Annotated in this window: 41 protein-coding genes and 2 pseudogenes; 23 read left to right on the top strand and 20 right to left on the bottom strand. The window is 69.1% G+C overall.

Going from position 1 to position 52,344, the window contains the following annotated elements:
* Both VFZ09_RS22100 and VFZ09_RS22095 read left to right on the top strand, forming a co-directional pair.
* Window positions 1-219, top strand: a 219-nt coding sequence (locus tag VFZ09_RS22100; protein ID WP_329729625.1) for a DUF3418 domain-containing protein, incomplete at its 5' end; no start/stop codon positions are given.
* Between the two features lie 105 nt (window positions 220-324).
* Window positions 325-999: a transposase gene (locus VFZ09_RS22095; protein ID WP_329729624.1), complete on the top strand. Its 675-nt coding sequence runs from the start codon at window positions 325-327 to the stop codon at window positions 997-999.
* A 180-nt stretch (window positions 1,000-1,179) separates the two neighbouring features.
* Here the strand turns inward: VFZ09_RS22095 and VFZ09_RS22090 are convergent, their stop codons facing one another.
* Together VFZ09_RS22090 and VFZ09_RS22085 are read right to left on the bottom strand one after the other, a co-directional pair.
* A complete protein-coding gene (locus VFZ09_RS22090; protein WP_329729623.1) occupies window positions 1,180-4,122 on the bottom strand; it encodes a toxin VasX in 2,943 nt (980 codons plus the stop codon).
* Entirely contained in the window at window positions 4,119-4,931 is an 813-nt protein-coding gene (locus tag VFZ09_RS22085; protein ID WP_329729622.1) for a hypothetical protein, read from the bottom strand. Before VFZ09_RS22085 ends, VFZ09_RS22090 begins: the two co-directional genes overlap by 4 nt.
* Before the next feature lie 395 nt (window positions 4,932-5,326).
* On the opposite strand from VFZ09_RS22085, the gene VFZ09_RS22080 reads away from it, so the two are divergent.
* The 6 genes from VFZ09_RS22080 (at window position 5,327) to VFZ09_RS22055 (ending at window position 14,021) form a co-directional block, all read left to right on the top strand.
* On the top strand, window positions 5,327-5,743 hold the full coding sequence (locus VFZ09_RS22080) for a hypothetical protein (protein WP_329729621.1): 417 nt from the start codon (window positions 5,327-5,329) through the stop codon (window positions 5,741-5,743).
* A 244-nt stretch (window positions 5,744-5,987) separates the two neighbouring features.
* Window positions 5,988-7,670 carry a recombinase family protein gene (locus tag VFZ09_RS22075; protein ID WP_329729620.1) on the top strand — a complete coding sequence of 561 codons (1,683 nt, stop codon included), beginning with the start codon at window positions 5,988-5,990 and terminating at the stop codon, window positions 7,668-7,670.
* A gap of 699 nt (window positions 7,671-8,369) precedes the next feature.
* Complete coding sequence (locus tag VFZ09_RS22070; protein ID WP_329729619.1) at window positions 8,370-9,491, top strand: AAA family ATPase; 1,122 nt, start codon at window positions 8,370-8,372, stop codon at window positions 9,489-9,491.
* Complete coding sequence (locus tag VFZ09_RS22065; protein WP_329729618.1) at window positions 9,475-10,056, top strand: hypothetical protein; 582 nt, start codon at window positions 9,475-9,477, stop codon at window positions 10,054-10,056. The genes VFZ09_RS22070 and VFZ09_RS22065 overlap by 17 nt, the downstream gene beginning before the upstream one ends.
* A 562-nt stretch (window positions 10,057-10,618) precedes the next feature.
* Window positions 10,619-13,207 (top strand): hypothetical protein, encoded by a 2,589-nt coding sequence (locus VFZ09_RS22060; protein ID WP_329729617.1) that lies wholly within the window; start codon window positions 10,619-10,621, stop codon window positions 13,205-13,207.
* Window positions 13,208-13,346: 139 nt separating this feature from the next.
* Window positions 13,347-14,021: a TVP38/TMEM64 family protein gene (locus tag VFZ09_RS22055; RefSeq protein WP_329729627.1), complete on the top strand. Its 675-nt coding sequence runs from the start codon at window positions 13,347-13,349 to the stop codon at window positions 14,019-14,021.
* On the opposite strand, the gene VFZ09_RS22050 is transcribed toward VFZ09_RS22055, so the two are convergent.
* The gene (locus tag VFZ09_RS22050; RefSeq protein ID WP_329729616.1) at window positions 14,018-14,575 is read right to left on the bottom strand and encodes a hypothetical protein; all 558 of its coding nucleotides are present in this window, start codon (window positions 14,573-14,575) and stop codon (window positions 14,018-14,020) included. The two genes, VFZ09_RS22055 and VFZ09_RS22050, sit on opposite strands and share 4 nt — an antisense overlap.
* A 529-nt stretch (window positions 14,576-15,104) precedes the next feature.
* On the opposite strand from VFZ09_RS22050, the gene VFZ09_RS22045 reads away from it, so the two are divergent.
* Entirely contained in the window at window positions 15,105-15,653 is a 549-nt protein-coding gene (locus tag VFZ09_RS22045) for a hypothetical protein (RefSeq protein ID WP_329729615.1), read from the top strand.
* A 22-nt stretch (window positions 15,654-15,675) separates the two neighbouring features.
* On the opposite strand, the gene VFZ09_RS22040 is transcribed toward VFZ09_RS22045, so the two are convergent.
* Window positions 15,676-16,602 (bottom strand): UbiA family prenyltransferase, encoded by a 927-nt coding sequence (locus VFZ09_RS22040; protein ID WP_329729614.1) that lies wholly within the window; start codon window positions 16,600-16,602, stop codon window positions 15,676-15,678.
* 554 nt (window positions 16,603-17,156) lie between these two features.
* On the opposite strand from VFZ09_RS22040, the gene VFZ09_RS22035 reads away from it, so the two are divergent.
* Window positions 17,157-17,567: a hypothetical protein gene (locus tag VFZ09_RS22035; RefSeq protein ID WP_329729613.1), complete on the top strand. Its 411-nt coding sequence runs from the start codon at window positions 17,157-17,159 to the stop codon at window positions 17,565-17,567.
* 163 nt (window positions 17,568-17,730) lie between these two features.
* The gene (locus VFZ09_RS22030; protein WP_329729612.1) at window positions 17,731-18,162 is read left to right on the top strand and encodes a CBS domain-containing protein; all 432 of its coding nucleotides are present in this window, start codon (window positions 17,731-17,733) and stop codon (window positions 18,160-18,162) included.
* Between the two features lie 64 nt (window positions 18,163-18,226).
* Here VFZ09_RS22030 and VFZ09_RS22025 read toward each other — a convergent pair whose 3' ends face one another.
* Both VFZ09_RS22025 and VFZ09_RS22020 read right to left on the bottom strand, forming a co-directional pair.
* On the bottom strand, window positions 18,227-18,811 hold the full coding sequence (locus tag VFZ09_RS22025) for a hypothetical protein (RefSeq protein ID WP_329729611.1): 585 nt from the start codon (window positions 18,809-18,811) through the stop codon (window positions 18,227-18,229).
* Window positions 18,808-20,232 carry an AAA family ATPase gene (locus tag VFZ09_RS22020; protein WP_329729610.1) on the bottom strand — a complete coding sequence of 475 codons (1,425 nt, stop codon included), beginning with the start codon at window positions 20,230-20,232 and terminating at the stop codon, window positions 18,808-18,810. Before VFZ09_RS22020 ends, VFZ09_RS22025 begins: the two co-directional genes overlap by 4 nt.
* A 149-nt stretch (window positions 20,233-20,381) precedes the next feature.
* Between VFZ09_RS22020 and VFZ09_RS22015 the strand changes: the two genes are divergently transcribed.
* Window positions 20,382-21,533 (top strand): site-2 protease family protein, encoded by a 1,152-nt coding sequence (locus tag VFZ09_RS22015; RefSeq protein ID WP_329729609.1) that lies wholly within the window; start codon window positions 20,382-20,384, stop codon window positions 21,531-21,533.
* Here VFZ09_RS22015 and VFZ09_RS22010 read toward each other — a convergent pair.
* Entirely contained in the window at window positions 21,522-22,070 is a 549-nt protein-coding gene (locus tag VFZ09_RS22010; protein WP_329729608.1) for a hypothetical protein, read from the bottom strand. The two genes, VFZ09_RS22015 and VFZ09_RS22010, sit on opposite strands and share 12 nt — an antisense overlap.
* A gap of 271 nt (window positions 22,071-22,341) precedes the next feature.
* Between VFZ09_RS22010 and ggt the strand changes: the two genes are divergently transcribed.
* Entirely contained in the window at window positions 22,342-24,174 is a 1,833-nt protein-coding gene (ggt, locus tag VFZ09_RS22005; RefSeq protein ID WP_329729607.1) for a gamma-glutamyltransferase, read from the top strand.
* A gap of 24 nt (window positions 24,175-24,198) precedes the next feature.
* Here ggt and VFZ09_RS22000 read toward each other — a convergent pair whose 3' ends face one another.
* Together VFZ09_RS22000 and VFZ09_RS21995 are read right to left on the bottom strand one after the other, a co-directional pair.
* On the bottom strand, window positions 24,199-24,924 hold the full coding sequence (locus VFZ09_RS22000) for a Uma2 family endonuclease (RefSeq protein ID WP_329729606.1): 726 nt from the start codon (window positions 24,922-24,924) through the stop codon (window positions 24,199-24,201).
* 174 nt (window positions 24,925-25,098) lie between these two features.
* On the bottom strand, window positions 25,099-26,544 hold the full coding sequence (locus VFZ09_RS21995; RefSeq protein WP_329729605.1) for an ATP-binding protein: 1,446 nt from the start codon (window positions 26,542-26,544) through the stop codon (window positions 25,099-25,101).
* Window positions 26,545-26,965: 421 nt separating this feature from the next.
* Between VFZ09_RS21995 and egtB the strand changes: the two genes are divergently transcribed.
* Both egtB and egtD read left to right on the top strand, forming a co-directional pair.
* Complete coding sequence (gene egtB, locus VFZ09_RS21990; RefSeq protein WP_329729604.1) at window positions 26,966-28,270, top strand: ergothioneine biosynthesis protein EgtB; 1,305 nt, start codon at window positions 26,966-26,968, stop codon at window positions 28,268-28,270.
* A 21-nt stretch (window positions 28,271-28,291) separates the two neighbouring features.
* Window positions 28,292-29,299, top strand: coding sequence for an L-histidine N(alpha)-methyltransferase (egtD, locus tag VFZ09_RS21985; protein WP_329729603.1), 1,008 nt, complete (start codon window positions 28,292-28,294; stop codon window positions 29,297-29,299).
* A gap of 129 nt (window positions 29,300-29,428) precedes the next feature.
* Here the strand turns inward: egtD and VFZ09_RS51680 are convergent.
* Window positions 29,429-30,115 (bottom strand): annotated as a pseudogene (locus VFZ09_RS51680) (formate/nitrite transporter family protein); the annotation flags it as partial.
* Window positions 30,116-30,305: 190 nt separating this feature from the next.
* On the opposite strand from VFZ09_RS51680, the gene VFZ09_RS21975 reads away from it, so the two are divergent.
* From VFZ09_RS21975 to VFZ09_RS21965, 3 genes are all read left to right on the top strand, one after another.
* Entirely contained in the window at window positions 30,306-30,479 is a 174-nt protein-coding gene (locus VFZ09_RS21975) for a hypothetical protein (RefSeq protein ID WP_329729601.1), read from the top strand.
* A gap of 28 nt (window positions 30,480-30,507) precedes the next feature.
* The gene (locus VFZ09_RS21970) at window positions 30,508-31,179 is read left to right on the top strand and encodes a DUF2231 domain-containing protein (protein ID WP_329729600.1); all 672 of its coding nucleotides are present in this window, start codon (window positions 30,508-30,510) and stop codon (window positions 31,177-31,179) included.
* 71 nt (window positions 31,180-31,250) lie between these two features.
* Entirely contained in the window at window positions 31,251-32,561 is a 1,311-nt protein-coding gene (locus VFZ09_RS21965) for a DUF4010 domain-containing protein (protein WP_329729599.1), read from the top strand.
* A 273-nt stretch (window positions 32,562-32,834) separates the two neighbouring features.
* Here VFZ09_RS21965 and VFZ09_RS21960 read toward each other — a convergent pair whose 3' ends face one another.
* The 8 genes from VFZ09_RS21960 to mnmG all read right to left on the bottom strand — a co-directional run bounded on the left by VFZ09_RS21960 (window position 32,835) and on the right by mnmG (window position 43,431).
* The gene (locus tag VFZ09_RS21960; RefSeq protein WP_329729598.1) at window positions 32,835-33,392 is read right to left on the bottom strand and encodes a hypothetical protein; all 558 of its coding nucleotides are present in this window, start codon (window positions 33,390-33,392) and stop codon (window positions 32,835-32,837) included.
* Complete coding sequence (gene bacM, locus VFZ09_RS21955; protein WP_329729597.1) at window positions 33,392-33,844, bottom strand: bactofilin BacM; 453 nt, start codon at window positions 33,842-33,844, stop codon at window positions 33,392-33,394. Before bacM ends, VFZ09_RS21960 begins: the two co-directional genes overlap by 1 nt.
* 3 nt (window positions 33,845-33,847) lie before the next feature.
* The gene (locus VFZ09_RS21950) at window positions 33,848-34,762 is read right to left on the bottom strand and encodes a ParB/RepB/Spo0J family partition protein (RefSeq protein ID WP_329729596.1); all 915 of its coding nucleotides are present in this window, start codon (window positions 34,760-34,762) and stop codon (window positions 33,848-33,850) included.
* Window positions 34,763-34,971: 209 nt separating this feature from the next.
* The gene (locus VFZ09_RS21945; RefSeq protein ID WP_329729595.1) at window positions 34,972-35,763 is read right to left on the bottom strand and encodes an AAA family ATPase; all 792 of its coding nucleotides are present in this window, start codon (window positions 35,761-35,763) and stop codon (window positions 34,972-34,974) included.
* Between the two features lie 2,514 nt (window positions 35,764-38,277).
* Complete coding sequence (locus VFZ09_RS21940; protein ID WP_329729594.1) at window positions 38,278-38,973, bottom strand: hypothetical protein; 696 nt, start codon at window positions 38,971-38,973, stop codon at window positions 38,278-38,280.
* Window positions 38,974-39,115: 142 nt separating this feature from the next.
* Complete coding sequence (locus VFZ09_RS21935) at window positions 39,116-40,447, bottom strand: sensor histidine kinase (protein WP_329729593.1); 1,332 nt, start codon at window positions 40,445-40,447, stop codon at window positions 39,116-39,118.
* A gap of 379 nt (window positions 40,448-40,826) precedes the next feature.
* Window positions 40,827-41,483, bottom strand: a complete 657-nt coding sequence (gene rsmG, locus VFZ09_RS21930) for a 16S rRNA (guanine(527)-N(7))-methyltransferase RsmG (protein WP_329729592.1) — start codon at window positions 41,481-41,483, stop codon at window positions 40,827-40,829.
* A 97-nt stretch (window positions 41,484-41,580) separates the two neighbouring features.
* On the bottom strand, window positions 41,581-43,431 hold the full coding sequence (mnmG, locus tag VFZ09_RS21925; RefSeq protein WP_329729591.1) for a tRNA uridine-5-carboxymethylaminomethyl(34) synthesis enzyme MnmG: 1,851 nt from the start codon (window positions 43,429-43,431) through the stop codon (window positions 41,581-41,583).
* A 343-nt stretch (window positions 43,432-43,774) separates the two neighbouring features.
* Here mnmG and VFZ09_RS51675 point away from each other — a divergent pair.
* The 4 genes and pseudogenes from VFZ09_RS51675 to VFZ09_RS21910 all read left to right on the top strand — a co-directional run.
* A pseudogene (locus VFZ09_RS51675) lies at window positions 43,775-43,930 on the top strand (AAA family ATPase); the annotation flags it as partial.
* Between the two features lie 696 nt (window positions 43,931-44,626).
* On the top strand, window positions 44,627-45,127 hold the full coding sequence (locus VFZ09_RS21920; RefSeq protein WP_329729590.1) for an AAA family ATPase: 501 nt from the start codon (window positions 44,627-44,629) through the stop codon (window positions 45,125-45,127).
* The gene (locus VFZ09_RS21915) at window positions 45,124-46,119 is read left to right on the top strand and encodes a hypothetical protein (RefSeq protein ID WP_329729589.1); all 996 of its coding nucleotides are present in this window, start codon (window positions 45,124-45,126) and stop codon (window positions 46,117-46,119) included. Before VFZ09_RS21920 ends, VFZ09_RS21915 begins: the two co-directional genes overlap by 4 nt.
* A 17-nt stretch (window positions 46,120-46,136) precedes the next feature.
* Window positions 46,137-47,777, top strand: coding sequence for a DUF262 domain-containing protein (locus VFZ09_RS21910; protein ID WP_329729588.1), 1,641 nt, complete (start codon window positions 46,137-46,139; stop codon window positions 47,775-47,777).
* 54 nt (window positions 47,778-47,831) lie between these two features.
* On the opposite strand, the gene VFZ09_RS21905 is transcribed toward VFZ09_RS21910, so the two are convergent.
* Window positions 47,832-49,811, bottom strand: coding sequence for an ATP-binding protein (locus VFZ09_RS21905; RefSeq protein WP_329729587.1), 1,980 nt, complete (start codon window positions 49,809-49,811; stop codon window positions 47,832-47,834).
* Window positions 49,771-50,304: a substrate-binding domain-containing protein gene (locus VFZ09_RS21900; RefSeq protein ID WP_329729626.1), complete on the bottom strand. Its 534-nt coding sequence runs from the start codon at window positions 50,302-50,304 to the stop codon at window positions 49,771-49,773. The genes VFZ09_RS21905 and VFZ09_RS21900 overlap by 41 nt, the downstream gene beginning before the upstream one ends.
* An 843-nt stretch (window positions 50,305-51,147) precedes the next feature.
* Between VFZ09_RS21900 and VFZ09_RS21895 the strand changes: the two genes are divergently transcribed.
* On the top strand, window positions 51,148-52,344 hold a 1,197-nt coding region (locus VFZ09_RS21895), incomplete at its 3' end, for an ISAs1 family transposase (protein WP_329729586.1).

Below are 52,344 nucleotides of genomic sequence, written 5' to 3'. Positions count from 1 at the left end.
GTGGCGAACCCCGGCAAGGACGCGGGGAAGGCCGAGCCCTTCACCCCCCTGTGGGAGACCTTCCTCGCCAGGCGCGCCACCGTGCGTGACCAGGAGGCGGCGCAGGAGCTTCGGTGGGCCTTCGAGGAGCTCCGCGTGGCCATCTTCGCTCCGGAGGTGACGACGCCCGTGTCGGTGACGGTGGCGAAGGTCGGCGCGGCCCTCGCGGCGCTGCGCTAGAAGCGAGTGGCTGTGCGTCCGCGACGTCCAGTTCTTCGGCTCGGCCTTGCAAGTGACGCCTCACTTCCACTCGCTGGTGCCGGACGGCGTCTTCGTGCCGGAGAGGTGGAGCGGCTGCTGAAGGTGGTGCGGCACCGGGTGCTGCGGCTGTTGGAGAAAAGAGGGGCCCTGCCCGCGCAAGGGCCCGAGGACGCGCTGCAGGCGTACCAGGCGCATTCCCCGCAGCAGCGACTGCGCTGGACGGAGGTGGACGTGCGGCCTCCTCCCCGAAAGCAGCCCCGGTGCACCTTCCTGGAGGGCTTCTCCCTGCACGCCAATACGCACCTGCATGCCAACGACAGGCAGGGACTGGAGCGGCTATGCCGCTACGGGGCACGCGGTGCGCTGGCGCTGGAACGTTTGTCACGAGCGGAGGACGGCCACATCACCTACCGCATGAAGCGCCCGCTGCCGGACGGCACCACGCACCTGCTCTTCACCGGGCTGGAGTTGCTGCGTCGCCTGGCATCCCTAGTGCCTCCGCCTCGGGCAAACCTCACGAGGTTCCACGGCGTCTTCGCTCCAGGCGCCAAACTGCGGCCATTTCTGCTCCCTCAAGCAGGTGCGGAGGAGGCGAGCGCGAGGCTTGAGGTAGCGGCCAGGAAGGAGCCGATGAAGGAGAAGACGCCGCGAGTGGACTGGGCAGAGTTGCTCAAGAGGACGTTCGACTTCGACGTGTTCGTCTGCGTGAGGTGTGGAGGCAGGCGAAAGGTGCTGGCGGATGTGACGGCCTACTCATAATGCCCCTCCTTCCTCCACACTTATTTGAGCCTGCCCATAGTCACCTGACTTGTAGCTCTGGGCTCTCTCTAACTTCATTGTTCCCAACCTTTACTACGCTGGCCGGACCAGCATGGTCGTCGACCTCAGCCTGCCACTCAGACTCCAGGCACAGTTGGCCCTTCGATTCCGAGACAGAAATCATCTACGGCTCACCTTCGTGCGCTTCTTGGAATCCATCGGGAGCACGAGCCGCGGTATCCCCTTCGCGTTGGGATGATACGAGAGTTCGACCTCGACCCCCCGGAACTGAGCGTCCTCCAGTTTGAGCTTTCCGCCATAGGCGTCATTCCTGATGGCTGGCGGTTCCAACCATCTGAACTGAGGGGAGCCATTCGAAAGGGGTTCACTACGTGCACTCAGCCTCTGTTCGTGCGGGTCGACCACTTGACCTTTCACGATCTTGGGTTGAATGATTTCATGAAAGATTTCACGACGACTCTCGCCTCGGACCAGCAGCGAGATCTTGCAGTCGATCACACTGTCTATTCCTGCTCCTGGCAGATCAATCCTGAAGCTGAACTCGGAACCGCTCCACGAGTCCTGGATCTCCATGGCCTTGGCATACACGACTTCATGCAGTGCATTCAACTCCTGTTCCGGTTCCTGGGCTGAATACTTCGCTCCTCCTACACCCTTCCCATAGAAAGACTTCCTGAGCCAAACCTCAAGCTTGTTATCTTCAGATTCCTTGGCAAACCAAAGAGATGTCACCCCGCCCGCCGCGAAGAAAACACTCGAGAAGAACCAGACGATTCCCGCCACGGGCGCACTCACCACCCCCAGCAGGATACCGACAATCGGGACGAAAGACGTCACCATGGAGCCCACTGCGAAACCACCCGCGGCCACGTGGAGCAACGCGGAGTCATAATCGTCAGCTCTCATTCGCTCATGAGCCTTGGAGGCGGCCTGTATGACATCCACGAGCGAAGACAATGATGACAGGACTCCAGCCTTCATCGCCATACTCGCGAAGACCTTGGTCCCCAACCGCTTCTGCATCCCATTGGAGTACATTTCCAACGCGAGCCCCGCGACTCCGAGGGTTCCCGACAGGACACTGAAGTACGCATCGGACTTATCGTCCTGGCCCGGATCGCGGCTGCTCTCGATGCTGTTGGACAGGTTGAGCATCTGGAGGGTCAGCCCCAACCAGGGCAGCGCCCCAGACGGGTTTTTTTTAAAATACTCCATCATTTCCCGAAATGGATTCACCTGTGGAGACGGCAACGCTCGAGCCGTCTCCTCCGTCAGCCAGAACTCGACCATGCGTGTCCTTTCCGCCGAGGACGAGTCCGCGCCGCTGGGCCCCACCAAGACCGCGCCGCTGGGCCCCACCACATGGACATGGACGCGCTTGCCGGTCGTCATCTCGGCATCGACCAACCGCTTGAGACGGGGATCGGGCGGTCCATGGGCGGCCTCCGCCAGCAGCCATGCCGCCTGGGAGAGACTGAGCGGAATGGTCCTGAGCTTGACGGTTATGTCTGTGCGAACCAATATGACACTCAGGACGCGTTTGAGCGCGATTTTGTAGAGTTCTGGTTCGCTCTGCTTCAATCGAATGAGTTGGTTGACCATGACCGCGCCGATGCGCATCAGGGCGTCGGGTTGGTCTCGCTTCTTCAGGTTCTCACGATACTTTAGGTTCTCACGATACTTTTTCACGCCCTCCATTATCTTGTCGGCCATATCAGTGATTTTGTCTGTCTTGCCGATATCTGTTCGCGACTCGCCCAGCATGAACTTGTCAAATCCAGCGTCGAGGGCCGTGAGGGCACCCCACAGCATGGCATTGGGATCGCTGAGGCTCTCCTTGAACCAGTCGTCCCACAGCTTTCTCTCGGCCTCGATGATGACGGCGCCGTCCAGACACAGGCTTGTCGCTTCCTGCCGGTCCTTGGCAGATTGATCGTCGGAGCGATCAAAATCACTCCACCATGCGCTCAAGGAACTGTTCAGTCTGGCCACGTCATGGGACATGCGGTTGATGCGCTTAAGGTCCCTGTCCATCTTGGTCTGGTAATCGTTCTTGTCGCGCTTCAATTGTTGATGTTCGTAGTGCGGCTTGTAGCGGTTCTCCCATTTTTTCGCTTGGTCGTTCCGCTTGAACATCTCCTCGAAGTGCAGGATGTATTCACCGACTCGTTGCGCGCGCTCGTTCTCCGCGACATACGCATTCATGCTTTGCACCTCGGCGTTGCGCAACGCATTGAGGTTGAATGCTAGCCCGAGGTCGTCCTTCAATACAAGGATGGCGCCATGCTTTTGCTTTCCCCTCTTTTCCCTGGTGACCTTCGCCATCATGCCAGCGAGCGCATCCGCGGCGTCGCTCCCACGCTCAGGAATGGGCGAGAGCAGGTTCCACGAGTTCCGCGAGTTGCTGTTGTACAGGCGCGGGCTGTTGCTCGGCATGATGGAGCCAGACAAATTCGAGTTCAGCCAGGATACGATTTTCTGTGGTGCGTAATCAGCCACCATGGTCTCAATATCTTTCCCCTTGACTTCCTTTGCATCGGATGAGCCCAACCGCACTACTTTTTGAGAGTGATCAATCGGGGAACCAGCCACGGCCGCCTTCACGTCGAGTTTGCTCATACGGTTGCGGCGGCTGCCCGCATCGGCAGCGTAGTTGGCCAGGACGGCATCGGTCCAGCGGTAGTAACTGAAAGCCAGCCACACCTCGCTGTGTTTGTCGGGATCGATGACGAGGAACCGCTCGTGCTTCAACTTGCATCCGAGCAGTTGGCCTTTTTCATTGATGGAGTAGGTGTCCCACATCAATGGCTTCGATGCGGTGGGCTTGAACACGTACAGGTAGCCAGATGGAAGCGTACGCAATACGTAGTTGTATTCTTCCAAGCCCGAGGCCCCCGCACTGATGTACAAACCGCCCAGTAGTGAAGCTTCCTTCGCGAGGTCGTCCGTAATCGGGGATTTTCGTGCCAGGGTACGCACCACCGGCAAGATCGCCAAACCCATGTCCGGTTGGGAGCAAGCCTCACAGATATTGTCCACTGGCCTCGAGCCGTCCGGGCATTTCGCGGGATCCGTGGGCGGTCTGCTTCCCGTGGTGCTCATGACCTCGCTCCGCGGCGTTCAAGCACGGATTGGGAACCCCTGCTCCGCGACAGGTTCTCGATCATTCTTCCGAGATAATGCATGGCCACACCTCGCAACCGCTCGAAACGTCCGAAGCCGCCGCTTGCCTTGCGTGCTGAAAGGGTCGCGGCGATCCAGGGAAATTGTGGATCCGTCAAGCAGCCATGGCCCAGCCCGAACATCAGCAAGGCGATGAGCGCCTCGTCAACCAAGGTCTGTGCGCCATGCGCTCGCGCCTGTGCGCGTGCGTGCCGGAGCAAGTCCCGAAGATCTTGCTCACCGACGTAACGCGACTTCTCGGGCCCAAGGACTTGAAGTTCCTCCAGCATCCATCGGTCCCATTCGGCGAACGGACCGATGGCTGGCTTCAGGCCGACAGCCCGAGCACGCCGCAGTGCATCCAGGGTGTACTGGCCGTCGGGACCGGCCGCGGCGTCCAGGAAAGTGCTCGTGGCGCGGTAGAGTTCGTGCGCACGGATACCTTGGAGTTCGTCCGCCAGCTCCTGTCCGAGGATCGTGGCGGCCCACGGAAACTGTGGATCGGAATCGAAGTCGCTGCCCAGGGTAAACATGACCTCGATGTACAAGCGCACCGGCCCACGCTGGGTCCATCCATGCCCGTTTGCCCGTTGAATGCCCAGCTCGATGATCGACCGCAGCGTCTTCGGCCGGAGGCTCCGTGCATGCACCGGAGTGAACTGGTGCAGATGGCCGAGCATCTCCTCGACAAAGCTTTGCCGCGATAGCCGCCTGAAGACTTGTAGCTGCTCTTTCGTGATTCTGAGCATAAAGGGTCCACCTGCCTCTGGAGGGTCGGCTCCAGTCCTGTTTTAGGGTCGCCTGGATACGGCTCGTGAACGTAAGGCCCTGACAAGGGGGGCGCCATTTTTTTGGATGGGAGACGATCCGGAATCCACCCAGGGAGTCTTTGTCTCAACCGTTCGCGGCATCATGGCGTATAGGAGGCATGGGGGCCCTGTTGAGCCCTGGGGGTTGGAGCAGAGAGGCAGGGGAAGGCTGCTGACGGGAGCCCAAGAGAAGTGCGCCATGCCGGTGCACTCACCGTGCAGCCCCCTTGAGGCACACGTCGGCCCTGCCGTCCTGCCAGCAGGGGCAGCTCAGGGAAGCAGGGGGCTTGGGCCTGTTGGCTGTGGCTGCTCAAGCCTCAACACCACGCGACCTTATGTGGCCCTCGCTGCCCGCGCAAGGGCCCCAGGACGCGCTGCGGGCGTACCAGGCGCACTCCCTGCAGCAGCGGCTGCGCTGGACGGAGGTGGACGTGCGGCCCCCTCCCCGAAAGCAGCCCCGGTGCGCCTTCCTGGAAGGCTTCTCCCTGCATGCCAATACGCACCTTCACGAGAACGACAGGCAGGGCCTGGAGCTCCCTCAAGCAGGTGCGGAGGAGGCGAGCGCGAGGCTTGAGGTAGCGGCCAGGAAGGAGCCGATGAAGGAGAAGACGCCGCGAGTGGACTGGGCCGAGTTGCTCAAGAGGACGTTCGACTTCGACGTGTTCAAGACGCAAACGGCAAAAACCCCATCCGCTTCTCGCTGCACCGCCGGGTCTTCAGGCTGTCCAGGCGCCCGTCGGCTTCGCGCGTAGCCGCTCAGCCAGGCGACCCATGTCCTCAGCAGCAGAGGCCGTCAGGCGAGCGGGATGGGCAAGCGTGTTTGGAAAGTGAAGTGGAGGGCGCGCCCGGCCCCGGACGGCGAGGAGCGGCTGAGCAGGGCCGTCAGGCTGCTGCTGGAGGCAGCCCGCAGCGGCTCGTCGGCAAGAAAGACAGGCCCCGGGGCAGCGTCGCTCAGTCAGGAGCCAAGGGGCCAGGAGGACAGCAAGGAGGAGGGCCATGACACAGAGGACGGCGATGTATGCGCGAGTGTCGACGACGCGCCAGCAGGAGGAGAGGACGGTGGCCTCGCAGCTGGCGGCCCTGGAGAAGGCCGCTGAGGGCATGGGGCTGGTGGTGGCCGCCGAGCACCGCTACGTGGATGAGGGCTACAGCGGCTCACGCCTGGACAGGCCCGGCCTGGATGCGCTGCGGGACGCTGCCGCTGACGGCCTGCTCGACCTGGTGCTGGTGTACGCCCCTGACAGACTGGCTCGCAACTACGTCCACCAGCAGATTGTCCTGGAGGAATTGGGCAAGCGCGGCGTGCAGGTGCACTTCCTGGAGCGGCCCGTCAGCCAGAAACCCGAGGACCTGCTGCTGGTGCAGATGCAGGGCGTGATTGCCGAGTACGAGCGGGCCAAGATTCTGGAGCGCACCCGCCGCGGGCGTATGCACAAGGTGAAAAGCGGGCAGATGCTGCCCTTCTACAATCCCCCGTACGGCTACCGGGTGGTGCGCACGCCCCAGGTGCCTCAGGGCATCATCGTCCTGGACGAAGAGGAGGCCACGCACGTGCGCCAGATGTTCCGCTGGGTGTTGGAGGAGGACCTCAGTGCGCGTCAGGTGGCCAGGCGCCTCAATGCCCAGGGGGTCCGCCCGCGCAAAGCCAACCTGTGGCGCCAGTCCACGGTGTATACCCTTCTCACCAATCCGGCCTACGCGGGCATGGCCACCTACGGAAAACGCGAGCCGGTGGAACCCACCCGGCCACGCCACCCTGGCAAGTACCGCAAGAACGCCAAGAGCAGCCACCGGGCGCGACCCAGGGCGCAATGGCTGCAGGTGCCTGTGCCTGCCGTGGTGGGAGAGCAAGAGCAGCGCGAAGTGCGAGAGCGTCTGGCGCGCAACAAGCTGCTGAGCCCGCGCAATGTCCGCCACGACTACCTGCTGCGCTCGCTGGTGGTGTGCGGTGGGTGCGGTTTGAGGATGGAATGCCACCACCTGACCCATCGCCAACGACACCCCTACGAGTACCACTACTACGCCTGCCAGCGTCGCTCCGCGGTGGACACCGGCCGCGCCGAGCGCTGCACCGCCCGGCGCGTGAGAGCTGAGGAACTCGATGCGGTGGTGTGGAAGGCTTTATGTGATTGGCTCCAGCAGCCGCAGATGCTTCAGAAGGAGGTGGAAACCTGGCAGGAGCGCCGTGAGAACTCGCAGGCCGCGAACCAGGAGAGAGCGCGGCTGGAAGGGGCCTGCCGGCACTTGCAGGGGCAGATTGACCGGCTCATCGACGCCTACCAACAGGGCGCCATCGAGGTAGAGGAGCTCAAGGTCCGGCGCGAGCGGCTGGAAGCTTCGCTCCAGGCCACGCGCACGCGAGTCGAGCACCTGGAGGCTCAACACGCCGAGGGGGCACGCATGGAGCGGCTGGGGGCCGACCTCGAGGCGTTCGCCGCAGCCATCCGGGACGGCTTGGAGGCGCTCGACTTCGCCGGGCGCCAACGCCTCGTCCGCTTGCTCGTCGAGCGGGTCATCGTGCTGGGGGAGGACGTCACCATCGAGCATGCCGTCCCCCTCTCCGGCCGTTTTTGTCGTTTGCGTCCTGATGATCGATGTGCTCGCGTGCTTGAGGTGTGGAGGCAGGCGGCGGGTCTTGGCGTACGTGAAGGGAGCAGCAGGGGGTGCGCGCGATTCTAGAGCACCTGGGGTTGCCCACGAGCCTGGCCCCGGCGCGGGGCTGGCAGCGAGGCGCAGGGCTCCCTGGCACGAAGGGACCCGGGCCCTCTGGCGAGTGAGGCCCGGTTCGGGATGGCATCTGCCACGCGGGCCCTCTCGTGCTCCCATGCGGCACGGGAGGCGGATGGCACGTCCCTTCGTCTGACGGGAAGCAGGGGCGGGAGCGCGCTGGCGAAGGAAACGAAGCCGGGCGGGGAGGCCGTCAGGAAGTCGGAGTGCAGCAGGCCGCGTCCAGGTCGCTCAAGCCCCTCCGAGGGGCGGGGAGCGTACGAGCGCTGGCCAGCACTGAACGCATGAGCCTGCCCCTCCCTGGGGACCATCCGGGCCGGCGTGTGCCCAATAGGGCCGCACCGCGTCTCCACCGGCCCGGCTCGATTGGAGGCGGCGGGAATCGAAGCCGCGAAGGGCGGATCCGCCCTCCCTCGGGACCTGAGGCACAACCCCGTTTTCCCTCTGGAAATGGAGAGCGGGTGGAGCCCCGCAGCACCCTGAACGTGCGCCGCGCGGCACCGCAACCACGGTACCTGGGGGCAGGTCCACCCCAGCAGGTCCATTGGCACGGGAGCGTGACACTCCCAGAAGTCTCCGATTGTACGTGTCCATTCCAGCGTGTTACCCCACCTGCCTACACCGCACCGCAGCCGTGCTCCGGGGTGAGGCATGCTGAAGCGACTCTACGCCGACAACTACAAGTCCCTCTTCAACTTCGAGTTTCAACCGGCGGCGGTGAACCTCCTCGTGGGCCGCAACGGCTCGGGCAAGACGTCGCTCTTCGAGGTGCTCGGGGGCCTGCAGGATCTGCTCGTCTGGGATAAGGAGGCCTCGGCGGCCTTCCCCACGGAGACCCTCTCACGCACCCGGAAGGACTCGCGGCAACGGTTCGAGCTAGAGGTCCAGCAGCCCAACGAGGGCACCTTCCGGTATGTGCTCGAACTCCACCATGAGCGTGAAAAGCAGGTGACCAGGATTCAGCAGGAGAAGCTGGAGTTCGAAGGTCTCCTCCTATTCGAGAGCAACGAGTCCGGAGTCACTCTCTACGAAGGAGCTCTCATCCCCGGCGCTCTCAAACCAGGTTTGTTCTTTCATTACACGTCCGAACGCTCCTACATCGCAACGATCGAGCCCGGGAATTCTCCCAGGATCGCCTGGTTCCGGCAATTCCTGGCAAACATCTGGCTACTGAATCTGGATGTCCGCAGCATCGGCGCCACCAGCCAGCGCGAGACACCCTTCCTGGAGCGCAATGCCAACAACTTTGCCTCCTGGTACCGCCACACGCTGCAAGAGCAGCCGGACGCCATTGCAGTGGCCAATGAGAACCTCCGAAAAGTCCTCCCTGGATTTCGCACGCTGAAGGCCATGGCCAGCGGCCGAGCGAAGGTGTTGACCGCCAGCTTCAATTGGCCCGGGGCAGGGGCGTACGATCTCGATTTCACCGAGCTGTCCGAGGGGCAGCGGACCCTCGTGGTGCTCTACGCGCTGCTGCACGCGAGCGCGAAGGGCGCCTCGCTGGTCTGCTTCGACGAGCCCGACAACTTCATTGAGCTGGCGGAACTCCAGCCATGGCTGGTCCGGCTCAGCGAGATTTCCCGTGAGGCGGGTAACCAGCTCCTCATCATCTCTCATAACCCGGAGGTGATTGATTACCTGGCGGCGGACCATGCGTGGATCTTCTCCAGGCCAGGAGGAGGGCCCACGCGGCTCAAGCCGCTGAAGATCGATCTCGAGGAGGGCTTACGGGCTTCCGACTGGCTTCGGGGGCGCTATGGCGAAGAAGAATGAGCCGCTGCGCATCACCCTCTTGTGCGAGGACCGGATGCAGGAGCAGTTCTTCGCCGCCATCTGTGAGGAGGAGGGTTGGCAGGTCCTCGACAGGCGTGTCGCGCCCAAGGGGGTACGCTCGGCGGAGCAGTGGGTGCGGGAGCAACTCCCCACATGGGTTCTGCAGTACCGCAAGTGGCGGCGTGAGAATCGGGCCCTGATGGTAGGCATTGATGGGGATAAGGTGGGCGTGCCCGGACGACGGGATTCGCTCAACGCCCGGCTGCGTGGCCAGGGCCAGGCCGCCATGGACCCTGGCGAAGCCATTGCCCTGATGGTGCCCACCTGGAGCATCGAGACGTGGATCCTCTACCTGCATCACGGAGAACTGGTGCCCGAGAGCGAGCAAAGCAAGGATTTTTTGCCCGCCAGGCTCCGTGCCCAGGAGCATGGCACCCTGACCCGCCAAGCCATGCGTAATGTGCAGTCCGCCTGGTCGCGAAGAGAGGTGCACCCGGACCTGCCTTCGTTGGAGGCAGGCTGGGCCGAGTGTAGAAGACTCCAGCTGTTGCGCGCTCCAGCCTGACTCCATGGGGACTCATCGAGGTGGGATGGCTCCCATGCTACGGTAGCGAGCTGTGCAGCGACGGGCTCATTCCCTGGGTTCCCCGGAAGCTCTTGGATTCTCCGCCCAAAGCTGGAGCCCGTCAGGTCGTAAGCGGCCCCGGAGACGTCACCCGAGGCGTTGTTGCTGAGTCCGGAGAGGCGGACCACCAGGCGCTGGTGGGTCTCCCCGGCACTTCCGAAAGCGAGCCACTCGCGGGTGTCCGTCGCGTCGCCGTTGAAGTCGTCGCTGAGTGTATGGGCTTTCGACACGGTGCGCTCCTCACGGCCAGGGCTCATCCCCGCCGTGTGTCTGGGGATACGGGAGCCCTCTGACAGGCATTGATGGGCGTCAGGGCGCCGCAATCCGTCCGGGATGAAAGTCAGGCTGTCTGGTTGGAAGCGCCCACCGCCGCCACAGCACATTTCCCTCACTCCTGAAAAACTTGTTTTTCCCGGATGCCGGGTGCTATGAGCGCGCCCAGGCTCCGGCCACCATCCCCCACCCCCGAAACCCGCAACGCACTCCGAATGGAGGAGAACCCGTGAAGCATCAATCCCGATGGCCCGCCCGTGTGATGGTGAGCGCCCTGTTGGCGCTCGGTGGTACCGCATGGGCTGAAGAAGAAGAGGAGTACTCCCGCCCCTCCGAGCGCCGCGGGAAGAACCGCGACGACAGCTACCAGATTGAACAGCGCCAGCGCTGGTTCATCGAGTCGCGCGGGCTCGACCGCGTCCCCAACGCCAACGCCGAGCGCGCCCGGGCGGCGCGCGAGCTGAAGGACCAGGTGAGCGCCCGGGCCATGATGCTGGGCCCCGGCGAGGTGTGGCAGTCCATCGGCCCCTCGTCCATGCAGATGGGCAGCTGGGTGATGGGCCGCGTCTCCGGCCGCACCAACGTCATCGTCCCCCACCCCACCGACGAGAACACCGTGTACTTCGGCGGGGCCGCCGGCGGCGTGTGGAAGACCACCGACGCGGGCGCCTCGTGGACGCCGCTCTTCGACTCCGTGGGCACCCTGCCCATCGGCTCCATCTTCGTGGAGCCCTCCGCCCCCAGCAACGTGTGGGTGGGCACCGGTGACAAGAACGGGGGCGGCTGCGCCGGCTACTTCGGCCAGGGCGTCTTCCTGAGCCAGGACGGCGGCTCCACCTGGGCGGCGAAGAATGGCAGCGGCACCACCAACATGCCCCTGTCCATCGTCAACGCGGTGGCCGTGCAGCCCACCAACACCAACGTGGTGCTCGCCGGTGGCTCCGGCACCTGCAGCAGCACCGGCTCCCTGTCCGGCGCCGGCATGTTCCGCTCCACGGACCGCGGCGCCACCTGGACGCGCGTGCTGAGCGTCAACGTGGAGGACATCGTCTTCGTCCCCGGCTCGGCCACCGTGTACGCGGCCGCTCCGGGCTCCGGCGTCTACAAGTCCACCGACGGCGGCGCCACCTGGTCCATCGCCATCTCCGGCATGACCGTCTCCGGCTCGCGCATGCGCCTGGCCATGTCCCCCAGCAACAGCAACGTCCTCTACGTGCTGATGGGCGGCAACGTCTACCGCACCCTCGACGGCGCGGCCACCTGGACGCTGCGCTCCAGCACCGCCTGCGAGGGCCAGTGCACCTACAACCAGGCCATCTCCGTGCACCCCACCAACACGAACGCCATCCTCGTGGGCACCATCCGTCCGTCCATGTCCACCGACGGCGGCGCCACCTACACCTTCCTCACCACCGGCTGGGGCAGCAGCCAGAAGGTGCACCAGGACATCCACGTGGTGCTGTTCTCCAGGACGAACGGCAACCGCTTCTGGATTGGCGGTGACGGCGGCCTGTGGCGCACCGACGACAACGGCGCCAACTTCACCAACATGAACTCCAACCTCAATGTCACGCAGTTCTATGACATTGCGGTGCACCCCTCGAACTCGGACATCGTGTTCGGCGGCGCGCAGGACAACTCCTCGCTGAGCCGCAGCAACAGCATCGTGTGGAACCTGACGCAGGTGACGGGTGACGGCTTCATGAACGCGCTGGACCCGGCCAACCCCAACATCGTCTTCCAGACGAGCTACCCCTCGGGCGGCTACCCGAAAATCCTCCGCTCCACCTCGGGCGGCGGCGCGGGAACCTTCAGCTACCTGCCGAGCACGGGCCTCACCTCCTCCAGCAACTTCCCCTGGGTGACGCCGCTGGCCGTGGGCAATGGCTACCTCTTCGTGGCCTCGGACGTGGTGTACCGCGGCGTCACGTCCGCCAGCCCGTTCACCTGGACGGCCGTGTCCGGAAACGTTGGCCGGGTGTCCGTCATCACGCCCATGCAGCAGGGCGCCATGCTCCCCACCTACGTGGGCACCGCCGCCGGCCGCGTCTACTTCTCCGCGGACGCGGCCAGCGCGAGCCCCACCTTCACGGACGTCACCGGCAACTACCCGGGCGGCAACGTGTCGGACGTGGCCATGACGCCGGGCAACCCGCAGCGCGTGTTCATCACCCGCTCGGGCTTCGGCGCCTCGCGCCTCTACCGCTCCACCACCGGAGGCACCACCTGGACGGCGGTGGGCGCCGGCCTGCCCAACGTCCCGGCCAACTCGGTGGCCATTGATCCGCTCGACACCCAGCGTGTCTTCGTGGGCACCGACGTGGGCGTGTACGAGAGCACCGACGGCGGTGACAACTTCATCGCCTTCTCGCTCGGCCTGCCGCTGGGCCTGGTGGTGATGGACCTCGAGGTGGATGACTCGCCGCACTTCCTGCACGCCGGCACCTACGGCCGCGGCGCGTGGAAGGTGGCGCTGGCGGGTGGAAGCACCCCGGGCGGAAACACCTTCAGCTACACCGCGGCCAACACCACCAGCGCCACGGTGAACACGGCCAAGAAGGTCATCGCCCTGACGGCGGGCCAGACGCTCACCCTGGGCACCTGCGGCGTGACGGGCGCCTCGTTCTCCGGCGACACCTACCTGCGCCTCTTCAACCCGGGCGGCACCGAGGTCATCTCCAACGACGACGCGTGCGGCGGCCAGGGCTCCAACTTCACGTACACCGTCCCGGCCGGCGCCGGGGGCAACTACGAGCTGCGCGCCGGCTGCTTCTCGAGCGGCAGCTGCAGCGGCACCGCCGCCTGGACCGTGCAGTAGGCCTCGCCGGGCCTGGGGCGGCCGGGTGAAGTGTTGCCCGGACCGCCCCGGTCCTCCCCGGCCCCCCGAACGTATCAGGCGATTCGGGGGGCGGGTTAGAGTGGGCCTCCATGAAGCACCTGAAAGCAGTCCGCCCGTGATGATGGAGAGAGCGACGGAGGCCCCGGTGTCCCGGGCTCGCACGGTGGCGGGGTGGACCGCGCTGGGAGCCCTGCTCCTCACGGCCATCCTCGTGCCCTTCTTCCTCTGGGAGGACCGCATCCACGCGGCCACCACGGCCTTCCTCCAGATGCCCCACTCGCGGGGGTGGATGGCCGGGGTGCTCGCGGGGCTGCTGGCGGCGGACATCGTGCTGCCGGTGCCCTCCAGCCTCGTCAACCTGGCCGCGGGCAGTCTGCTGGGGCTCTGGGCCGGCACGGCGGTGTCGTGGGTGGGCCTGATGGGGAGCTCGGTGGCGGGCTACCTCCTCGGGCAGGGCGCCAGCGCCACCGCGCTGCGGCGGCTGGTGGGCCACGACGAGGGACGCGCGGCCCGCGTCACCTCGGCCCTGGGCCCCTGGGCGCTGGTGGTGTGCCGGGGCGTGCCCGTCCTCGCCGAGGCCTCGGTGGTGCTCGCCGGCTTCAACCGCATGCCCTGGCGGCGCTTCCTCGCCGTCTGCGCGCTGTCCAACCTGGGCATCGCCGCCGCGTACTCGGCCATTGGCGCCTACGCGGTGGACACCGGCTCGTTCCTCGTGGCCTTCGCCGGTGCCGTCTGCGTCCCCGCCCTCGGCTTCTTCCTCACCCGCGGGCTCCAGGCACGGCCCGCGCGCTAGAAGCCCCCGCCCACCGTCAGGCTCACCGCCGGCTGGAACTCCGACTGCGGGTTGGCCAGCTGCGGCGCGTACCGCAGCCAGGCCATGCTGAAGCTCAGCTCGCCCACCAGGTCGAAGCCCCCGATGACCGGGTAGAGGCCCCGGATGCCCAGCGACGCCTCCGGCCCCGCCGTCTCCATGCCGCGCGGCCCCACCCCGAGGAACTGGAAGCCCGGGTCGTCCCGGCCAATCTGCAGCTCGGTGAACCCCACCCCCACGCGCGGCTGGAGCCAGCCAATCTCCGTCTTCCAGTTCGTCAGCGTGTACTTGCCCCGGAAATGCGCCAGCTCGGGCGATTCCGCATGGTGCAGGATTTCGCTCCCGGTGCCGCACGCCTCCAGGCTCCAGGCCTCCAGCGGGGAGATCTCCAGGCACATCTCCATCCGGTTGCTGCCCGTGCTCGCCCCGAAGCGGAGGTTGATGAAGTCCCGCGTGGGAATGTCCCTCGCGTGCGCCGTGACTTCCTGGGCCGCCACTTCCTGCTCCGCGGACCAGGCCAGCGTGGACCCGAGCATCCACGGTACGCCCACCAGAGCAGCGATTCGCCTTCCCAGAAGACTTCCGTGCCGACGCATGTGTCCCTCCCTGGCGAGAGGGTCCACGGGTGCCCCGGCCCTCTCGCTCGGCGCACCAGCATAGGGGGCGGCGCGGGCCGGAGCCACGATTTGGTTTCCGTGAGGACTCCGGGCTCCGCGGGAGGACCCCACGGTGAACGGACCGGTAGACCCTCACCCCAGCCCTCTCCCAGAGGGAGAGGGAGCATGCACGGACTCAACCTGGGGCCCTCGCCATCCGGATGCGGGTCATCGCCTCCAGCAACGTCACTCCCAATGACAGCCCCAGGAACAGCACCGACACCGGCAACACCACCCTCCTCGTCCCCCGCTGCTCCACCAGGTGCAACCCCTCCGGGTCCGTTGTTCCAGAACTTGTCCAACAGTTGGACAAGTTCGTGACGAGTGCGCCCGGAGTGCTTCCCGTCTCGCTTCGCCCACCTACCATGGGCCATTTCCCCATACGGCCCTCGGGCCTGGAGGTGGACTCATGGTTCCCACGACGTGGCGCTTCGCCCTCTGTCTCGCCGTGCTCTCCGTGAGCGGGTGCGCGGGCCAGCGCATGGAGGCGGCCCGCTCCCAGGAGGCTTCGCGCCCCCGGTGCTCCAATCCCGCGGGCCGGTACTCGATTGTCTATCCCTCCGGCTGGACGACGAACACGGGCAAGGGTGTGGAGCCCTGCCGCTTCTTCCACCCCACTCCCTTCGAGGTTCAGCCCAATAGCGAGGAGCCGCTCGTCGCCGTCTCCGTGAAGCGCGAGCCCATGCCGCTCGATGCCTTCGTCCAGGGCAGCACGGGCTCCAGCAATGAGGTCCTCCAGCAGGAACGGCTCACCCTCGCCGGGCACCCCGCCGTGCGTCTGGAATTGCGCGCCACCCAGGACTCTCCCCTGCTTCCCCCGGGCACCCGCGAGTACCTCTATGCCATCGGTGATGGGGACTCCGTCGTCCGCGTCAGCACCCTCGCCGTGCGCGGGCTCGACTACGCGGGCAACCAGGCCGTCGTGGATGAGATGGTGCGCTCGCTCGAGCTGCGCTGAGTCTCCGGGGCCTCGCCGCCCCTCACAGCACGACGATCGTGCTCAGCAGCGCCAGGCAGTACCAGTAGGTGAACAGCAGGTACGTCCGGTGGTCCGCGCTCCGCGTCCTCCACCCCACCACCCGCGCTGAAATCACCCAGCTCACCACCGCCAGCCCCACGTCGCACGCCACCACCGCCGCCGTCAGCCCCAGCGGCTTCATCAACACCTCGTGGATGGCCAGCGGCAGCAGCCCGAACAGCGTCCCCAACACGTACCGCGTCGGCTTCTCCCCGAACACCAACGGGAATGTCTTGCGTCCGCTCGCCCTGTCTCCCTCCAGGTCCCTCAGGTCCTGCAGCGACACCAGCATGAACACCACGCTCGACAGCACTCCCATCCACCGCCACGTCACCGCCGTCAGCGGCCCCACCAGCTCCCACGCCGCCGCCAGCTGCGTCACCACCCCCAGCGCGATCAGCAGGTTCTTCGCCCACCAGCGCTTCGCTCCCCCCACCTCGTTGTGCACCACGATGATCACCTGCCACAGCAGCGCCCACTCCCACACCCCGAACGCCCACCCCACCAGCGTCAGCAGCGTCATGCACGCCACCCACCGCCAGCGAGTCCCCCTCACCGACACCTCGCCCCGCACCAGCGGCCGGTGCGGCTTGTTCACCCGATCCTCCTCCACCCCCACCAGCTGGTTGGAGAGTCCAAAGGCATACGCGAACAGCCAGAAGTACAGCGCTCCCCGGCCCAGCGCCCCCAACACCGCTCCCGCTCCCAGGCCGTGATGGCTGCTCGCCGCCCCGATGAACAACAGCGGCGGCACCACCGCCGACGACACGTCTCCTCCCACGAATCGCCAGCTCACCCACAGCTCTCGCGGGATGAACCGCAGCCATGCCGCCGGCTCCGCCGGATTCGTCTCCGCTGACAGGGTCCGCATCGTCAGTCTCGGCTGCATGGTCTCCACCCCCGCTCGCCCCCGCCGCGCGAGCTTTCCCCAATCCTATCTCAATCACGACAGCTCTGTACTTCACGTCCACCCGGCCGCTCGCGCATTCAGCGACGCTGGGACTTTGCAGACAGCCCGTGCCGCACTCGCCGTCTGCTTCCACCTCGCTGCAAGTGCACACCCTGGCTGCCGCCATCGCGCCCGCCATCGCACACGCGCCCAGCTTCCCGGACTCCGGCTCCCCCCGCCTCACGGCCTCGGCGCCGACAGCAGGCCCTGGATTCGAACCCCGTGCGTGGACGCCGGATAACGCGCCCCCACCGCCCACGCGTCTCCGGGCCCCGTCACCCACACCGCGCTCAGGTCCACGCTCGTCCCCGAATGGGAGCCGCCGCGTGTTTCCTTGAACCGGTTCTTCCCGCGCCGGATCGCGGGGTTGCACCGCCGTCCGGGGGGTCCGGCCGCGAGCGGACACTTCAACCCCCCTGAATCCCCGCATCCGGCAACGTCAGACACCTGCCGTATTGTGTTCCTCATCAAGCGGGTGGATCACGAGGTGCGGCATGAGCTGGATCATCTATCTGATGGGCGCAGCGGGCTTCGATTCGGTGAGGGATTTCCCCGAAGGCTGGTCGCCTCCTCCGCTCGGTCCGCGCGAGGCCGTCATCCGCCAGCTGCGCGAGGTGCTCCCCAGCATCTTCTTCCCCACGCTCGCCGAGGGCTCCTTCCACGGCGATGGCTTCTCCATCACCTTCGAGCTCGGCCCTTGGGAGCCGGCGCCCCGTGTGAAGCTCATCGTCCACGGCACCGGGGACGAGGTGCTCGACCTCATCGGCAGGGTGGCCGAGGCGCTGGACGCGCGCGCGCTCGACACGGGCCTGGGGGACTTCATGCGCTTCCACAAGGACCCGGACACGGGCCGCCACGTGTGGCGCGACGCGCCCCAGCCCGGCCAGTGGATGGCTCCCGCCTGAGGGAGTCACCGGGCGAGCCCCTCGCTCCGGCTCGCCTCGCGGCCCGCCCGCCCGTGCGCTCTCCGGGAGGACGGCCCCGGCCCGCGTTGCCCCTCGCCGGGATGCTCCCCACGGTTCTCCGGAGGAGCACCCCCCCTCGCGGGGCACCCACCAAGGAGCGGCCATGGCCAGGATCATTCGTGAAGTGATGTCGAGCGACGTGGAGGTCATCAACCCCAATGACACCCTCCGCGATGCCGCCGAGAAGATGCGCAGCCTCAACGTGGGCCCCCTGCCCGTCTGCGACGGCCAGCGCATCCTGGGAATGATCACCGACCGCGACATCGTCGTGCGCGCCATCGCCCTGGGGAGGGACCCGAACACCACCCAGGTGGCCGACGCGATGAGCTCCGGCATCGAGTACTGCTTCGATGACGACGACGTGGACGGCGTGCTGCGCAACATGAAGGTGAAGCAGATCCGCCGGATGATCGTCGTGGACCGCAACAAGAAGCTGGTGGGCATCGTCGCGCTGGGCGACCTCACCGGCGAGGTCAGCGAGCAGCAGGTGGCCGAGACGCTCGAGGGCATCTCCGAGCCCTCCAGCCCCATCTGACGCACGCTCCGGCTCCGGGGCCGGCGCCCTCGTGGCGCTCCGGCTCCCGAGCGTGGCCCGTGTTTCAGGAGAAGAAGCTCTCCAGCCGGAGCTCCACGCCTCCCGGCGAGTGGTAGATGCGCATCCTCGACAACTTGTCGAAGCGGTTGGGCAGCTCCACCTTGCCCGGACGCATGCTCCCCTTGGCGAGCAGGCTGGCCGGGAACTCCGGACTGGCGATGAGCCCGCAGCACCAGAGCTTCGGGACTTCGGACTCGCCCAGCGTGAGCGTGGCCACCCGCACCAGGTACTCCGCGAGCAGCTTGCCCAGCTGCACCTGGGCCAGGGCCGCCTCGGCGCCCACCGCACTGGACTTGAGCTCGCACACCAGCACCTGCAGCGCCACGTCCTCGGGACGCTGCGCGGGAATCCGGGGCTCACTGAAGACGAGGTAGTCCGGCAGCCGGCGCACGCTGCGCTCCTTGGCCAGCGCGGCCAGGAGGGGCAGGTGGTCATCCGAGCGCAGCCGCAGGGCCCAGTGCGGAGTCGTCCCGCGCACCTGGAGGGGCGGGCACCGGCTCGCCTCCGCTTCCTCGTCCAGGGTCATGGGTGCTGGGACGATGCGCGCGGGTTCGAGGATGCCCTGGACCGCTTCGAGCAGACCGGTCATCCGCCGGTGCCACCAAACAGGGTGAAGTAGATGTCCTGCGACACGGTGTTGAGCGCGTTGATCTCCCGCTCGATGGTCGCCACTTCGATTCCGGTCGGGGTGACGGGGATGGGGTTGGCCTTCTCCGAGTCGAACAGATAGGCCCCCACCTGAGAGGGCGAGAGGGTCTCCTCCTCGTCATAGCCCAGCCGCTGCCGCACGCTGCCGTCCTTGTCCGCGCTCAACATGATGAGGTTGTTGAGCTCGCGGATGATGTAGTCGCTGTGGGTGCTGATCAGCACCTTGATGCCGGAGCGGACGATCCGGGCGAGCACCCGGGCCACGCGGCGCTGGTTGTCGGGGTGGAGGTTCAGCTCGGGCTCGTCGATGATGAGGAACTGGCTCTTCTCCGCGACGTGACGAAGAAAGAAGGAGAGCCCCGCCAGCGCTTTCACGGAAGAGGAGGACAGGTGCAGACTCAGGCGGGTGTCCGACTCGCTCGGATGAAACGACATCTCGCCCTCTTCATCCATGCGGATGGCGCCGCCCAGCACCTTGCCCTCCAATTGATCCGCGAGCGCAGCAAAGGAGGAGGTCTTTCCTTTGTATGTCGCAGGGTCATTGGCGATGAGCAAACTATTGCGGATGGCAAGCGGATAGCGCCGGGCCCGGTGCCCCAACGTCTCCCACAATGCATCCCGAGGGTCCGCTCGGTGGCCCGCGCTGCTCCTGAGCTGCATCAGGTCATCCACGAGCTCCGTGCGCTTGCTGGCCAGTTCGCGGCTGAAGAGCTGGATGGCCGCTCTCTCGGCGGTGAGCACATGCGTGTACCAGGGCATTCGCAGAAACAAGTCCGATATCGCCGCCGCGATACGCCAATAGGCGAATGAGCGCACCGGTAAGTCCACCCGGGGCAACGCAGACGCGCCGCTCACTTCCAGTGGAGCGGACTTAGGTAGCCGTTCGAAAGTCCAAAGGGGCTCCCCAGCCACCTTGTGCTCGGTCAGCCCGATGGTCGTCCACTCCTGCCGCTCATCCATCGCGAGCAGAGCCTGCCTGGCCGAGGCCAGTTGCGCTTCGTCCAGGTCCATCCTTGCTTCGGCCCGGGCAACGAACTCTTCACCGCAGGCCAGGATGTCCGTGAGCCTCCCGCGGAATGCGCGCGCGAGTTCGTCCAAGATGCGCCGCAGGTATTGATCGACGAACGCCACCACATCGACCCTGAAAACCGTCTCGCTTTCCTGGCGCTCCTTGACCCACTCGCTGAGGGCTGAACCCACGGCCCTTGATACATTCGTGTGGAACTCCTCCCCGAACCCATAGAGGGCGTGCGCGACGTATGTCTTCGACGTGTTGTTGGGCCCCGTCAGCAGGATGAGGTCCTTGTCCAGGTCGATGGTCGCCTCGCGCAGCCGTCCGAGGTTCCGCAGGGTGAGCTTCATGGGCGAGGCACAGTAGTGGCCAAGGGGTAGCCTGTCGAGGCAAGCGCCCGTCCGCTCCCTCGGGTGCGGACCGGGAGGCGGCCCGTCGTCGCTCCGCCAGATGGTTCCGTGCCGGACACTCCCCACCTTTCCCCGAGTGAGGTGTCACCGTGCGCGGAGCCATCCGAATCGCCACCCTGCGGGGCATTCCCATCCGGGTGCACTACTCCTTCCTGCTGGTGCTGCCGCTGCTGGCGTGGCTCTTCGGCCTCACCATGGCGAGCGGCTTCGGCCCCGAGCGGCTCCGGGGCCATCCGTTGCTGTGGGGCGTGGGCCTCGTGGTGTGCCTCTTCCTGTCCGTGCTCGTCCACGAGCTGGCCCACTCCGTCTACGCCCTGCGCAAGGGCGGCCAGGTCTCCGACATCACCCTGCTCATGATTGGGGGCGTGTCGCGCATCACCCGCATGCCCGAGGGCGCCCTTCACGAGGCCCTCATGGCGCTCGCCGGCCCCGCCACCAGCCTGGTGCTGGGCGTGCTGCTGATGGTGGGCTCCGTGCCCCTCCAGGCCGCGGGCGCCCTGGAGGTGAGCTTCGCCGTCGCCTACCTGGGCGGCCTCAACATCTTCCTCGGCCTCTTCAACCTGCTGCCCGCCTTCCCCATGGACGGTGGCCGCGTCCTGCGCGCGCTCCTCACCGGGTGGCTCGGCCGGGTGCGCGCCACGCAGACGGCCGCCTTCGTCGGCAAGGCCTTCGCCCTGCTCTTCGGCCTGGTGGGCCTCTTCGGCCTGCCCGGCCTGTGGCCCGCCGGCAACCCGTTGCTGCTCCTCATCGCCTTCTTCGTCTTCATGGGCGCCAGCGGCGAGTCGCGCGAGGTGGTCATGCAATCGCTGCTCTCCGGCATGCGCGTGCGCGAGCTGATGACGCCGCGCACCTCCTCGGTGGAGGCGGAGGACTCGTTGGAGGAGGTGGAAGCGCGCCTGCGGGCCGAGCGGCGGCGGGCCCTGCCCGTGGTGGACGGAGGGCGCGTGGTGGGGCTGGTGACGCGGATGGCCGTGCTGCGGGTGCCGGAGCCGCGGCGCGGGCAGCTGCGGGCGCGCGAGGTGGCCCAACCCGTGCCCGCGCTCTCCCCCGAGGCTAGCGCCTGGGACGCCCTGCGCGAGATGGGCCAGCGGCAGCTGCCCCAGCTGCCCGTGGTGCAGGAGGGCCTGCTGGTGGGCACCCTCACCCAGGAGGACCTCGTGCGCGGCATGCAGCTGCGCGAGCTGGAGCAGAACCAGCGCAACGGCCCGTGGGGCGTGGGCCCCCGCGAGTCACATACCTAGGGGCCCCAGCGTCTCCACCAGCGCCTCGAGCGCCAGCCGCTCCTCGCCCCGCAGCCGGCCCCACACCCGGCCGGCCAGCCCGTTGGAGGCCCTCGCCACCCGGGTGCCCACCGCCAGCAGGCACGCGTGGAAACGCGCCGCCTCGCCCAGCCCCAGCCGCTCCGCCACGCGCGCCACCAGCGGACGCAGGGGCTCCAGGTCCGGCGCCTCCCACAGCCACTCCGGCCCCCAGGCGCCGAGCTGACGCAGCGACTCGCCACAGATGCGGCCCACCAGCGGACTGCGCGAGCCCAGCCCCGCCTCCAGCACCCTCCGGCACGCCGCGAGCTGCCCCGGCCCCACCGGGCCATCCGCCGTGGCCACCCAGGCGAAGGCCCTCAACGGCGCGTCCCTCAGCACCTCCCACTCCTCGTCCGAGAAGCCGCACCGGTGGAAGGCGCGCTCCACCGTCCGCGCCGTCTCGCACGCCTCCTGCCGGGCGAGGAAGGCCCGCCCGCCTCCCGGCTCCTCCCGGACAGACCAGACCCGATGGTCCATGCGCTCTCCCAAGACATGTCTGGGTTTCCCCTCCGCCCCCCCTGCCGCTTCGCGCGTGCATCGTAGGGACACGCCCGGGCCCGACGAATCGGCTCCGCCCTCCACACGCCACAAACCCGACACACCCGCGGCACGCGTGTGCAATGCCTGTCATCCGCGTGCCCCCGGGTGTGGCCCGCTTCCACTGTCAGCGTATTCCGGGCGAATTCCTCTCGGACTCCGAGACAGGTGAGCGCGAGGAAACGGACACCCGCTGGTAGGCTCCCGCCCCATGCGAAGGCTCCTCTTCTCCGTCAGTGCGTCCCTGCTGTGCCTGGGGCTCGGCCCCGGTTGCGCCACCTCCCCCGCGCCGAGGCCCGAGGCCGCCGCCCGGACGCTCCCCGCCTCCACCGCCACCGGACGCGGCGGCGGCGCCGCCACCGTGGACGTGCGCGCCACCTCCGCCGCCCTCGAGGTGCTGCGCTCCGGAGGCAATGCCGTCGACGCCGCCGTGGCCGCCGCCAGCGTGCTCGGCGTCACCGACCCGTACTCCTGTGGCATCGGCGGCGGGGGCTTCCTCGTCGCGTACCTCGCCCGGGAGGGGCGCGTCGTCACCCTGGACCACCGCGAGACGGCTCCCGCGGGCCTCGAGCGCGCGCTCCTCTATGAAAACGGCGCTCCCCTGCCTTTCGGCGAGCTCGTCACCAGCGGCCTGTCCGTGGGCGTCCCCGGCTCCCTCCTGGGCTGGAGCGAGGCCCTGAGACGGTATGGCTCGCGCTCGCTCGCCGAGGTGCTCCAGCCCGCCATCCGCGTCGCCGAGCAGGGGTTCGAGGTGGACGCCACCTTCCACGAGCAGACGCGTCACAACGTCGAGCGCTTCCGCGACTTCACCCCTTCCGCCGCCCTGTTCCTCGGGCCGGATGGGCGGCCCTGGCCCGTGGGCGCCACCTTCAAGAATCCCGGGCTCGCGCGGACGTACCGGCTCGTCGCCGAGGGCGGTGCCCCCGTCTTCTACCGGGGCGAGATTGCCCGGGCCATCGTCTCCACCGTCACCCGGCCGCCGCTGGCTCCCGGGGCCTCGCGCACCGTGCGCCCCGGGGTGATGCGGATGGAGGACCTCGCGCGCTACGAGGCCATCGTCCGTCCCCCCGTGACGAGCACCTACCGCGGCTACACGCTGTACGGCATGGGCTCGCCCGGCAGCGGCGGTGTCACGCTCGCGCTCACGTTGAACCTGCTCGAGGCCCATGCGCCGGCCTCGCTGTCCCGCGCGGAGTTCCTCCACCGGTACCTGGAGGCCTCGCGGCTCGCCTTCGCCGACCGCAATGCCTTCCTCGGCGACCCCGCCTTCGTCTCCGCACCCGAGGCGGGGCTCCTGTCACGTGAGTACGCCGTGCGGCGCGGCGCGACGCTCGAGGGGACCCGGGCATCCACCACCGCCGCGCTGCCCGGCAATCCCTTTCCCCATCAGGGCCCTGCCCGCGCCGTGCTCCCGCGCGTGCCCGAGGTGGCCCGCCCCGCCGCCGAGGAGCAGGTGCCCAACAAGGAGACCACGCACATCACCACCTCGGATGCCGCGGGCAACATCGTCGCGTACACGTGCACCATCGAGGGCGAGGGCGGCAATGGCATGGTCGTCCCCGGCTACGGCTTCCTGCTCAACAACGAGCTGACGGACTTCGACCTGCCCGCCGCCGTGGACGCGCCCCACCCCAATGCCCCCGCGCCCGGCAAACGGCCGCGCAGCAGCATGAGCCCCGTGCTCGTGTTCAAGGACGGCGCGCCCGTGCTCGCGCTCGGCAGCCCCGGCGGCGCCACCATCATCACCACCGTGGGACAGACGCTCGTGAATCACCTCGACTTCGGCATGCCCATTGAACAGGCCCTGGCCGCGCCTCGCGTGTCCCAGCGCAACTCGCCGGACCACCGCAGCCAAGCCGAGCCCGCGTTCATCGCCTCGCCCGAGGCCGCCGCGCTCGGGGAGTTGGGACATGGGTTCACGGATGTGGGGCCCATGGGCGCGCTCACCGCCATCCGCTTCCACCCGGATGGCACCGTCACCGCCGCCGCCGAGCCCACCCGCCGCGGCGGTGGCAGCGCCATGGTCGTCGAGCCCGTGAAGTGAGAGGGCCGGGGAGCGGCTCGGGACTCACTGCCCTCGGGACTTGAGCCGCTCCAGCTCGGCCTGGAGCTCCGCCAGCCGGCGTTCGGCTTCCTCGCGCCGGTGCGCTTCCGCTGCGCGCCGCCGGGCTTCCTCATCCGCTCGCCGCTGCTCACCGTCCAGCAGCTCCCGCAGCCGCTCGTTCATCTCCCCGGGCGACAGCAGCAGGGCATTCCCCGCCCAGAAGCGCAGCCGTCCTCCCTCCAACTGCAACTCCAGCCCCAGCACCTCCGAGGTGTACCGGCCCTGCTTCGGCTCCATCCGCACGTACTCCCGTGCCTCGGGAGAAGGCAGCCGGTAGGCCTCCAGCCTCTCCCGGGCCCGGTCGTAGATGAAGTATTCGGGGATGGCCAACCGGGCGTAGCGCCGCACGTTGTCCTCGGCGACCTTCTTGCGGTCGCCGCCCACGTGCACCTCCATCACCCAGTCCAATCCCTTTCCCTCGTGGCTCACCACCCACTTGCCCCGCGGGTGCGGCTCCACGTCCAACACCACCAACAGGTCCGGCGCGAAGCGCCTCTCCCCGGGGTAGTAGATGGGCAGCGCCACGCTCACGTACGCCCGGCGCCGCGGCGGTGTGAAGTAGCCCTCGAGTGCATCCTGCACCCACCACCTCGCCCGGGTGTGCAGGTCACCCTCAGGCATCGGCATCTCCTCCCACGTCACCTCCGCGGGAAGCGCCTGCACCACCCGCGCCCTCTCCTCCATGCTCATCGCCTCCCACTGCTCCTGTGTGGGGGCTCGGGGAAAGGCATCCACGTCGACCGGCCGATCGTTCTCCATGCTCAGGTAGGGTGGGGCAGGTGACCTGAAAGGTCAACCTCCATCACCCTCTACGAGTTCCTGCCCGAGCTGCTGTCCTGAGCCTCCGGGAGCAAGCGAACCGCGCTACCCCGTCCGCTTCCTCGGGCTCGCATAGGGCGCCAGCAGGTCCGGCCGGTCCACCAGGCAGCGCAGCGCCTTGCCCGCGAAGCCCTCCAGCCTGTCGATGAACGCGAAGTCGTGCTCGTCCCCCGCCTCGTGCGCCAGCTCGTGCAGGATGATGCCCAGCGTCCGCGGCTCCAACGGGTCCTCCAGCCGCACCCGCCCCTTCATGTTCACCCGCAGCACCCGCCGCTCGCGGTCGTACTCCGCCTCCACGTGCGCGCGCTCGTCCCTCACCTCGCGCTCGAAGAACTCCACCCCCACCTCCCGCCCCGTCAGCTCCTTCGACAGGCAGCGCACCACCCCCACCAGCCGCTCCGCCCTCGCCCCCGGCCGCACCACCACGTCCCTCGGCGGGCCCTCCATCCGCTCCACGTACGCGTCCGCCGCCTCCACCACCGTCTCCAGCTGCTCCAGCGCCGCCTGCGGCATTCCGCGCAGGTCCACCACCTTCGCCCCCAGCTGCCTCGCCCGGTCATCCGCCCGCGGGCCCACCGACAGCACCGCCCTCGGCGGCAGCACCTTCTCCACGTACGCCCCCAGCGCCTCCTCCCCCAACGTGAAGTGCGCCAGCACCTCCGTCACCCACGCCCCCGACAGCTCCTGCCGGCTCAGCTCCGGCGCCAGCGACTCGAGGAGGATCGCCGCCAGCGTCCGCTTGTACGGGTCCCTCGCCGCGTCGCGCTCGGCCGCCAGCGGAATGCGCTGCTGCACGTCCACGTGCCACGGCAAATGGTGCGGCTCCACCGGCAACCCCAGCTCGTACAGGTGCGGCGTCTCCCCGGGCCTCGGGTAGTACAGGTCCACCCGCGTGCCCCGCTCCACGTACCGCTCCACGCCGCGGTGCAGCTCCACCGTCTCCAGCGGGCAGTCCGCCAGCGAGTCCTTCGCCCTCGGCGGCCGCACCGCCCGCCCGTTGATGAGCAGCTCCACCCCCGGCGGCGCGAGGGTGAGCCGCAACAGCCGCACGGCCTCGTCGCGCTCGCGCTCGCTCGTGCGGCGGAAGAGCCGCAGGCACGTGCCCACCGTGCGCGAGTTGGCCTTCACGCTCCGCCCCGTGTCGTCGAAGACGAGCGTGCGCCCCACCGTCTCCACCTCGGCGCGGTCGCTCGCGGCGATCATCTCCTTGAGGCCCCGGCCCTTGCGCCCCCGCCACGTGGGCGGCGTGTCCTTCTCCCCGAGGAACACCGTGAAGGCGAACTCGTCGCGCGCCAGGCCCGCGGGCGCGTCGTCCTCGATGCGCACCTCGTCCTCCTCCAGGCGCACCTTCACCCGGCGCGCCCGCTGGTCGAACGCGTTCTGCAGCGCCTCGCGCACGAGCTGGCCGAGCGGCCGGGCGCGATTGGAGCGCCTCCAGCCCTCCTCCGACAACTCGAACCACTCCGAACGGCCGTTCCGGGCCTGACTCATGGACACGCTCCCCGCTCCGGGCTCCCGCGGGCGCCATGCGCCACCGCGAAGCAGCCGGGCAACAGGGGAGAACACTCCACGCCGAGCGGCTCTTCCCCCGCGCGCCTGCCCGGGCCTCGGGCGGGGGGGCTTCCAGGCGGGCGCTCGACACCCGCACACCGTCTCGACCCGGGACCCGGGTACCCTCACCCCGGGGGGCTTGCCCCCCCTTTGAACGACGGGGGGCTCCGCTCCCGGCGGGAGAGGGGTTGTAGAGGGGTTGTGGGCCTCCCGACATCCCAAGTCCCCGTCCTCCGCTGTTCTCGAGAGTCCTCCGCTCGGCGCCTCTCCCTTCCGGGCGTACGCTGTCTCACGGCGGGCTCGCGCCCCGGCACGGGGACACTCCCCCCGCCCCCCTCCGCTCCCTAACCTTGGAGGCACGATGCGCAGGCCCGAGCTTCGTCCCTGGAAATCCTCCGCCGTCTCCGAGCTCACCGCCGCGCGCTCGCGCCTGCTGCGCATGCTCGAGGGCCTCCCCGAGGACGCCCTCACCCGCCAGCACTCGCCCCTCATGTCCCCCATCGTCTGGGACGTGGCCCACGTGGCCAACTACGAGGAGCAGTGGTTGTTGCGCGCGCTCGGCGCCCCCGCCCTCACCGACTCCGCCTTCGACTCGCTCTACGACGCCTTCCGCCACCCGCGCTCCTCGCGCTCCCAGCTGCCCCTGCTCTCTCCCGCGCAGGCCCTCGCCTATGCCTCCCGCGTCCGCGAGGCCTCGCTCGAGTGGCTCCACCACGTCCCCGAGGACTCGCCCGTCCCGCTGCTGCGCGGCGGCTTCGTCTTCGGCATGGTGGCCCAGCACGAGCAGCAGCACCTGGAGACGCTCGCCGCCACGCTGCAGCTCATGACGAGCCACGTGTACCGGCCCGCCGCGCTCCCCCGTCCGCGTCCCGCTCGCGCCGCGCAACACGAGGTCTTCATCCCCGGAGGCCCCGTGCGCCTGGGCAGCGACGCGCCCTGGGCCTACGACAACGAGCGCCCCGCCCACACCGCGCACGTGCCGGACTTCCTCCTGGACTCGCACCCCGTCACCCATGGGGACTACGCCGTCTTCGTCGAGTCCGGCGGCTACACCGACAGCCGCTGGTGGGACCCGAAGGGCTTCGAGTGGATTCACGCCCAGGGCATCCGCCACCCGCTCTTCTGGCTCCCCCAGGAGGGCGGTGGCTGGCTGCGGCGGCGCTACGGGTGGGTGGAGCCCCTGCCCCGGGACGAGCCCGTGCAGCACGTGTGCTGGTACGAGGCGGATGCCTACGCGCGCTGGGCCGGCAAGCGGCTGCCCACCGAGGCCGAGTGGGAGAAGGCCGCGACGGGCTCGGACGGCGAGCCCCGCGTGTACCCCTGGGGGGACGCGGCGCCGGACGCCGGCCACGCCAACCTCGGCGGAGACACCTGGGGCCCCTCGCCCATTGGCGGCCACCCCGCGGGCCAGAGCGCGGACGGCGTCTGGGGCCTGCTCGGAGATGTCTGGGAGTGGACCTCCAGCACCTTCGATGGGTACTTTGGGTTCAAATCATTTCCCTACCGGGAGTACTCGGAGGTGTTCTTCGGGACGGAGTACCGGGTGTTGAGGGGTGGAGCGTGGGCGAGCGCGCCGGTGGCGGTGCGCAACAGCTTCCGCAACTGGGACTACCCCATCCGCCGGCAGATCTTCGCCGGCTTCAGGTGCGCGCGAGACGCGAGGTGAGTCATGGGACAGGGGGGAGGGATGGGAGGCACGGGACTGGGGCGGCAGCGCGAGCTCGAGGTGACGGTGGAGGTGCACGTGCGGCCGGGGGACGCGCAGCGGGCGTTGCGCGCGGAGGTGCTGGCGGGGCTGTGCACGGAGGGCGCGCCGAAGGAGCTGTCCCCCAAGTGGCTCTATGACGAGCGGGGCAGCCAGCTCTTCGACGACATCACCCGGCTGCCGGAGTACTACCCCACGCGGCGCGAGCGGGAAATCCTCGTGGCGCACGCGGGGGACATCGCCCGGGCGAGCGGGGCGGACACGTTGATGGAGCTGGGCAGCGGGAGCAGCGAGAAGACGCGGCTGCTGCTGGACGCGCTGAGGCGCACGGGGCAGCTGAGGCGCTTCGTGCCCTTCGACGTGAGCGAGGCCTTCCTGAGGCAGGCGGCGCGGACGGTGGCGGGCGAGTACCCGGGGCTGCGGGTGCACGCGGTGGTGGGGGACTTCGAGCGGCACCTGGAGCGGCTGCCGAGGGGAGGCCGGCGGCTGGTGGCCTTCCTGGGCGGGACGATTGGCAACCTGAAGCCGGCCGAGCGGGCGCGCTTCTACGGGCAGCTGGCGTCGGGGATGGAGCCGGGCGAGGGGCTGCTGTTGGGGACGGACCTGCTCAAGAGCCGCGAGCGGCTGTTCGCGGCGTACAACGACAGCGCGGGGGTGACGGCGGCCTTCAACCGCAACGTGCTGAACGTGCTCAACCGGGAGCTGGGGGCGGACTTCGAGCCCGAGGCCTTCGAGCACCTGGCGCCCTTCGACGAGGAGAACGGCTGGGTGGAGATGCGGCTCATCTCCACGAGGGCGCAGGCGGTGAGGCTGCCGGCGCTGGAGCGGCACGTGAACTTCGCCGAGGGCGAGGTGCTGCGCACGGAGGTGAGCTGCAAGTTCCGCGTGGAGCAGGTGGAGGCGGAGCTGGCGGCCGCGGGGCTGCACCTGGCCGAGCGCTGGACGGACGCGGCGGGCGACTTCGCCCTCTCGCTGGCCCTCAAGCGCTGAGCGCGCTCCGAAGGTCCGCGGGCCGTCACGACGGAGGGGGGACGGCTCGGAGCTCGTCTCCACCTGCCCGTAGTTGAGCAGGCTCACCAGTCCCACGCCGCCCACCGCGTTGCCGAGCACCGCCATCGCCAGCCAGCGCAGGAAGTGGCTCACCGGCAGGCCCCCGTCGAGCACCGCGGCCAGCACCTCGGAGCTGCCGGCGATCGAGTGCGCGAAGTGGCCCGCGCCCACGATGAACGTGAAGAACCCGATGAGCGACAGCTGTCCGAACGTGCTGTGGCTCGCGGACACCAGCCACGCCACCAGCGCGATGAGCCACCCTCCCATCACCGCGCCCCAGAACAGCTCCCCGCTCCCCCGCTCCGCCGCCTCCCTCCCCAGCGCCACGAGCTTCTCGATGACGCCGTGCTTCACCGCGCCCGTGCGGCTCACCCACAGCGTGAAGAGGAACGCGCCCACCAGGTTGCACCCCAGCACCACCGCCCACAGCAGGAACAACCGCGTCAGCCTCGCCGGCTCGCGCAGCACCACCACCACCGGGAAGAGCGTGTTCTCCGTGAAGAGCTGCGCCCGGCCCACGATGACCGCGATGAAGCCCGCCGGGTAGAGCGCGAAGCTCGCCAGCCGCGCGCCCTCGCCATCTCCCAGGAAGGAGCGCATCAGCGCCACCCCCAGCCCGCTCAACCCCATCAGCAGCCCGCCCGCCACCCCCGACCACACCAGCTGCCCCACCGGACGCGTGAGCTCCTCGCGCCCGGCCTTCACGACGTGCTCGTAGATTTCGTGCGCCGTCAGCCGCGGTTGCTCGTCGTTCATCCCTCCCAGTCAACCGGAAGCCGTCCGCCGGGACGAGCCACTCCCGCGCGCGCCGTGTGCTGCACGACAGCCCCCCGTGGCCGGTGCGCATGCCCTGCAGGCAGGCGGCCCTGCCTTCGCTCCGGCTCGTGACGGCCCACTCCGGCGTGCCCAGCTTCCCGGAAACTCCTTTCACGGGCGAGGTGGGAACATGGACAGGAAGAACCCGGACGAGAAGACGGTGCCGCGGCAGGGCTCGGGCCAGGACGAGCGGATCCGCCACGAGGGCGAGGACCGCTCCACCCCCGAGGAGAAGAAGTCCGGGCCACAGCCCGATGGCAACGGCGCCACCGGCGAGCCCGCGGCCTTCCCACCGCACAACTGAACCCGCGGCGCGCCCAGGAGACCCTTCCATGAAGATGCTGCTTCACGAGCTGCACCCCGCAGTCATCCACACCCCGCTCGCCCTGCTCCCCACCGCCACGGTGGCCGACGTCATCGCCGTCACCACCGGGGACCGCGCCTGGGCCAGGGTGGGCCGGCGGTTGTGGGTCGCCGGTACCCTGAGCGCCCTCTTCTCGGGACTGGCCGGACTGGCCGCCTCGCAGGAGGTGAAGCTCGAGGAGCCTCGCGCTCGCGACATGGTGTTCCTCCACGGGCTCGGCAATGCCGTCATCACCCTGGGCGCCGTGGGCGTGACGCTGTGGCGGCTCGGGCGCGCTCCGTCTCCCGTGCAGTGCGCCATCGGCATCGCCGCCAACGTGGCCGCCGTCTACACCGCCACCCTCGGCGGCAAGATGGTCTACGAGCTCGGCGTGGGCATCAACCCCATGCCCGTGGAGGGCTCGGTGGGGACGCTCAAGGGCCCTCCCCTGTTGTCCCGCGAGGCCCCGAAGGCGCTCCTCCGCGATGCCGTCCTCGGCGTGCGCTGGATGCTCGACCGGGCGCGTGGCCTGTTCTCGGGAGCCCAGCCGCTGGCCTCCGGCGCCGAGGGTTTCGGCGAGGGGACCCAGGTGCCCGCGGTGACGAGCGAGCCTCTCGTGGATGACGCCACGCTCTCGCCCTCGCCGCGGCCCCTCATCTGAAGAAGGCGAGTCCTTCGTCAGCATGCGCAACCCGAGCATGCCGACCGCTCCCTCTCTGGTAGAGGAGGCGCATGGACAGCTACGAGCCCTTCCTCTCCCTCGGACTCGCCCTGGCCGCGGGCTTCCTCATCGGCCAGGAGCGCGAGTACTCGGCGCCGGACCCCCGCGAGGGCCGGGAGTCCTTCCTCGGCGGCTCGCGCACCTACCCGCTGGTGTCGCTGGCGGGAGCGGCCTCGGTGCTGGTGGCGCGCCAGTTCGGCCCCTGGCTGATGTTGCTGTCGCTCGCGGCGCTGGGGGCCCTGCTGGTGGTGTCCTACGCGGGGGACGTGCGCCAGGGCCGCTCGCACGGACTCACCTCGGAGGTGTCGCTGCTGCTCAGCTACCTGCTGGGCGCGCTCGCGCTGACGCAGGGCGTGCTCGAGCCCATGCGGGTGAAGGTGCTGGTGGTGGCGGGCCTCACGGTGGTGGCCACCACGCTGCTGTCCATGAAGCCGGAGCTGCACGCCTTCCTCGGCAGGCTGCAGCGGCGGGACGTGTCGGCCGGGGTGCAGTTGCTCTTCGTCGCGGTGGTGGTGGTGCCGCTGCTGCCGGACGCCACCCATGGCCCCCTGGACGTGCTCAACCCGAGGCAGCTCGGCTGGATGACGCTGCTCATCGCCGGCATCGGCTTCGCCGGCTACGTGGCCATCCAGGCGCTGGGCTCGCGCCGGGGGCTGGTGGTGACGGGCCTCATCGGCGGGCTGGTGTCCTCCACCGCGGTGACGCTCTCCTTCGCGGGCCGCGCCAGGGGGGCCCCGCGCGAGCTGCGCCAGGGGTGCGCGCTGGCGGTGATGCTGGCCTCCTCGCTCATGTTCGTCCGGGTGATGGTGGAGGTGGCCGTGGTGAATCCGCACATGCTGCGGCTCGTCGCGGTGCCCATGGGCGCCATGGCCGCCACCCTGCTGCTGGCCAGCATGCTGCTCTACCGCCGGGCGCGCGAGGCGCCCACCCCCGAGGGCTCCGAGGTCCAGGTGGAGTTCTCCAACCCCTTCGCGCTGGGCTCGGCCCTCAAGTTCACCGTGCTCTTCGCGCTGGTGCTGCTGGGCGCGCGCGCGGCCACCCGGTTCCTCGGCCACGGCGGCGCGTACCTGGCCGGCCTGCTCGCCGGGCTCACCGACGTGGACGCCATCACCCTGTCCATGGCGAACCTGGCGCGCACCGCCTCGCTCCCCGAGGAGGTGGCCGTCACCACCATCTTCCTCGGCACCACCGCCAACACCCTCACCAAGGGCGTCATGGCGGCGGTGGTGGGCGGGTGGAGCTTCGGCCGCTGGCTGCTGCTCGTGTTCGGCGGCACCCTCGCGGTGGGCGCGCTGGCCCTCGCCGCCGTGGGCTGGCGCTGAAATCCAACACTCCCGCCCCGGCAACCCCGCGGCGAGCGTCCGCGGGCACACACCCCCGTCGACGGTGGCCCCACGCGGTGGACCGCCGCGAGACACTCAGCCGTCCACCCTTCGCGGGAGCCACGGAAACGAAGGCACCCACCAGAGCGCCGGCCGTCCGGGGGGAAGGGCCGGTCCCTGGTGCGAAGGGGGGAAGCGTCGGGCGCGCACCCGGAGCACATGGGGCTCCGGGTCCGCGTCCGATGTCTTTCCGAGGGCGATGCCTCCGCGAGCTCAGCGCGGCTGCTGGAACTCGATGCCCCGGCAGGCGTCGGAGGCCTGGAGCACCTCGTCCTCGCTGACACCGGGGAAGGTGGCGCACAGGAACAAGTCCTTCTCCACGCGCCGCGCCCCGAAGAGCGCCGGGTAGCTCGCGCCCGAGCCCCCGTCCTCCAGCTTCGGCGTGAGCTTCACCCGCACCAGCGAGAAGTCCTCCCCCCCCGACTGCTGCTCGAGCGTGTGCTCGAAGCCCTCGAAGGACCGCCGCACCGTCTGGAGGAGCACCTCGGGAGCGGGGAGCGTGGCGCCCTGGCCGGGGCGCAGGTCCACGCGCAACACCGGGCGCCCGGGCGGGCCGAACTGGAAGCTCCCATCCTGCGCCACCTGGGCCACCCACCCCGGCGGCATGGGCACCTTCACGCCCACGCGGCGCTGGGGGACGGGCCGCTGCTCCGGGGCGGCGGGCTCCGGAGTCACGGGCGCCTCGTCCTTCTGACACCCACCGCAGCCGGCCGCCAGCCAGCACAGCGCCACCAGGGTGGCGCGCACGGACTGGCGCTCGGCGCGGCGCACTACTTCTTGTCTCCACCCGGAGGCGGCGGCGAGCCTCCCCCCTTGCCCAGGTTCTCCATCTTCGTGGTGCCCTCGAAGATGACGCCCCGGTCCATGGTGAGCGCCGGGCTCTCCAGGCTGCCCTTCACGCGCGCGGGAGCGTGCAGCTCAATCAGCTGCGCGGCGCGCACGTTGCCCTCCACGGTGCCATTGATGATGACGGTGCCGGCGTTGATTTCCGCCGTCACGCGGGCCCCGTCGCCAATGACGAGCACGTCCTTGGTGACAATCTGCCCGTTGAACTTCCCGTCGATACGAACCTGTCCCTCGAAGGTGAGCTTCCCCTCGAACTCGCTGCCCTTGCCGAGCAGCGTGTGAACCTCACCCGGACGCGTTGCCACCGATTCATCCTCCCGTCTGCCGCCTAGAAGCGGTACGTTGGTCTTCTCTTCTTTTTTACCGAGGAGCGCCACGAGCTACTCCTTCCTGAGTACCTTCAGGATGCGATCGAGGTCATCGTACGAGAAGTAATCGACCTCGATGGTGCCTTTTCCACCGCTCTTCTCCACCAAGCGCACTTTCGTCCCGAGAATGCGCTGGAGCTCTTCGGTGAGCGCCTTCACCTGCGGGCTCACCTTGGCCGGCTTGCCCGAGTCCTTCGCCTTGCCGCCCTTGGCCTGCTGAACGAGCTTCTCGGTGTCGCGCACGCTCAGCTTGCGGGCGGCGACCTGCTGGGCCAGCTCGTTCATCTCGGGGATGCGGGGCACGCCGAGCAGGGCGCGGGCATGGCCGGCGCTCAGGTTGCCCTCGGCCACCATGTTCTTCACCTCGGGGGGCAGGCCGAGCAGCCGCAGGGCGGTGGCCACCGTGGAGCGCTCCTTGCCCACGCGCTGCGCCACCTGGTCCTGCGTGAGGCCGAACTCCTCGACGAGCCGGTGATAGCCCTCGGCCTCTTCCATGGGGTTGAGGTCCGCGCGCTGGAGGTTCTCCACCAGGGCGAGCTCGAAGGCCTCGACCTCCGTCACCTCGCGCACGATGGCGGGAATCTCATGGAGGCCCGCGAGCTGCGAGGCCCGCCAGCGGCGCTCGCCGGCGATGATCTTGTAGCCGTCGCCGTCCTTGCGCACGAGCACGGGCATGAGGACGCCCTGGGCCTTGATGGACTCGGTGAGCTCGCGCAGCTTCTCCTCGTCGAAGTGGCGGCGGGGCTGGAGGGTGTCGCGGTGGATGGCCTCGATGGGGAGCTTGAGGACGCTGCCCTTGGGGGGAGCGGGAGGCTCGGGAGGAACCACCACCGCCGCGGCGGCCGCGGCGGGAGGAGGAGCGGCCTGGGGGATGAGGGCGGAGAGGCCACGGCCCAACGCCCGCTTCTGCTTGTCACCGTTCAGCACTGCGGATTCTCCGCCGGGAGGCCCGGCACTACCGGCCCGAGGGGGCTCGGGTGGCCACGTCCCTGGACGGCAGCACCTCGGCCGGGGGGACGCGGGAGCCCGGCGGGGGCGAGCGGGGCGGGGAGACCGCTCCAGCCCGGTTCATCGGTGAGGGAGGGCCGCCTCGGGAGCCACCTCTATCAGGAGGCGGGCGGGAGGCGGCCCGGGGGCTACGCGACCTTGCGAGCGGGGGGCGGGTTGGGCTCGCGCTGCATGATTTCACGGCCGAGCGCCAGGTAGCTCTCACAGCCCTTGGACTTGATGTCGTAGAGCAGGATGGGCTTGCCGAAGGAGGGGCACTCGGACAGGCGCACGTTGCGCGGGACGACCGAGGTGAAGACCTGCTCCTTGAAGTAGTCGCGCACGTCGGCGACGACCTGGTTGGCGATGTTCGCGCGCGAGTCGAACATGGTGAGGAGGATGCCCTCCATCTTCAGCGCGGGGTTGAAGGCCTGCCGCACCAGGTCGATGGTGTGGTTGAGCTGGGAGAGGCCCTCGAGCGCGTAGTACTCGCACTGGAGGGGGATGAGGACGGAGTCCGCGGCGATCAGCGAGTTGAGGGTGAGGAGGCCGAGCGAGGGCGGGCAGTCGATGAGGATGTAGTCGTACTGCTCGGCCAGGGGCCGGAGGGCATCGCGGAGGCGGTACTCGCGACGCTCCTGGTTGACGAGCTCGACCTCGGCGCCGGTGAGGTCCGGGGTGGCGGGGACCACCTGGAGGAAGCGCAGCTCGGTGGGGTGGAGGAGCTCGCCCATGGGACGGCCTCCGAGGAGGGCGTCATAGACGGTGCCCTGGAGAGTCTCGCGCTTGAGGCCGAGCCCGCTGCCGGCATTGCCCTGAGGGTCCATGTCGACGAGGAGCACCTTGCGCTCAGCGGCGGCGAGGCTGGCGGCGAGGTTGATGGCGGTGGTCGTCTTGCCGACGCCGCCCTTCTGGTTGGAGATGCAGATGATTCGACCCACGTGGCCCATCCTTGCGACGCCCCGGGAGTGCCCGGGGGCTCTGCGGGGGAGGCATGTACCGACTCCCGTATTGATCCATCAAATCGTCGGCTGATCCAGTCCGCGACCGGATCAGACTTCTAGCTCGCCTGCCTGACATCCGCCCGGCGTCGAGCCCGGTCCCATCGCGAGCCCAACCACCCCCCAACCACACCCAACTACCCCTCTCCCCCCGGGAGAGGAGCCCCCCGTCGTTCAAAGGGGGGGCAAGCCCCCCGGGGTGAGGGTGCCCGGGCCTCGGGTTGTATCCGCGGGAAGCCCCCTCTCCCCCTGGGAGAGGGCTGGGGTGAGGGTCATGGACCGGACCGTGAACCCGAGCCCCGCGCCGTTCCACGTGGAACAGGGGCCTGCCGGAAAGCCGTGCCCGCGAGCGCTCGCGGCCGCCCCACCTCCCGCCCGGAGCCATGGGAGCCGAAGCACGAGAAGAACGGGTACGGGGCAGAGCCGACGCGTTCCACGTGGAACACGCCTGAATCCGAAAGCCTCGCACCGAGCCGCCCCACCCGGCTCAGCGGGAGGTCGCGCGGGAGGTCGCGGCTCCCCGGGGAAAACGCCCCGCCCAGAAAGCACCCCCTCTGGACTCCAGGCTCCGGTTCCGCCCTGCACTGCCGCCCGAGCCGGGTCCACCGTTCCACGTAGAACTCCCCACGATCCCCTTTCCGCCAGGAATCGGAACGCGCCTCCGCCAGAAGGGCTCCTATCTGGGCTCGAGGTTCCGCGCCCTGCCCCAGTCCGCCCCACTCGAGCTCGCCGTTCCACGTGGAACACGCCTCATCCAGAAAGGCCTCTCCCGGTCCCCCCTCAGGCCAGAGCAGCGCAACGGACTCCGGTGCCCAGGACTGCCCCCGGTCCCACCTGTTCCACGTGGAACGTCCCCGGCCCGAAAGCCTGCCTTCCACCTCCAGGCGCCTGGCCAGAGCACCCCGCGCTTCTCTCCTGGGGCGTATCCCTGTTCCACGTGGAACGTCCTCGTGAGGCGCACCCGTGCCGGGCAGGCCAGGTCTGGTGCTCCCCCATCGAGCCCCGGGCGGTGCGTTCCACGTGGAACATCCCCCGGCCAGAAAGGCCCCGCCCGGTCTCCTTCAGACCCGAGCCGGGCGGTTGAGCCTCCCCAGGGCAGCCCCGGCCCCACCTGTTCCACGTGGAACGTTCCCGCCCTGAACGCCTCCCTTCCACCTCCAGGCTCCCAGCCGGAGCACCCCACCCGTCCCTCCTGGAGGGGGTCCGCTGTTCCACGTGGAACGTCCTCGCGAAGGCGCTCCAGCCGCCAGCCGGGTCCGGTGCTCCCCAGTCCTGCCCCGGGTGGTGCGTTTCACGTGGAACATCTCCCCGGTCTGAAAGGCCTCTCCCGGTCCCCTTGGGGCCAGGGCAAAGCAGTGGGCTCCGCCGCCCAGGGCTGTCCCCGGCCCCGTCTGTTCCACGTGGAACGTCCCCGGCGTGGACACCTCTCCCCGGACCAAGTCCTGGCCAGTCCCCCATTCTCTTCCCCGGGTGGTGCGTTCCACGTGGAACGTGCCCCGGACTGAAAGGCTCGAGTTACGCATGCCCCCTCTCCCCTCTGGGAGAGGGCGGGGGGTGAGGGTCGTCACCCCGGGTTCTTCACCCTGCCCCGCCTCGCGGGACACCACTGGCTTCTGGCCTCCTTCCGGCTGGAGATCTCCTGGGGGTCCTCCGGTCCAGGGGGGAAGACCCTCCCCCTGGCCCTCTCCCAGGGGGAGAGGGGATGTCCACGGAACCTCGGCTCCGGTCCAAGGACTTCGCGGGCACTCCACGAGAACCTCCCCGCCCTCCCCCTCCACGGGGCGGTTGTTCCACGTGGAACCCTCCGCCTGGAGCTCCACACCGGGTGCTCCGTCCCAACTCCTTCTCGCCTCCCTCGAGCATGAGGAGCGCCAGGCCGGGCCGATGCCGCCAACCCCGGGCACGTTCCACGTGGAACATCCCCTGCCCGGAATGCCTCGGTCCGGCACTCCCTCGCGTGACGCCCCGTCCAGAGGACCCCCGGCCGCGCCGAGGTGAGGCACCGGGTACCGCCCGTGGCACCGTTTCACGTGGAACACGCCGCCTCGGCCAGGGCTCCTCCCACGCGGCTCCCCTTCTTGTCCTCCCAGTCCAGGGCGCCACGTCTCCCGCCGTCCCTGTTCCACGTGGAACGTGCTTCCCCAGGCGGCGTGTCCCCAGAGGCCAGTTCGGTGGAGCCCGGCCGTTCCCAGCCCCTCCCGTCCGGCTGTTCCACGTGGAACAGCCCGGTGCATCCGGTTCTCTGGAGCGGCTCGGGTCCGCGCCCAGGGCGGATGCCGCGCGGCACGCCACCAGGCTCCGCGCCCTGGCCACGAGCCCGAGCAACGAGCTCCGCGGACGCCCGCACCCGCGCGACCTGGGGCAGTCACCCGGTCGAGCGCGAGGTGCACCGGCGGCACTGCTCGGAGCGGGGGGACCCGGCACCCGGGCCCGCTCCCCGCTCCCGCGCTCCCCTCAGCGCACCGGATCCATCAGGAACGCGATGCCGAACTGCAGCTGCGGACGCTCGCTCACCCGCGCCCACTGCCCCTGTTGTCTGTCCGCCACCGGCAACAGCATCGCCGCCTCCGGCATCACCCGCAGGCCCGGGTTCACCCGGAACGCATAGCCCAGCGACGCCCCCATCGCCGCCATCTCCCGGCTCTCCGGGTCGAACAGCGCGTCGAACCGCATCCACGTCGGGCGCAGCCCGAGCACCAGCTGCGAGCCATCCGGGTTCCTCAGCGCGAACAGCAGCGGCACCGCCACGAACAGCTGCGTATCCGACGACCAGTCCCCCGGCTCCCACGCGTGCGAGAACAGCACCACCCCCGCCGTGGGCGCCACCGACATCACGAACGGCGACCCCTCCTCCCTCCCCGCCAGCTGCAGCTTCAGCGAGCCCTCCGCCCCCTGCAGCGACAACCTGCCTCCCACGTCGAGCCCCTCCGTCACCCCCGCCCTCCCCGCCACCGCCACCTGCGGCAGCACCCCCGGCTTCCTCCCGTCATCCACTCCCTGCACCCAGGCCTGCGCGGTCAGCCGCGACTGGCCCTTCGGCACCGTGTCCGCCGTCTCCAGCGTCCCCAACGACGCGCACCCTCCCCACAGCGGGGCGCACGTCAGCAGGAACAGCCCTCGGGAGCGAAGTGAACGGCCAGCGCGATTCATGAAGCATCCTTTCCACGGGTGTGCCGGTGAGTCTCTCACCGGTCCGACCCTGGCGGGTTGCCTCCATGGGCCCTCGCTGGATCTCCCCGCCGTGCTTCCCGCACGCCCCTCGCACGGGTTCGACCCGGGGACCGAGAGACCCTCACCCCGTCCCTCTCCCGGCGGGAGAGGGGTGGAGGCTTGGGGGAACGTCTTCTCGCAGGGGCAACCGCACCGTGAAGCACGTGCCCCTCCCCTCCTCCGACTCCACCTCGATGCGGCCCCCGTGCCCCGTGACGATGCCGTACGCCACCGCCAGCCCCAGCCCCGTCCCCTCCCCCACCGGCTTCGTCGTGAAGAACGGTTGGAACAGCCGCCCCACCACCTCCTGCTTCATCCCCACCCCGTTGTCCCTCACCTCCACCACCGCCTCGCCCGGCTCCTCCCGCGTGCTCACCTTCACCACCCCCCCCTGCTCCGGCAGCGCCTGCACCGCGTTCATGATCAGGTTCAACACCACCTGCCCCATCTGCCTCGGCTGACCCACGATGGGCCGCAGCGCTCCCAGCTCCAGCTCCATCCGGCACCGGCCCCTCCTCTCCCCCTGCGACAGCCTCAGCGCCGACGACACCTCCGCGTTCAGGTCGAACTCCACCGGCTCCTCCGGGTCGTTCCGCGCGAAGCGTCTCAGGTCCGCGACAATCGCGTTCACCCGCCGGATTCCGTCCAGCGTCGCCGGCAGCACGTCCTCCACGTACTCGCGCAGCTCCTCCGGCAGCTCCCCCTGCGCCGCCAGGTCCCGGCTCAGCAGCCGCACGTTGCTCGTCACGAACGCCATCGGGTTGTTGATTTCATGCGCCACCCCCGCCGCCAGCATCCCCAGGCTCGACAGCTTCTCGTGCGCCACCAGCTGCCCCTGCATCCGCTCCCACCGCCGGTGGCTCTCCCTCGACGCCTCCAGCGCATCCAGCAGGAGCTGACAGCGCGTCTCGCCCAGTCCGTAGAACGCGCACGCCGCCAGGCAGAACACCCCCACCGTCCCCGCCTCCACCCCCTCGCGCAGCCCCAGCCCCGCCGACGCCGCCAGGTGCAGCCCCAACCCCACCCGCCTCACCGTCACCCCCTGCCTCGACGGCGCCCCTCCGTTCAGGAACACCGCCTGCACCAGCATGTTGATCCACCCCATCAGGCTCCAGTGCAGCAGCTGCGACCCCACCGCGCTCAGCGTCAGGTTGCCGAGCAACAGCGCCCACTGCTCCTCCCTCCGCAGCCGGCCCATCCGTTTCACCTGGGAGAGGAAGCGCGTGTTGAGCACCGCCCGCACGGCGAAGAGCCCGCACAGCGCCCCCACCACCGTCCACCTGCCCCACGCATGCGCCACCAGCAGCGCGTGCGTGAGCACCACCGTGCCGACAGCCCAGAGCACCAGGCGCCGGTTCATGACCTCGCCGTCCCCCTCGGGACTGCCCACCGTGTGGGCCCCTGCTGGCCTCATGTCGCGTTCCCCCCTGTGAACGCACCCGATCCCGGCTCGGCCGTCGTCCCGCGGCTTCACGTCACCGGCCGCCGCCGTCTCGGTGCATCCGAAAGTCTAGGGCAAGGGACGGACACGGACTCCGCTTCCCCCGGGGAAAACGGGACTCCGGGTTTCTCATTCGTGCGCTGGAGGACACGGGAGCGGCCCGCTCGGGGGGAACCCGGGGCCTCGATACCCTCACCCCGGGGGGCTTGCCCCCCCTTTGAACGACGGGGGGCTCCTCTCCCGAGGGGAGAGGGGAAATGCCCTCGGAGTGGATGCCCTCGGAGTGGATGCTCGCGAGTGATGCTCGTGAGTGATGCGCGGGGGGACTCCTGCGTCCTCCTCCGCTCCTGCTCTACTTCGCGAACGCCGCCACCTGACGCTCCGCTCCCGAGAACGGCAGCCGGTACGACCTCGCCGACACCAGCTTCAGGCCCCGCTTCTCCGCCTGCGCCTTCAGCTCGTCCTCGCTCAGCGGCTTGCCCAGCATCGCCACCACGTGCCCTCCCTCCGCCAGGTACGCCGGGGCCAGGTCCAACCAGTCCGGCAGGTCCATGAAGGCCCTCGCGATCACCCGGTCCGCTCGCGGCAATCCCTCCGCCTCCGGCTTGCCCTCCGCTCGCGTGTGCACCGCCTTCGTCCCCGTCAGCCCCAACCCCGCCACCGCCACCACCGCCTTCACGTACCCCACCTTCTTCCCCACCGCGTCCACCACCGTCACCGACAACGACGGCCTCGCCATCTTCAGCGGCAACCCCGGGAACCCCGCCCCCGCTCCCACGTCCAGCACGCTCCCCGCTCCCTCCACCTCCGGCAGCACCGCCAGCGAGTCCAGGAAGTGCTTCTCCACCACCTCCTCCTCCGCGGTGATGGCCGTCAGGTTCACCTTCGCGTTCCACTTCAACAGCTCGCCCATCAGCCGGTTCAGCCGCGCCGGCACGTCCTCCCCCACCGTCACCCCCAACGCCCTGCACCCCTTCTCCATCAGATCGCCGAAGCGCGCGTTATCCACAGCCACCCCTCCTGACTCGGGTCCCAAGTCCTTGAAATGTCTCGCACCTTTGGGTGCTCCAAACTTCTCCACACCTTGTCCACACCCCCCTGTGCGATCAGAACCCGCTTCCGCCCGGCCCTGAATCGCTCCCCACCCCGCCCCGCTTGAGCGCCACCAGCACCAGCGAGAACGCCGCCGGCGTCAGCCCCGGTATCCGCCTCGCCTGCCCCACCGTCGCCGGCCTCACCTTCTCCAGCTTCTCCACCGCCTCCGCCGACAGGCCCCTCACCCCCGCGTACGCGAAGTCCCCCGGAATCCTCCACCCGTCCCACGCCTCCGCCTCCCTCGCCGCCGCACGCTCCGCCATCACGATGTAGCCCTCGTACTTCACCTCCACCTCCACCTCCTCCACCACCTCGTCGCTCAAGCGCGGCCACCCCTCCGCCTTCTCCGCCGCCAGCGCCGCGTACGTCACCTCCGGCCGCTTCAACCGCGCCGCCAGCCCCGTCCGCTTCAGCCTCGCCACCTCCTCCGCCACCGCCCGCCGCTTCTCCTCCACCCGCTCCAGCACCTCGCGCGGCACCAGCCCCACCCGCGCCCCGTGCCTCGCCAGCCGCAGCTCCGCGTTCCCCTCGCGCAGCTTCAGCCGGTGCTCCGAGCGGCTCGTGAACATGCGGAAGGGCTCGTCCACCCCCTTCGTCACCAGCTCGTCCACCAGCACCGCCCCGTGCGCCTCGTCCCGCCCGAGCACCAGCTCCGGCTCGCCCTTCACCTTCAGCCCCGCCTGGATTCCCGCGAACAGGCCCTGGAACGCCGCCTCCTCGTAGCCGCTCGTCCCGTTGAGCTGCCCGGCGAAGTACAGGCCCTCCACCTGCTTCGTCTCCAGCGTCTCCTTCAGCTGCGTGGGCGGCGCGTAGTCGTACTCCACCGCGTAGCCGAAGCGCGCCACCTCCACCTTCTGGAGGCCCGGCAGCGTGCGCAGGAACTCGAGCTGCACCTCCGCCGGCATGCTCGTGGAGAGGCCCGCCGGGTACACCAGCGGCGAGTCCGGGCCCTCGGGCTCGAGGAACACCAGGTGCCGCTCGCGCGCCGAGAAGCGCACCACCTTGTCCTCCAGCGACGGGCAGTAGCGCGGACCCCGGCCCACGATTTCTCCCTGGAACAGCGGCGAGCGGTGGAGGTTGTCGCGCAGAATCCGGTGCGTCTCCGCCGTGGTGTACGTGAGCGCGCACGTCACCGCGGGCTGGTGGGGGAACGGGCCGTCCCCGAGTCCCCACCGGGTGCGCAGGGACAGCGGGCGCGGCGGGAAGTCACCGGGCTGCGGTTCGATGGAGTCCCAGTCGATGCTGTCGCGCAGCAGGCGCGCGGGCGTGCCCGTCTTGAAGCGCCCCAGCGAGAAGCCCAGCGAGCGCAGCGAGTCGGACAGGCCCTTCGCCGCCTCGTCGCCGAGCCGCCCGCCCACCTCCTTCTTCTCGCCCACGTGCATGAGGGCCTGGAGGAAGGTGCCGGTGGTGAGCAGCACGGCGCTCGCGGCCACGTGCGTGCCATCGCCGAGCACCACGCCCGCCACGCGTCCGCCCTCGGCCACCACGGAAGACACTTCGGCCTCGTGCACGGTGAGGTTCGGCTGGGCCCACAGCACGGACTGCATGGTGCGTGCGTAGGCCTCGCGATCGCACAGCACGCGGGTGGCCTGCACGGCCGGTCCCTTCGAGGCGTTCAGCGTCTTGAAGTGCGTGCCCGCGAGGTCCGCCACGCGGCCCATCTCGCCGCCGAGCGCGTCCAGCTCGCGCACCAGGTGGCCCTTGGCGGTGCCACCGACGGCGGGGTTGCAGCTCATGACGGCGGCGCGCTCGCGCTTGAGGGTGAGGCCGAGGGTGTCCAGGCCCATGCGCGCGCAGGCCAGGGCGGCCTCGCAGCCCGCGTGGCCCAGGCCCACCACGATGACGTCATACCGAGGCTTCATGTCGGCAGCAGAGGGGAGGGGAGGAGGTGGAGCCTCACTTCTCACGCGGAGCCCTCGCGAAGGCAAGCCATGACTCCCTCTCCCGCTGGGAGAGGGCGGGGGTGAGGGTGTTCCCCCGGTCCTCGTCCGAGCGGCCTGGAGGAACCGAGCCCTCCACACTCAGGCTTCCACCTCCGGCATCCACCCTGCGGACCCATCCTCTGCTCGCCGAGGAGCCGCTGTTGCCGCGCACCCGATACCCATCGAGGAGCAGCGTTGAAAGCGTGCGACCTCGCGTGCTAGCGCACCAGACCTGTGTCCCGGCGGTTATACACGTGCAGGTAAGGAACCGAGCTGAGCGGAGATGCCCGCCAGCCGTGCACGCCTCATGGCCCTCTCCTCGTTCACCGTCGCCAACTACCGCTCGTTCCTCCGCCCCACCACCATCGAGCTGAGGCCCCTCACGCTGCTGTTCGGGTACAACAACTCGGGCAAGAGCGCGCTCCTGCGGGTGTTGCCTCTGCTGGCGGATTCGGTCGGCGCGCCTCGAGGAGCTCCACTCAACCTCGACAGCGCCGCCGTCCGGGGTGCTTCGTTCCGCGACTTGTGCTGCCAGCTCAGCCCACGACGGCAAATCGATTTCGGGCTGAGGTGGGACGATGCAGATGGGGATGACCTGTTACGCCACTATCAGCTCTCCATCCTTGAACTGCCCGGCCCACAGGCGGAAGTCCTTCCCCCTGCTGTCAGCGAATTCAGCATCGAAGGGTTGGAAGGATTGGATGAGTTGGGCTCTCCTTTCGCCATACAGGGAACGTGGCATCCCAAGCAGGAGTTCCAGACCATCGGTCAGGCAATATACGACCTCCTTCCGTCCACCAATGGGAAGGAAGAGAACGTTGAGCCCTATCCCTTGGAGTTCCGTGGCATCCAGCCAGGGATTTCCATTCGGGGACGCGTTGATATCTGGCACGCCCTCATGAATTTAGGCCACCAACTGGAGCGCCTTCGCGACAATGTACACTGGCTCGGAGCCATCCGTCGGGTGCCCCACCGGAGCAAGGAGTTTCGCGGAAGCGCGCCGCCCAAGCTCCTCGAGGATGGTACGGGGGCGCTGGAGGTTCTCGTCCAGGACAAGCTTCGGGGGGGCACTCTGCTCACGACCGTCTCCGGGTGGTTCGAGAAACACACCCGGCAGCGTCTGGATGTGACCGAGGTGGCACCTCGTTACTACGCACTCACCCTGGGTCCGCTGGCCAGCCCCGGCATCCGGGTCAACGTCATCGACACCGGCGAGGGCATGGCCCAGGTACTGCCCGTGCTGGTGCTCGGTGCACAGGCCCGCCAGGAGGGAGCACACGGCTCGCTCATCGCCCTCGAGCAACCGGAGCTGCACCTGCACCCCGCACTTCATGCCTCCCTGGCGAACTACTTCTGCGAGCTCGCCATGCAGCCCAAACCCCCTCGCGCCCTCATCGAGACGCACTCGGAGAACTTCCTGCAGGGCATCCAGCTCGCCATCGTCCAGGGACGGCTCGATCCAGAGAGGGTAGGGGTGTACTGGGTCCAGCAGCTCGACGACGGGAGCAGCACGGTCGACCTCATCACCTTCAATGACAAGGGCCAGCCCAGCCGCTGGCCCCCCGGGGTCTTCGCCGAGGACACCGAGCTGGCTCGCAGGATCCTCAAGGAGCGTCGCGCCAAGGAGGGTCGGTGAGGATCATCATCGAGGCTCCGCTCCTCGTGTCCGCACAGCAGGCCAGATACCCGCTGGCCCTGCTGGAGCTGTTCAACCTCTGCCTGGACCAGGACTGTCACACCCTCGAGGTGGAGCCCCTGGATGCGCCAGAGCTGAAGCTCTGGACGGACATGCTGACACCCGCGCAGCGGGATGAGATCGAGCTCATTCTCGATGCGAGCACCGAGCGGCAGTTGCGTGACCCGCCCGCGAGCGTCGTCCGGGTAGCGGATGTCGAAGAGGCGGAGTGGGAAGGCACGGTTCCCCGGCTGCCCCTCCGGAGCGCGGTTGCACTCCTGCGCAAGCCGCTGCGCGTGCTCATCGAGGGCGTCCACGACGAGGCCTTCCTCCACGCCACCGTCCCCCATTTCTACCGCGCACGCTTCGAGGACTGGTCGAAGAGGGAGTTGCTGAAGCTCGAGCACCGGGGAGGGCTCCAGAACCTGGGCCATGCCCTCGAACAGGAGTGCGAGGTGCGCGAGCGGCGCCTACGCTTGTTCGTCATGTTCGACAGCGACGCGCGCAAGCATGGGGAGCCGCACAGCGAGTCCAAGAAGGTGGCGCGATTCTGCAAGCGCAAAACGCTGGCCCACCATCAACTCGAGCGCCGCGCCATCGACAACTACATTCCCGAGCCCGCGATCGAGCGCTGGCTGAAGCAGAAGCACCCACGCGAGTTCGATGGCAGGTGGCGGCCCAGGCTCCAGGCCTTCCGCCTGCTGAGCGATGAGCAGCGCCACCATTACAATATGAAGAGGGGCCTGCGTGGGGATCGGGAGGGCGCTGGGCTCGCGGACATCTTCGACGACCTCGTCAGAACGAAGCCCGACCAGGCCGCCCACCTGGAGGAGGGATTCAGCCCCGCCGTGGCGGAGTCCTTCCAGGAGCGCATCCCCGACGCGTGGCTCGCCCAGGACGGTCAGACCGACGAACTGATGCGGCTCTTCGAGACACTGCTGCGCGCCGCCTGACCAGAGAGGAGCCGACCATGGCGACACCCGCCTACTTGAGCGAGCCGCAGATCTACTCCCTGGCGCGACTGCTCCAGGAAATCATGGAGGGCAACCTCCGCCTTCCTCTCTTCCAACGAGACTTCGTCTGGCTGAACAATCAACGGATTGATCTGCTCGAGAGCGTGCGGGACGGGATCCCGATCGGCAGCGTGCTCATCTGGCGCACGGCGACCCGGAGCCTCCAGTGCTTCCAGGGGATCGGGCCCCACCGGCTTCCCGAGCGCCCGGCGATGGAGGGCATCCTGCGCAGCTATCTCCTGGATGGTGTCCAGCGGCTCACCACGCTGCTGGGGTCCATCCATCCCAGAAACTCGGGGGATCTCCCTGCCGGGCCGATCGAGCGCTCCATCGGGCAGGAGTGGAGCTGGAACCTCTATTATGACCTGGAGGCGCGGGACTTCCGGCTCCAGGAAGGAGACGAAGAGCCGCCTCCCACCTGGCAGCCCCTCTGGCTGACGCTCGATGGCATCGGTCTGTTGCGCTTCCAGCGGGAGCTGGCGAAACACCCGGGAGCCGAACGGCTCATCACCGCGTCCGACGAGCTGGTCAGCGCATTCCGCGACTACAAGATTCCGGTCCTCGCCATCGTGACCGAGGACCTGGAACAGGCCACCCGCATCTTCCACCGCATCAACAGCCGGGGAACTCCGATGGGCGAGTTCCACATGATGCAGGCACTCACCTGGAGTGAGGGATTCGATCTGCGCGAGCGGCTCACGGTGGCCAAGGCCCGGCTCAAGGAGCAGGGGTGGGAACCCGAGCCCGAGGAGGATCTCTTCCTCGATATCTGCAAGGCGGCGCTGGACCTCGACATTTTCGAAGAGGACGTCGAGGAATTGAGCCGGCGGCTCGCGGCGGCGCCGCAGATGATCGACGAGGCAACGGAGAACCTGCTGCTCGCGGTCCGCTTCCTCCAGAAGGAGTGCGGAATCCTGTCCGCCGAACTGCTGCCTTCGCGCTACCAGCTCATCCTGCTGGCCGAGGCGATGCGGACCTGTCGGGCGTGTGCCAACCCCCCGGGCGACGTGATGCGCCATCTGGTCCGCTGGTTCTGGCTGACGACCTACGGCAGCGCCTTCCGGGCCGTCACTGGAAACAAGCTTCAGCGGCTGCTCCACCATCTGCGGCAGCTCGCGAAGGGGGAAACCACACGCGCCTGGGGAGAACCCGTGGGCCTGTTTCCCCCACTCCCCGAGCGGTTCCACTACCGGTCTGCCCGCTCCAAGGTGCTGGCCCTCCATCTGGCTGGACTCCGGCCTCGAGACGTTTCCGGGCAACCCATCGAGGATCCCGTGGCGCTGCTGGCGAGGCACGGCGCCGATGCCATCGTTCCTCTCTTCCGGGGCCACGCCGAGTCCGCGAACCGCATCATCGTCCACCCCCAGCAGGCCCAGGCGATGCGGGACCTGTTGCTCGGCAATCTGCTGATGCGCGGCAGTGACGAGTTGCTCGCGAGCCACGCCATTTCTCCTGACGCCGCGCAAGCACTCCATGCGCAGGACGTGGCTCGCTTCCTGGAAGTTCGCGGCAAGACGCTCGAGGAATTGGATCAACGCGTCATCGACCACTTCACGAAGGAGGAGGTCTCCTTCTCCCGCCCCTCTCCGGGGAGATGAGCTTCCGCTCCCACTCCAGTACCCCGGCCTTCCGGGCGTCGAGCAGGCCCCTCCTCAGCCCACCGCGTCCGGAGCCTCGTCCACCGGCAGCTCCACCGTGAACGTGGAGCCCTCGCCCGGCCGGCTCTCCACGGAGATGCTGCCCCCGTGCGCCACCACCAGTTGCCGCGTGAGGTAGAGCCCCAACCCCAGCCCTCCATAGTGCCGCACCGGCACCCCGCGGCCGAAACGCTCGAAGAGGCGCTCGCGCTCGCCCTCCGGCATGCCGATGCCGTTGTCTCTCACCACCAGCACCACCGCGCCGTCCCGCGGCGTCACCCGCACGTCGATGGGCCGGCCCTCGCCGAACTTCAGCGCGTTGCGCACCAGCCCCGTCACCACCTGCTCCAACCGCCGCGCGTCCCACCAGCCCACCGCCGGCCCGCGCAGCTCCCTCCGCACCTCGGAGCCACTGGCCTCCACCTGCGGCCGCAGCTCCTCCAGCACCTCCGCCACCAGCGCGCTCAAGTCCACCCGCCGCCGGCGCAGCTCCAACGCGTGGCCCGCGCTCAGCTGTGACACGTCCAGCAACGGGTCCACCAGCAGGCCCATCTGCCGCGTCTGCCGCTCGGCGGTGGCCACCTCCTCCAGCAACCGGGCCGGCTCCAGCGCGGCGCCACTCCGGCCCCGGCGCAGCAGGCTCTGCAACCTCAGCTGCAGCGGCAACAGGGGCGTGCGCAGCTCGTGCGCGGCCACGGAGAGGAACACTTCCCGCAGGCGGATGGCCCGCTCGGCGTGCCGGTACAGCCGCGCGTTGTCCAGGGCGATGGCGGCGCGGCTCGCCAGCTCCCGGGCCAGGGCGAGCTCGGCGGGCCCATAGCGCTCGGGCGTGGCCGAGACGAACGTGATGGCGCCCAGCCGGTGCTCCCGCGCCACCAGCGGCACCACCAGCAGGCTCTGGATGCCGAGCGCCCGCGCCAGCTGGAAGTGCGCCTCGTCCACCACCATGGCGCGCAGCTTCTCGTCCGTGACGTGGGGCACCAGCACCGGCGGGCCCTGGCGCGCCACATGCGCCGGAGGCGACGTCGAGCCGGGGCCCGGCGGGTAGCGGCGCTGCAGCTCGCCGAGCAGGGCCCGCTTCTCCGCGTCCACGTGCGCGCCACCCACCCGCCGCATCTCCCCGTCCTCCAGCAAATCAATGACGCACCAGTCCGCCAGCGCGCCCACGCACAGCGAGGCCACGCGCGGCAGCACCTTCTCCATCTCCAGCGAGGAGAGGAGCACCTCGCCGGCCTCGGCCAGCAGGGCGTTGGCGGCCTCGGAGCGCTGGCGCTCGCCCAGCTCCTGGCGCAGCGACTCGCGCATCTCGTTGATGGCCGAGCACACCTCGTCCAGCTCGTCGCCGCCGGCGGGCCCCGGAGCCTCGTGCCGCAGCACCAGCGGCGCGTCCAGGTGCGCCGGCCCCAACCCGCGCGTGTACGCCGCCAGGGTGGCCAGGTGCTGCGTCACCATGCGCTGCACGACGAAGAGGACGAAGAGGGCGATGAGGAACGTCTGCGCCGCGTGCGTGGCGAGGATGACGAGCACCCGGTCCCTCAGCCGCGCGTGGATGCCCTCCAGGGTGGCGCTCACCCGGAGCGTGCCCAGGAAGAGCGGCCCGTGGTACAGCGGGATGGAGCGCACCACCGCGTCCGTCCCGGGCGCGGCGCCGGCCTGGTAGTGGGTGCCCAGCGCGCTGTCCACCTCGGCCTGGACGATGTCCGGCAGCGTCGTCATCCCCTCGAGCTGGATGCGCAGCGGCGCCTCGTCGAGCGACCAGAGACTCTGGGCCACGCTCTGCGCGTAGCTCAGGCGCAGCTGCTCCAACCGCTCCTCCAGGGCGTGGACCTCGCCCCGGTAGTCGGTGGCGAGCTGCACGGCGGTGCTCACCAGGCTGGCCGCGACGCTGAAGAGCACGATGGCCCCCAGCAGCCGGCGCCCGAGCCGGTTGCCGGGAATCCGCCTCCCCATCCGCTCAGGGGTGGTGCTCGGAGGGGAGGGGACGCGTGAATCCATACGACTCCAGGAGGGGACCCGGGAAGCGCAGCCGCCGCTGAGCGAACAAGGCCCGGAAGGAGAAGTCGTCGTGCGTCAGCGCGGGGTTGGCCACTTTGGAGAAGGCGCGGAAGTCGATTGCCGCGCAGTCGCCCTCGCCGAGCAGTTGCTGGAGGGTGTCCACCTCGGCGCGCGAGATGGGGGCCAGGGAGGTGCGCCACTCGAGCCCCTCGGAGGCGAAGTCTCGGCCGTGGTGGTGATCATACAGCAGCACCAGGGCCCAGGCGCCCTCGAGGAAGTGGCCGCCGAGCGTCGTCACCAGGCGGCCCTCGCGCACGGCCTGGAGGGCCGCGGGAGTCCAGTCGATGCCGCCCAGCAGCACGTCCTGGCCGGGGCGGCGGCCCGAGGCCTCCACCGCGCGCAGGGCCCCCAGCGCCATGGTGTCGTTGGCGGCCCAGAGCAGTTGGAGCTCCGGGTAGCGGCGCAGCAGCAGCTCCGCCTTGCGCCGGGCCACCTCCACGTCCCACGAGGCGGAGACGCCCTGGAGCAGCTCGGCCCCTCCCACCCGGCCACGGCCTGGCGCAGCCCCTCGGAGCGCAGCCACCCGGAGGCGTCCTCGGGCTGCCCCTCGAGCGCGGCGAGCCGCACGGGCGCGTGGGGCGGGTGGCCCCGGGCGGCGGCCTCCAACAGGATTTGGGCCAGCGTGCGGCCGGCCAGCGCATCGTCCGGCAGCATCTGCCCGAGCCACAGCGGGAAGTGCCCACGCGGCCCGCCGAAGCGCGCGGCGTCCGCGGGCAGCAGGCCCGAGTTGATGACGAAGACGGGGACCCCCGTGCGCCGGGAGAGCTCCAGCAGGCCGGTGCCGATGCCCCGGTGCATCGTGACGAGGAGGTAGTCGGGCCGGCCGGGCCCGCTCAGCACCTCGCGCGCCCGCTCCAGGACTTCCCCGGGCCAGTGGCCCACGGGGTGGACGGTGAGCTCGATGCGCAGGTCCCTCGCGGCCGCGCGCATGGTGCCCACGAGGCTGTCCCGCCAGGGATTGCCCGGCGCCAGGGCATCGAGGAAGGCCACCCGCATGGGCCGCTCCACCGCGAACCGCTGGGCCGCCGCGTCCGGAGACGGCAGCAGCGCGAGCACGAGGACGACGAACCGCCAGAGGCCAGACATGGGCCAGCGCCCCCCTTCCGAGCCAGGCTTGATTCAAAGTCCTACGAGAGAGGTTATCCCACCCGGGCCGACGGCTGGAGTATAGTCCCGCCTACAGGGGCCCACCCGTGGCGAGCAGCCGCGGGCTGATCGCGGGGGGGCGCCTGAAAAGAGCCCGGTGACGGGCCGGGCAGGTCCGTGGAGAAGAGGAATGAGTAGGGAGAAAAACCGGGGCGGGAGGGCTGGCGGGCCCTCCACACCCCATGCGGGAAGCGAGAAGGGGAAGAAGGATGAGCAGGACACCCCCTCGCGCGTGCAGAGGATGATGACGAGCCTGGGGCTGACATTCAAGGGAGTAAAGGACCCGCGAGCACGCCGGGGCCAGAGGCACCCGCTGGCGGCGATGTTGATGCTGCTGGTGCAGGCGCTGGCGGTGGGGCGGCGGGTGTTGCGGCATGCCGAGGCGCTGGGCGAGGACATGCTGCGAGAAGGCACGGCACCCGAGGGGTTGAAGCGGCCGGTGTCCGACACGACGTTGGACAGGCTGCTGGGGAGCTTGGAGCCAGAGGGCTTGGAGCAGGAGGTGGAGCAGCTGGTGCGCAGTGGGCTGGACAAGGGGTTGATACGCAACGAGCTCTTCGCCCGGGGCGTCGTCAGCATCGACGGGAAGGCGGGGGAGAGCACGCCGGGGCAGGCGCCGTGCGAGCCGAGCCACACGACAAAGGATGAGCAGGGGCGGGAGTACTGGTACCCGTACGCGCTGCGCGCCAGTCTCACCAGCAGCGCGGCGTGTCCGGTGCTCGACCAGAAGTTGCTGGAAGGCAAGCAGGGAGAGGCGACGGCGTTCCCGGAGTTGTTCAAGCGGGTGGTGGAGAAGTTTGGGCGCCATTTCGAGTACGTGACGGTGGACGCGGGAATGACGAGCGCGGCCAACGCGAGCGTGGTGAGGCAGGAGGGCAAGCACTACTTGATGGCGCTCAAGGAGAACTTCCACCGGCTGCATGGCAAGGCGTGGGTGGCGCTGGCGGTGGCGCCAGTGAAGGTGCGAGTGCGCGAGAGGGTGAAGGGGGAGTGGGTGCGGAGGGAGTTGAGGGTGGTGGACAAGCCGCCAGAAGAGGACTTTCCCGGCGCCGAGCAATGGGTGTGGGTGCGGCAGACGCGAACCAGAGACGGCGAGCTGCCGAAGGTGGAGACGCGGCTGTTCCTCACCTCCATTCCCAGTGGGCAACTGTCCCCGGAGCAGATGCTGACGCTGGTACGCCGGCACTGGGGGATTGAGAACGGGCCGAACTGGACAGCGGACGTGGTGTTGGAGGAGGACAGCGCCTCGCCCAGCCTGCGAGGCAAGGCACCCCTGGTGCTCAGCTGGCTGCGAGTGCTGGCCTACAACCTGCTGGCCCTGGTGCGC

Source organism: Archangium sp., from assembly GCF_036277355.1.
In the GTDB taxonomy this organism is placed as follows: Bacteria; Myxococcota; Myxococcia; order Myxococcales; family Myxococcaceae; genus Archangium.
This window is presented reverse-complemented; position numbering and strand designations above follow the sequence as displayed.

Coding starts and splice junctions, on each gene's coding strand:
- VFZ09_RS22090 (WP_329729623.1), bottom strand. CDS start 4,122: ATGAGCACCACGGGAAGCAGACCGCCCACGGATCCCGCGAAATGCCCG.
- VFZ09_RS22085 (WP_329729622.1), bottom strand. CDS start 4,931: ATGCTCAGAATCACGAAAGAGCAGCTACAAGTCTTCAGGCGGCTATCG.
- VFZ09_RS22080 (WP_329729621.1), top strand. CDS start 5,327: ATGTGGCCCTCGCTGCCCGCGCAAGGGCCCCAGGACGCGCTGCGGGCG.
- VFZ09_RS22075 (WP_329729620.1), top strand. CDS start 5,988: ATGACACAGAGGACGGCGATGTATGCGCGAGTGTCGACGACGCGCCAG.
- VFZ09_RS22070 (WP_329729619.1), top strand. CDS start 8,370: ATGCTGAAGCGACTCTACGCCGACAACTACAAGTCCCTCTTCAACTTC.
- VFZ09_RS22065 (WP_329729618.1), top strand. CDS start 9,475: ATGGCGAAGAAGAATGAGCCGCTGCGCATCACCCTCTTGTGCGAGGAC.
- VFZ09_RS22055 (WP_329729627.1), top strand. CDS start 13,347: ATGATGGAGAGAGCGACGGAGGCCCCGGTGTCCCGGGCTCGCACGGTG.
- VFZ09_RS22050 (WP_329729616.1), bottom strand. CDS start 14,575: ATGCTCGGGTCCACGCTGGCCTGGTCCGCGGAGCAGGAAGTGGCGGCC.
- VFZ09_RS22045 (WP_329729615.1), top strand. CDS start 15,105: ATGGTTCCCACGACGTGGCGCTTCGCCCTCTGTCTCGCCGTGCTCTCC.
- VFZ09_RS22040 (WP_329729614.1), bottom strand. CDS start 16,602: ATGCAGCCGAGACTGACGATGCGGACCCTGTCAGCGGAGACGAATCCG.
- VFZ09_RS22035 (WP_329729613.1), top strand. CDS start 17,157: ATGAGCTGGATCATCTATCTGATGGGCGCAGCGGGCTTCGATTCGGTG.
- VFZ09_RS22030 (WP_329729612.1), top strand. CDS start 17,731: ATGGCCAGGATCATTCGTGAAGTGATGTCGAGCGACGTGGAGGTCATC.
- VFZ09_RS22025 (WP_329729611.1), bottom strand. CDS start 18,811: ATGACCGGTCTGCTCGAAGCGGTCCAGGGCATCCTCGAACCCGCGCGC.
- VFZ09_RS22020 (WP_329729610.1), bottom strand. CDS start 20,232: ATGAAGCTCACCCTGCGGAACCTCGGACGGCTGCGCGAGGCGACCATC.
- VFZ09_RS22010 (WP_329729608.1), bottom strand. CDS start 22,070: ATGGACCATCGGGTCTGGTCTGTCCGGGAGGAGCCGGGAGGCGGGCGG.
- ggt (WP_329729607.1), top strand. CDS start 22,342: ATGCGAAGGCTCCTCTTCTCCGTCAGTGCGTCCCTGCTGTGCCTGGGG.
- VFZ09_RS22000 (WP_329729606.1), bottom strand. CDS start 24,924: ATGAGCATGGAGGAGAGGGCGCGGGTGGTGCAGGCGCTTCCCGCGGAG.
- VFZ09_RS21995 (WP_329729605.1), bottom strand. CDS start 26,544: ATGAGTCAGGCCCGGAACGGCCGTTCGGAGTGGTTCGAGTTGTCGGAG.
- egtB (WP_329729604.1), top strand. CDS start 26,966: ATGCGCAGGCCCGAGCTTCGTCCCTGGAAATCCTCCGCCGTCTCCGAG.
- egtD (WP_329729603.1), top strand. CDS start 28,292: ATGGGAGGCACGGGACTGGGGCGGCAGCGCGAGCTCGAGGTGACGGTG.
- VFZ09_RS21975 (WP_329729601.1), top strand. CDS start 30,306: ATGGACAGGAAGAACCCGGACGAGAAGACGGTGCCGCGGCAGGGCTCG.
- VFZ09_RS21970 (WP_329729600.1), top strand. CDS start 30,508: ATGAAGATGCTGCTTCACGAGCTGCACCCCGCAGTCATCCACACCCCG.
- VFZ09_RS21965 (WP_329729599.1), top strand. CDS start 31,251: ATGGACAGCTACGAGCCCTTCCTCTCCCTCGGACTCGCCCTGGCCGCG.
- VFZ09_RS21940 (WP_329729594.1), bottom strand. CDS start 38,973: ATGAATCGCGCTGGCCGTTCACTTCGCTCCCGAGGGCTGTTCCTGCTG.
- VFZ09_RS21935 (WP_329729593.1), bottom strand. CDS start 40,447: ATGAGGCCAGCAGGGGCCCACACGGTGGGCAGTCCCGAGGGGGACGGC.
- mnmG (WP_329729591.1), bottom strand. CDS start 43,431: ATGAAGCCTCGGTATGACGTCATCGTGGTGGGCCTGGGCCACGCGGGC.
- VFZ09_RS21910 (WP_329729588.1), top strand. CDS start 46,137: ATGGCGACACCCGCCTACTTGAGCGAGCCGCAGATCTACTCCCTGGCG.
- VFZ09_RS21905 (WP_329729587.1), bottom strand. CDS start 49,811: ATGGATTCACGCGTCCCCTCCCCTCCGAGCACCACCCCTGAGCGGATG.